General features: G+C 44.1%; 62 protein-coding genes (1 of these 62 cut by a window edge). 50 read left to right on the top strand and 12 right to left on the bottom strand.

Annotated features, from left to right (window positions below; translation table 11 throughout):
• The 6 genes from C0J08_RS15110 to C0J08_RS15085 form a co-directional block, all read right to left on the bottom strand.
• Positions 1-400: the 5' portion of a hypothetical protein gene (locus C0J08_RS15110; RefSeq protein WP_212652760.1), read on the bottom strand. Its footprint begins 467 nt before the window's first position; only the first 400 of its 867 coding nucleotides appear in the window; the start codon lies at positions 398-400; the stop codon falls past the left edge of the window.
• A 7-nt stretch (positions 401-407) separates the two neighbouring features.
• Positions 408-1,364 carry a PD-(D/E)XK nuclease-like domain-containing protein gene (locus tag C0J08_RS15105; RefSeq protein ID WP_212652759.1) on the bottom strand — a complete coding sequence of 319 codons (957 nt, stop codon included), beginning with the start codon at positions 1,362-1,364 and terminating at the stop codon, positions 408-410.
• 31 nt (positions 1,365-1,395) lie between these two features.
• Positions 1,396-1,557, bottom strand: coding sequence for a hypothetical protein (locus tag C0J08_RS15100; protein ID WP_212652758.1), 162 nt, complete (start codon positions 1,555-1,557; stop codon positions 1,396-1,398).
• A 10-nt stretch (positions 1,558-1,567) separates the two neighbouring features.
• A complete protein-coding gene (locus tag C0J08_RS15095) occupies positions 1,568-1,780 on the bottom strand; it encodes a helix-turn-helix transcriptional regulator (protein ID WP_212652757.1) in 213 nt (70 codons plus the stop codon).
• Between the two features lie 339 nt (positions 1,781-2,119).
• On the bottom strand, positions 2,120-2,401 hold the full coding sequence (locus tag C0J08_RS15090; protein ID WP_212652756.1) for a hypothetical protein: 282 nt from the start codon (positions 2,399-2,401) through the stop codon (positions 2,120-2,122).
• 38 nt (positions 2,402-2,439) lie between these two features.
• A complete protein-coding gene (locus C0J08_RS15085; protein ID WP_212652755.1) occupies positions 2,440-3,153 on the bottom strand; it encodes a S24 family peptidase in 714 nt (237 codons plus the stop codon).
• A gap of 122 nt (positions 3,154-3,275) precedes the next feature.
• Here C0J08_RS15085 and C0J08_RS15080 point away from each other — a divergent pair, with 122 nt between their 5' ends.
• The 12 genes from C0J08_RS15080 to C0J08_RS15025 all read left to right on the top strand — a co-directional run bounded on the left by C0J08_RS15080 (position 3,276) and on the right by C0J08_RS15025 (position 8,445).
• Positions 3,276-3,497 carry a transcriptional regulator gene (locus tag C0J08_RS15080; protein WP_212652754.1) on the top strand — a complete coding sequence of 74 codons (222 nt, stop codon included), beginning with the start codon at positions 3,276-3,278 and terminating at the stop codon, positions 3,495-3,497.
• Between the two features lie 19 nt (positions 3,498-3,516).
• Complete coding sequence (locus C0J08_RS15075; RefSeq protein ID WP_072840940.1) at positions 3,517-3,744, top strand: hypothetical protein; 228 nt, start codon at positions 3,517-3,519, stop codon at positions 3,742-3,744.
• A 21-nt stretch (positions 3,745-3,765) separates the two neighbouring features.
• Entirely contained in the window at positions 3,766-3,987 is a 222-nt protein-coding gene (locus tag C0J08_RS15070) for a hypothetical protein (protein ID WP_212652753.1), read from the top strand.
• A gap of 114 nt (positions 3,988-4,101) precedes the next feature.
• Entirely contained in the window at positions 4,102-4,251 is a 150-nt protein-coding gene (locus C0J08_RS15065; protein ID WP_212652752.1) for a hypothetical protein, read from the top strand.
• Positions 4,248-4,526: a hypothetical protein gene (locus C0J08_RS15060; RefSeq protein WP_212652751.1), complete on the top strand. Its 279-nt coding sequence runs from the start codon at positions 4,248-4,250 to the stop codon at positions 4,524-4,526. Before C0J08_RS15065 ends, C0J08_RS15060 begins: the two co-directional genes overlap by 4 nt.
• Entirely contained in the window at positions 4,523-5,359 is an 837-nt protein-coding gene (locus C0J08_RS15055) for a helix-turn-helix domain-containing protein (RefSeq protein WP_212652750.1), read from the top strand. The genes C0J08_RS15060 and C0J08_RS15055 overlap by 4 nt, the downstream gene beginning before the upstream one ends.
• A complete protein-coding gene (locus C0J08_RS15050; protein ID WP_249344322.1) occupies positions 5,322-5,678 on the top strand; it encodes a helix-turn-helix domain-containing protein in 357 nt (118 codons plus the stop codon). The genes C0J08_RS15055 and C0J08_RS15050 overlap by 38 nt, the downstream gene beginning before the upstream one ends.
• A 147-nt stretch (positions 5,679-5,825) precedes the next feature.
• Entirely contained in the window at positions 5,826-6,242 is a 417-nt protein-coding gene (locus tag C0J08_RS15045; RefSeq protein ID WP_212652748.1) for a hypothetical protein, read from the top strand.
• Positions 6,239-6,694 carry a recombination protein NinB gene (locus tag C0J08_RS15040; RefSeq protein WP_212652747.1) on the top strand — a complete coding sequence of 152 codons (456 nt, stop codon included), beginning with the start codon at positions 6,239-6,241 and terminating at the stop codon, positions 6,692-6,694. The genes C0J08_RS15045 and C0J08_RS15040 overlap by 4 nt, the downstream gene beginning before the upstream one ends.
• Positions 6,691-7,137 (top strand): DUF1364 domain-containing protein, encoded by a 447-nt coding sequence (locus tag C0J08_RS15035; RefSeq protein WP_249344319.1) that lies wholly within the window; start codon positions 6,691-6,693, stop codon positions 7,135-7,137. The genes C0J08_RS15040 and C0J08_RS15035 overlap by 4 nt, the downstream gene beginning before the upstream one ends.
• Positions 7,134-7,544, top strand: coding sequence for a hypothetical protein (locus C0J08_RS15030; protein ID WP_212652746.1), 411 nt, complete (start codon positions 7,134-7,136; stop codon positions 7,542-7,544). Before C0J08_RS15035 ends, C0J08_RS15030 begins: the two co-directional genes overlap by 4 nt.
• Position 7,545: 1 nt before the next feature.
• A complete protein-coding gene (locus C0J08_RS15025; RefSeq protein ID WP_212652745.1) occupies positions 7,546-8,445 on the top strand; it encodes a hypothetical protein in 900 nt (299 codons plus the stop codon).
• 46 nt (positions 8,446-8,491) lie between these two features.
• On the opposite strand, the gene C0J08_RS15020 is transcribed toward C0J08_RS15025, so the two are convergent.
• Entirely contained in the window at positions 8,492-9,295 is an 804-nt protein-coding gene (locus tag C0J08_RS15020; RefSeq protein WP_212652744.1) for a hypothetical protein, read from the bottom strand.
• Positions 9,296-9,398: 103 nt separating this feature from the next.
• Between C0J08_RS15020 and C0J08_RS15015 the strand changes: the two genes are divergently transcribed.
• The 26 genes from C0J08_RS15015 to C0J08_RS14890 all read left to right on the top strand — a co-directional run bounded on the left by C0J08_RS15015 (position 9,399) and on the right by C0J08_RS14890 (position 36,907).
• Positions 9,399-9,557, top strand: coding sequence for a hypothetical protein (locus C0J08_RS15015; RefSeq protein ID WP_212652743.1), 159 nt, complete (start codon positions 9,399-9,401; stop codon positions 9,555-9,557).
• Positions 9,550-9,981 (top strand): DUF8087 domain-containing protein, encoded by a 432-nt coding sequence (locus C0J08_RS15010; protein WP_212652742.1) that lies wholly within the window; start codon positions 9,550-9,552, stop codon positions 9,979-9,981. The genes C0J08_RS15015 and C0J08_RS15010 overlap by 8 nt, the downstream gene beginning before the upstream one ends.
• A 202-nt stretch (positions 9,982-10,183) precedes the next feature.
• Positions 10,184-10,531 carry a hypothetical protein gene (locus C0J08_RS15005; protein ID WP_212652741.1) on the top strand — a complete coding sequence of 116 codons (348 nt, stop codon included), beginning with the start codon at positions 10,184-10,186 and terminating at the stop codon, positions 10,529-10,531.
• Positions 10,528-11,079, top strand: coding sequence for a glycoside hydrolase family 108 protein (locus tag C0J08_RS15000; RefSeq protein WP_212652740.1), 552 nt, complete (start codon positions 10,528-10,530; stop codon positions 11,077-11,079). Before C0J08_RS15005 ends, C0J08_RS15000 begins: the two co-directional genes overlap by 4 nt.
• On the top strand, positions 11,076-11,375 hold the full coding sequence (locus C0J08_RS14995) for a hypothetical protein (RefSeq protein WP_212652739.1): 300 nt from the start codon (positions 11,076-11,078) through the stop codon (positions 11,373-11,375). The genes C0J08_RS15000 and C0J08_RS14995 overlap by 4 nt, the downstream gene beginning before the upstream one ends.
• An 89-nt stretch (positions 11,376-11,464) precedes the next feature.
• Entirely contained in the window at positions 11,465-12,031 is a 567-nt protein-coding gene (locus C0J08_RS14990; protein WP_212652738.1) for a hypothetical protein, read from the top strand.
• Entirely contained in the window at positions 12,032-13,669 is a 1,638-nt protein-coding gene (locus C0J08_RS14985; RefSeq protein WP_212652737.1) for a terminase large subunit, read from the top strand. It abuts the gene before it with no gap.
• The gene (locus tag C0J08_RS14980) at positions 13,669-15,582 is read left to right on the top strand and encodes a portal protein (RefSeq protein WP_212652736.1); all 1,914 of its coding nucleotides are present in this window, start codon (positions 13,669-13,671) and stop codon (positions 15,580-15,582) included. Before C0J08_RS14985 ends, C0J08_RS14980 begins: the two co-directional genes overlap by 1 nt.
• The gene (locus C0J08_RS14975; RefSeq protein WP_212652735.1) at positions 15,569-15,808 is read left to right on the top strand and encodes a hypothetical protein; all 240 of its coding nucleotides are present in this window, start codon (positions 15,569-15,571) and stop codon (positions 15,806-15,808) included. Before C0J08_RS14980 ends, C0J08_RS14975 begins: the two co-directional genes overlap by 14 nt.
• 89 nt (positions 15,809-15,897) lie before the next feature.
• Positions 15,898-16,743 (top strand): hypothetical protein, encoded by an 846-nt coding sequence (locus tag C0J08_RS14970; protein WP_212652734.1) that lies wholly within the window; start codon positions 15,898-15,900, stop codon positions 16,741-16,743.
• 12 nt (positions 16,744-16,755) lie between these two features.
• Complete coding sequence (locus C0J08_RS14965) at positions 16,756-17,739, top strand: N4-gp56 family major capsid protein (protein WP_212652733.1); 984 nt, start codon at positions 16,756-16,758, stop codon at positions 17,737-17,739.
• Between the two features lie 81 nt (positions 17,740-17,820).
• Complete coding sequence (locus tag C0J08_RS14960) at positions 17,821-18,273, top strand: hypothetical protein (RefSeq protein ID WP_212652732.1); 453 nt, start codon at positions 17,821-17,823, stop codon at positions 18,271-18,273.
• Positions 18,273-18,635 carry a hypothetical protein gene (locus tag C0J08_RS14955; RefSeq protein WP_212652731.1) on the top strand — a complete coding sequence of 121 codons (363 nt, stop codon included), beginning with the start codon at positions 18,273-18,275 and terminating at the stop codon, positions 18,633-18,635. Before C0J08_RS14960 ends, C0J08_RS14955 begins: the two co-directional genes overlap by 1 nt.
• Before the next feature lie 8 nt (positions 18,636-18,643).
• A complete protein-coding gene (locus tag C0J08_RS14950) occupies positions 18,644-19,312 on the top strand; it encodes a phage adaptor protein (protein WP_212652730.1) in 669 nt (222 codons plus the stop codon).
• Between the two features lie 3 nt (positions 19,313-19,315).
• Entirely contained in the window at positions 19,316-20,140 is an 825-nt protein-coding gene (locus tag C0J08_RS14945; protein ID WP_212652729.1) for a hypothetical protein, read from the top strand.
• A 4-nt stretch (positions 20,141-20,144) separates the two neighbouring features.
• The gene (locus C0J08_RS14940) at positions 20,145-21,284 is read left to right on the top strand and encodes a phage major tropism determinant (protein ID WP_212652728.1); all 1,140 of its coding nucleotides are present in this window, start codon (positions 20,145-20,147) and stop codon (positions 21,282-21,284) included.
• 170 nt (positions 21,285-21,454) lie between these two features.
• Positions 21,455-21,688, top strand: coding sequence for a hypothetical protein (locus C0J08_RS14935; RefSeq protein WP_212652727.1), 234 nt, complete (start codon positions 21,455-21,457; stop codon positions 21,686-21,688).
• Positions 21,689-21,742: 54 nt separating this feature from the next.
• The gene (locus tag C0J08_RS14930) at positions 21,743-23,341 is read left to right on the top strand and encodes a hypothetical protein (protein ID WP_212652726.1); all 1,599 of its coding nucleotides are present in this window, start codon (positions 21,743-21,745) and stop codon (positions 23,339-23,341) included.
• The gene (locus C0J08_RS14925; protein ID WP_212652725.1) at positions 23,334-24,749 is read left to right on the top strand and encodes a phage tail tip fiber protein; all 1,416 of its coding nucleotides are present in this window, start codon (positions 23,334-23,336) and stop codon (positions 24,747-24,749) included. The genes C0J08_RS14930 and C0J08_RS14925 overlap by 8 nt, the downstream gene beginning before the upstream one ends.
• Entirely contained in the window at positions 24,749-25,084 is a 336-nt protein-coding gene (locus C0J08_RS14920) for a hypothetical protein (RefSeq protein ID WP_212652724.1), read from the top strand. Before C0J08_RS14925 ends, C0J08_RS14920 begins: the two co-directional genes overlap by 1 nt.
• Positions 25,077-25,424: a hypothetical protein gene (locus tag C0J08_RS14915; RefSeq protein ID WP_212652723.1), complete on the top strand. Its 348-nt coding sequence runs from the start codon at positions 25,077-25,079 to the stop codon at positions 25,422-25,424. The genes C0J08_RS14920 and C0J08_RS14915 overlap by 8 nt, the downstream gene beginning before the upstream one ends.
• Positions 25,425-25,428: 4 nt before the next feature.
• Positions 25,429-26,322: a type 1 glutamine amidotransferase family protein gene (locus tag C0J08_RS14910; protein WP_212652722.1), complete on the top strand. Its 894-nt coding sequence runs from the start codon at positions 25,429-25,431 to the stop codon at positions 26,320-26,322.
• A 139-nt stretch (positions 26,323-26,461) separates the two neighbouring features.
• The gene (locus tag C0J08_RS14905) at positions 26,462-26,965 is read left to right on the top strand and encodes a hypothetical protein (RefSeq protein ID WP_212652721.1); all 504 of its coding nucleotides are present in this window, start codon (positions 26,462-26,464) and stop codon (positions 26,963-26,965) included.
• Entirely contained in the window at positions 26,956-27,642 is a 687-nt protein-coding gene (locus C0J08_RS14900; RefSeq protein ID WP_212652720.1) for a hypothetical protein, read from the top strand. The genes C0J08_RS14905 and C0J08_RS14900 overlap by 10 nt, the downstream gene beginning before the upstream one ends.
• Complete coding sequence (locus tag C0J08_RS14895; RefSeq protein WP_212652719.1) at positions 27,642-28,727, top strand: hypothetical protein; 1,086 nt, start codon at positions 27,642-27,644, stop codon at positions 28,725-28,727. Before C0J08_RS14900 ends, C0J08_RS14895 begins: the two co-directional genes overlap by 1 nt.
• A 62-nt stretch (positions 28,728-28,789) precedes the next feature.
• Positions 28,790-36,907 (top strand): pyrophosphatase-like OB fold-containing protein, encoded by an 8,118-nt coding sequence (locus C0J08_RS14890; protein WP_212652718.1) that lies wholly within the window; start codon positions 28,790-28,792, stop codon positions 36,905-36,907.
• Position 36,908: 1 nt separating this feature from the next.
• On the opposite strand, the gene C0J08_RS14885 is transcribed toward C0J08_RS14890, so the two are convergent.
• The gene (locus tag C0J08_RS14885) at positions 36,909-37,112 is read right to left on the bottom strand and encodes a hypothetical protein (RefSeq protein WP_212652717.1); all 204 of its coding nucleotides are present in this window, start codon (positions 37,110-37,112) and stop codon (positions 36,909-36,911) included.
• A gap of 574 nt (positions 37,113-37,686) precedes the next feature.
• A complete protein-coding gene (locus tag C0J08_RS14880; RefSeq protein WP_212652716.1) occupies positions 37,687-37,866 on the bottom strand; it encodes a hypothetical protein in 180 nt (59 codons plus the stop codon).
• A gap of 129 nt (positions 37,867-37,995) precedes the next feature.
• Here C0J08_RS14880 and C0J08_RS14875 point away from each other — a divergent pair, with 129 nt between their 5' ends.
• Entirely contained in the window at positions 37,996-38,685 is a 690-nt protein-coding gene (locus C0J08_RS14875; RefSeq protein WP_212652715.1) for an HNH endonuclease family protein, read from the top strand.
• A 27-nt stretch (positions 38,686-38,712) separates the two neighbouring features.
• Positions 38,713-39,681: a hypothetical protein gene (locus C0J08_RS14870; RefSeq protein ID WP_212652714.1), complete on the top strand. Its 969-nt coding sequence runs from the start codon at positions 38,713-38,715 to the stop codon at positions 39,679-39,681.
• 84 nt (positions 39,682-39,765) lie between these two features.
• Here the strand turns inward: C0J08_RS14870 and C0J08_RS14865 are convergent, their stop codons facing one another.
• On the bottom strand, positions 39,766-40,170 hold the full coding sequence (locus tag C0J08_RS14865) for an Arc family DNA-binding protein (RefSeq protein WP_212652713.1): 405 nt from the start codon (positions 40,168-40,170) through the stop codon (positions 39,766-39,768).
• A 111-nt stretch (positions 40,171-40,281) separates the two neighbouring features.
• On the opposite strand from C0J08_RS14865, the gene C0J08_RS14860 reads away from it, so the two are divergent.
• From C0J08_RS14860 to C0J08_RS14825, 8 genes are all read left to right on the top strand, one after another.
• Positions 40,282-40,431 (top strand): Arc family DNA-binding protein, encoded by a 150-nt coding sequence (locus tag C0J08_RS14860; protein ID WP_212652712.1) that lies wholly within the window; start codon positions 40,282-40,284, stop codon positions 40,429-40,431.
• A gap of 79 nt (positions 40,432-40,510) precedes the next feature.
• Positions 40,511-41,350 (top strand): KilA-N domain-containing protein, encoded by an 840-nt coding sequence (locus C0J08_RS14855; protein ID WP_212652711.1) that lies wholly within the window; start codon positions 40,511-40,513, stop codon positions 41,348-41,350.
• Positions 41,351-41,680: 330 nt separating this feature from the next.
• Positions 41,681-45,079 (top strand): exodeoxyribonuclease V subunit gamma, encoded by a 3,399-nt coding sequence (gene recC / locus C0J08_RS14850; protein ID WP_212652710.1) that lies wholly within the window; start codon positions 41,681-41,683, stop codon positions 45,077-45,079.
• Complete coding sequence (recB, locus tag C0J08_RS14845; RefSeq protein WP_212652709.1) at positions 45,076-48,768, top strand: exodeoxyribonuclease V subunit beta; 3,693 nt, start codon at positions 45,076-45,078, stop codon at positions 48,766-48,768. The genes recC and recB overlap by 4 nt, the downstream gene beginning before the upstream one ends.
• Positions 48,755-50,674 carry an exodeoxyribonuclease V subunit alpha gene (gene recD / locus C0J08_RS14840; RefSeq protein ID WP_212652708.1) on the top strand — a complete coding sequence of 640 codons (1,920 nt, stop codon included), beginning with the start codon at positions 48,755-48,757 and terminating at the stop codon, positions 50,672-50,674. Before recB ends, recD begins: the two co-directional genes overlap by 14 nt.
• 174 nt (positions 50,675-50,848) lie before the next feature.
• Positions 50,849-51,856, top strand: coding sequence for a tryptophan--tRNA ligase (locus C0J08_RS14835; RefSeq protein ID WP_212652707.1), 1,008 nt, complete (start codon positions 50,849-50,851; stop codon positions 51,854-51,856).
• A gap of 11 nt (positions 51,857-51,867) precedes the next feature.
• Positions 51,868-52,731, top strand: coding sequence for a Tim44 domain-containing protein (locus C0J08_RS14830; protein WP_212652706.1), 864 nt, complete (start codon positions 51,868-51,870; stop codon positions 52,729-52,731).
• A 106-nt stretch (positions 52,732-52,837) separates the two neighbouring features.
• Positions 52,838-53,347: a chemotaxis protein CheW gene (locus C0J08_RS14825; protein WP_212652705.1), complete on the top strand. Its 510-nt coding sequence runs from the start codon at positions 52,838-52,840 to the stop codon at positions 53,345-53,347.
• 84 nt (positions 53,348-53,431) lie between these two features.
• Here the strand turns inward: C0J08_RS14825 and C0J08_RS14820 are convergent, their stop codons facing one another.
• A complete protein-coding gene (locus C0J08_RS14820; protein ID WP_212652704.1) occupies positions 53,432-54,730 on the bottom strand; it encodes an inosine/guanosine kinase in 1,299 nt (432 codons plus the stop codon).
• 87 nt (positions 54,731-54,817) lie between these two features.
• On the opposite strand from C0J08_RS14820, the gene C0J08_RS14815 reads away from it, so the two are divergent.
• Positions 54,818-55,561, top strand: coding sequence for a HesA/MoeB/ThiF family protein (locus C0J08_RS14815; RefSeq protein ID WP_212656324.1), 744 nt, complete (start codon positions 54,818-54,820; stop codon positions 55,559-55,561).
• A 160-nt stretch (positions 55,562-55,721) separates the two neighbouring features.
• Positions 55,722-56,687: a thioredoxin-disulfide reductase gene (trxB, locus tag C0J08_RS14810; protein WP_212652703.1), complete on the top strand. Its 966-nt coding sequence runs from the start codon at positions 55,722-55,724 to the stop codon at positions 56,685-56,687.
• Between the two features lie 61 nt (positions 56,688-56,748).
• Here the strand turns inward: trxB and C0J08_RS14805 are convergent.
• A partial coding sequence (locus C0J08_RS14805; protein ID WP_212652702.1) for an IS3 family transposase occupies positions 56,749-57,017 on the bottom strand: 269 nt, incomplete at its 5' end.

Genomic DNA, 57,017 nt, shown 5'->3' with positions numbered 1-57,017 from the left:
ATGCGTAGACCTCAATTTCTGATTTCCCTTTGCTACGTGACAGCTCGCGGTGTCCGTATTCAAAATTTCCGTAACATCGAGCCACTTCTTCAGCGAAACGAATAGAGGGGCCACTACCGCGGTTAGGCACCGAGTAGAAAGCAGACTTCGCGAAATCCCAGTTTTTGCAGGCTTCAATCAATTCGCTTAATGCTTCGCTGTTTGAGCGAGGGAACATTTTTGCTAGCTGGATTTGGCTGCGAGCTTCAGCGATAGCGCGTTGCTGTTCAATTGCAATCGAACCAGTGTTGGCACTTTCGTTTTGGGGTTGGGGTGGTGCTTGGTTGAAGGGGTTGGAGTGGTTTTGCTGTGCTGTGTTTTGGGGGTAGCGGTTTTGATCTTGATATATTCCATTATTCATAACTTACTCACTTCGCCCAACGTGGGCGCTCTAGTTCTCTTACATGTAGCCAATCGTCGTTGCGTCGGCAATGGGTGTAGGTTTCTAAGTTTTCGCGGTACTTCTCGTAGCCTGCTTCTTTCCAGTAATCAGGGAGCTGAACTACTTCTACCTCGTATTTTCCTGCACTAACTGACGAGCTAACGCAGAGAAACCAGAACTCAGGCTTTACGCCAAAGTGCCGCTCATAGCCATCTGTGTACATAGCGTCTTGCACGTAGTAGCGAAACTCTTCAACGTGCTTTTCAAAGCGGTCTAGGCCTTCGACTTTCTTCACATCGACGATAATAGGGCGACCATTGAAGTTGATTGCTCTATCTGGTCGAATCCGGCACATTTCCTCGGTTTCTTTGTCTTGCCAGAAGATCGACGCTTCGTTGTAGCCGTCCGCTTCGAAAATCATTCGTGCAACGGGGTGGGCGAACACAGACTCACGCATGATCTTGAGTTTTCTGAGGTCGTCAGGCGTAATGATATTGCGGTCAGTGTTTTCTGCTTCAAACTTTGCCCAAGCCTCTTTTTCTGCGTTTGACCTGCGCGCATGGTCGGGACCAATCACAAACTGCGTATCAAAGTTGTCGGGTTCAAGTAGGAGGGTGTGAATCGCGGTACCAAAGTCTAAGGCTGCTTCTTTGTCTTTATCCCTTGGTGCATTCTGTGACCAAATTAATTGGCTTGGGTTTTCGTCGATCCAGTCCAATCCGCTTTTGGATATGCTTTGATCGCGGTGGTAGTCGCGGTTGCTTAGGTCGTAGTAAATGCCAGGAGCAATGCCTTGAATATTTGAACGCTTAGGTTCGAGATAAAGCGTTTCAAAATCATCGAAATCAGGCGTTTCGGGTTGCGCTTGAGATAACTGCAATTCGGTTTGCGTGTGAGCATCACCGAAAAGGTCAAACGGGTTTTGTTGTGCTGCTGTGTTCATCGAGTCCATCCGTCCCTAAAGGGGGTAAAGGTTAAAATTCATCAAGAAGTGGTTGAATCGCTTCTCGTACGTTTTGTTTGCGGTGAATCGCTATTGCGGCCATACCAACAATCATGAACAGCCAAGCGAAGATGAAGAGAAAGCAAAGGCCTACTGCGAAGCCAATGAAAAATAATGCGTCAGCAGATGCCATTGATTACCTCCTAAGCGGTTGCTTCTGGTGTTCTATAGCCCATTGGGTTGGCTAAATAGCGGTCGATCTCACTTTCAGGCCATCCAACACGGTTATCGCTTACTTGGATTTGTTTGGGGAAAGTGTTTGCTTTGATTTTGCGATAAATTGTTGTGCGAGCTAGCGTAGTGCGCTTCTCGACTTCTCTGCGACTCAGTACCGCAACAGGTTTGTTTTCGCTCATATTGTCCTCCTGTGGTTTTTCTGGCTGCGCACTCATGGAATGCGTACTCAGAAAAAAACATGGTTAAACATGCCCATCACACCTATCCCTAACTCAGAGAGATTCGGTCACAGCTCGCACCTATGGTTTATCGCCTGCCGTGGCAACTCGGTGGTCTTTGCTGGAGCGGTTCGCCGCTTCGATGAGGTAATAGTTACAAAAAAGGTAACTATTGGTCAATACCTAAAAGGTTATTATTTTGGTGTTTTTTTAGAAGTGTTTAAAAATCATTAAGTTGCAGGCGAAAAAAAACCGCCTTGTGGGCGGCTTTTTATGGTGATGTGTTTGTGTTGTTTTGACTTATAGCGGATCAACGCATTTAAATTCTAGAGTTGCACTAGCCGATTGCATAAGACCTGAGTCGCGCATTTCTAAATTACTTGTCTCTACTGATTTATTTTGTTTAGCACAAAATTCGTTAGCTTCTTGATAGGCGTCGGCTTTTTCTTCTGCGGCTGAAACAAAGCCTACTTTAGCGCTTTTTACTGATACCATGTATTTATCAGAATCCATCTTAATAACGCCAGTGCTTCCGCAAGAGGCAACAAGCAGGCTCGATAATACGACTAAAAATAATCTCATGTCTTTACACTCCCTATGCAAATTACAATATATTTTTCTTATAAAACAACTGAGTACCAGAAGACCCGCCCAATTATCCGTATGTCTCTAGCAGTTTCCCCGCTTACTTCTTCGTCTTGGTAATCTGGATTTGCAGATCTAATGCGCAAACCATTGAATGGCATGCGATAAAGAAATTTTACGCGCAGCATTCCGCCATGATTGATTGCGTACATTTTACCGTCTTTTATGCCTGTATCATTGGTGTCTATCCCAACGGTGGAACCATCTGGTAGCACTGGTTCCATGCTGTCCCCGCTTACTTTGCAGCAAGCCGCTTTTGAGGGCGCAACCCCAGCGTTTGAAAGCGTTGAGAGGTTAAATCTCATCTGGTGTGTTGCTATTTCTGACACGTTGTTAAATCCGTTTCCTGCTGATAATTCCACTTCCGTAAAAAATGGTACTTCTATTTCGCTAGGGTGAAGCGGCTCATCGCTTTCATATACGTCAACGTGTCCAAGGTCATATTGAGGGGGGGTTTCGTTTATCGCAGATACTGAATGGTCTGTGTCCATCCATCCTTCAGGCAGGCCAAAGACTTCTTCTACTTCTCGCGCCACCTTGTGGCCCACTTCTTTAAGTGGTGTTTTGCCAATGATCTGATTTATCTGGCTTGGGCTTTTTCCAATGTGCTCTGAAAATTGAGCTCTGCTAGGGAATCGCTCCGCCAAGGTCTGCATGTTTTGACGCCTAACGTCTTTGATGGTGGTCATTCAAACCTCTATTACCTTTTAGATAATTGAATTTAAGCATTGATAATCTTATTGATAAATTCCCCAAAAGGTTTTTTAATGATAACCTAAAAGGTAACTGAGCATCCAAAGGCTAATTTATTATGTTATTCGTAGACTATTTTAAAGCTCTCAACCAAGAAGAGAGAAAGGCGTTAGCCAAAAAATCCAAGACTACGGTTGGTTACCTCAAACAAATCGCCTGGGGCAAGCCAGCCGGTGCAGTTATGTGTAACACCATTGAAAGAGAAACGAATGGTGAAGTGACTCGCGAAGAGTTGCGCCCAGATATTTTCAAAAAAGAAACGCCCACAGAGGCGGCTTAACCCAAAACAGGAGCTACTTATGCCAGCACCAAAACCGTTAAATCAGCAACACGTACATGATTATCGCCCTCGATTCACTGAGGAAGTGCATGGACAAATCTTGCAGCTTACAGCCGAGCTAACACGACTTAATGGGGGCGAACCTGTTCCCAAGAATGTTGTGCTTCGAGCTTTAGCAGAAAGACAAATTCAACGCTTACGTCCCAGTGATTTGAACGAGATCTTAACGTCTATCCACGTCAGCTAGAAGGGACGTAAGGGGGATATTTTGAGCAATGAAACACAGCTCTTGTTAGTGCAAGTAAGCGAAGAGTTTGCGGAGGTGTTGGATTCGTTCGCAAGTTCAACGGATCAAACACCAACGGAAGCCATGGAGCTACTTATCCAAGATGGCTTGGAAGAAGCTTTTCGCGATCCGAGATTCTTGCTCGATCTGCTTGAAGACTGCCAAGCATTAATGGGTAAAAAAGAACCTGTCATTCTTCATTAGAGGGACTGGAGGCATTAGGGAAGTAAAGTGAAGCCAATAAAAAAGCCCAGATTCGTGGTCTGGGCTTCTTTCGGCTTTGCATGCAAATAAAACCGTATTTCTAAGGAATTTAGTATGCAAATTAAACAGATGTTTTTCAAGTCAACCCGCTCAATAGCGGGTGTTTTTATGTTTGTGGCGCCATGTTCGTTGGCATTCAAAGCGCATTTTTGGGCGTGTAAAAAATTAGATCGTCAGCAAGTGACTAAGGCGGTGGTGTTATGAGTATGCAACTTCTTCAAACTGTTATGAGCACTCAATTTGATAACCCAAAATACAAGCTTATGTTGGCTCAGATGGCCCATGAGGCCGACGAAAATGATACGTGCCACACGGCCATTGGTGATATTGCCAAGCAGTGCTGCCTAAATCTTGGAAAGACTTTCCAGTGTATTCAAGACCTTGAGCAAGCGGGGTATATCAAGATCGAGAAAAACATCAGAGACGTTTGTTTCAAATTAAACCCTGCACGTATTAGTGAAAAGAGCGTTCGTCAATGAGTATGGAACTAATGGTTCAGGCAATGTCTGCGAAGGTGGGTAACCCTCTTCGCAAGCTTGTTTTATTGAAGCTTGCAGACAATGCCAATGATAGTGGTGAGTGCTGGCCTTCTTACCAATACATTGCTGACCAATGCGAGATAGGCCGCAGTACAGTTAAGAGCCATATAAAGGCCCTAATAGATCTTGGTTTCCTAAAGATGGAAGCCAGAAACGATGGGAAATCTAGCAATCTGTACATTCTTACTATCTCCAAAGGTAAGGTAAAAGCCAAGCCAGATGAAGTGGACTACAGTCTTAACACGGTCAAATTAGAACACGGTCAGGATTTGACCCAGTCAGATGATGACCTAACACGGTCAGGATTTGACCCCGTGACCCGGTCAGGAGCTGACCCCAGAACCAGTCACTCTTTAGAACCAGTCAAAGAACCAATAAAAGAAAGTAAACCAAAGAAACTGGCTAAGGGTTCTGTTCTTTCAGTTTTGATTATCCAGTATCACGACGTCATCCCAGAGCAGTCCATCATCGATGCGATTGAGCACCGACAAGCGAAACGCGCAGCGCATACCCACAGATCACATGCCATGTTTTTTGACGAAGTGCTGTCTTGTTCTAAGGGGTTAGGTATTTCCCCCAATGACGTTATTAATATTGTCATCAAACGAGATTGGAAGAGCTTGAACACGGAATGGGTGCGCAAGCACTTGATCGACAATGCGCCACCGGTTCAACAGCAACTAGCGATTACTCAAGCACCTCAGCACAGCCCAAACGGTCGGCAGGCGGTGAGCGATGCAATCAACGATATTCATGATACGAGCTTTTATTGAGGTGGGTATGTCTTTATCCGATCGTTTAACTGAGCTGAGAAAAGCTAAAAAAGTGTCTTTACAGATTGTTGCTGATGCGGTTGGTGTGTCAAAGACGCATGTTTATGAACTCGAAAAGGGAAGTGCCAATAATCCATCGTTAAGTCTTTTGGTGGGGTTAAGTAATTTTTTTGAGATATCTATCGATGATTTGGTAGGTAATGTTGTTTATCAGCCTGCCAAACTAGATGTGATAAGAGCGTTTGTTTCAAGTGATTCCATTGCAGCATCGCACCAAAGCCTTGGGCAGTATAGGCGGTCAATTTTAAAGTTGTGTTAATCAATCATCGCTGTGAAGCGAGGAGGTTCTTATGATGAATGTTCAAACTCAAGCGGCGGACGCTGTTACTAAAATAGGGACTCAGGGCAAGGGGCGTAGTGTCCTGAAAACCACGGACATTACGATTTTAATTGCAGGTGAAGTTATATGACAGAAAAGAAAACGACTCAAGTATTCCCCAGTATTTTCAAAGGGCTTAGCAAGCAAGAGGTTGATGAGTTGGCTAAATGCGCACCAATTGAAAGCCATAACGAACACCTATTACGAACTGAAAGATTGAAGCAGCTCTCGCTAGGTTTGCTAGATGATTTACGAAGAGACTTTGTAGAGGCCAGAAAGCACAACCGAGGGTGCAAACTAATTATTTTTCTTTCACAAAAATTTTATGACGATCTTTTTTGGGCGCGAAATCCATACCATGGAGTTTTGGATGAAATAGAGAATTCAGGGATGCTATTTGGGGCTGATTTGAAAATATTTTTAGAGCCTCCGATGCGCAATATCAAAGATAGAAACTGTAAAGGTTATTACATCCACTGCATGAGCCCTACGGTGAGAAGATGAAAGCAGCAAAGTCAGATATAACGATTGAGATTAAAGGGGAAGACGATCTCAGAACCAAGATGATACAGGCTTGGGAATTAGTTTGTAAGGGTATCAAGGCTAATGAAGCCAAAGGCCCCGTCATCCTCAAGCTTGGACGCAAGAAACGCAATAACGGCCAGAATGCGAGATTGTGGGCAACGCTAACGGACGTGTCTACTCAGTTGGAATGGTATGGCGAGAAGCTAAGCCAAGAAGATTGGAAACACGTTTTTACCGCTGCACTGAAAAAGCAAAAAGCGGTACCGGGCATTGATGGCGGCTTTGTGGTTCTCGCAACACACACAAGCACGATGAACAAAACCGAGTTTTCAGAATTATTCGAGTTAATTTATGCATTCGGTTCAGAACGTGGAGTGCGTTGGAGTGATCCAGTGATGAAGTATTACGAGCAAATGGGGCTAGTTGCGTGAGTCTGGATAAGTTATTCGATCAAAATAAGTTATTCGATCAAATCGCCGCTGATCTTATGTCAAATGGTAAGGCTTTTTTACAGATCGACCCTGAACGTGGAATATTGCGACATGAATATAGTGAGGTTGTTGAGTTGAAAATACGATCCGATGCAATACGCAAAAGTGCACGCGGCCAAGATTGCGCATTACGCATACCTGGTCATTGCAATTTCAATCCTGAAACGACTGTATTGGCCCACGTTGGCAAAAACATAGGTATGTCTATGAAATGCGACGATAGTTTTGCTGTGTATGCATGCTCAGGGTGTCACGATGCGATAGATGGTCGAACTACTGTGCTCGATGCAGGGACTCAAGCCTTATACATTCTTGATGCCCTTGAACGAACGCAAAACCACTTAATTCAAGCTGGTCTTATCGTGGTTAAGGGGAGCAAATGAAATACGGTCGTGAAGTTACTTTTACTCTGCCTGAGCCGTCGATTCTGCTGAATGTGTTACTACGCATGAATCGTTGGGATAGAAAAGAATACCACAAGGCTCTTTGTTGGAGCGTACGTGCCGCGCTAGAAAGTGAAGGTTACAAGCGCCTAAGTCCCTTTAAGCAGTGCAAGATCGAGATAGACCGCTATTCACCGGCATTAGGTGACTGGGATGGCGTAATGGGAGGGCTTAAACCTTTATTTGATACGTTAGTCGTCTGTACCAAAACAAACCCGCTTGGCCTTGGCGTCATCGAGGACGACAATCCCAAATGTATCATTGAATGCCCCGTTATTAGACAACACAAATCAACACGTAAAGCGGCCTCGACAGTCGTAACAATTACAGAAATATTGGAGGCCTAACATGCAGTATTTATCAGCCCGTCAAATGTGGCACGACGCATTCTATTCACGCAGCGCAAACGATCAGCTATTAGAAATCAATCGATCTAATGCGAACTTATTAAGACAGAAACCCGTTATGAACGAAACTCAAACAAGAGGACCAGCAGATAATTCCTCACGAGTCATGCACATGGCAAAAGCGGGGCGCGTACAGTCAGAGATAGCGAAACTTCCCGCACACTTACAAGCATTCGGCATGTATTGCTGGGCGCCTAAAGTCGAAGACTCTTTGCCAACATATAAACATCATAACGAGATTGCCAACGCGCTCGCTCAGGAAGTAAAAGAGAAGTTTCCACAGGAATATAGCTATTACACAAGTCGCGTGAGTATCGTTGTTCTACAAGTACTTAAACATGAGTTTGAGCGCGATAAAGGCCGTAAGCCGCAGAACATCGACATCACGTTAGCCGGTGCTATGGTAATGCCCAAAGATAAGGTAAGAGCGCAATGGGGCCACATCGTTAAACACATTCGCGGCTGTATTCGGGATATGCAGCTAGCAACCGATTCAGATAAAAATCTATCAATCGCTATTCTGTATTTAGTAAAAGAGTGGCAAACAAAGACAGGTGCTGAAGCAACAGAAAAACATTCAGTTCTTGCAAGTCTTGCTTTGAAGTCATTCGCTCACCAAGATCAATCCTATCTATTCACGGCCGGCGAAGATAGAAAGCCAGTGACACACTCGAAACCACTCTATACAAATGAGTATCTAAGCTGGCGTGTTGGTGTGGCAGCAGCGAACTGGAAGCGTGACGGCTGGCAAGATGTGTTTGATCAAATGACAGGTGTATTGAATCAATGGGCGAGAGAGTCGCTAGAGAAGCTGGCTTTGATTAAGAATCAATGGATTTGAATAAGTACGCACTTCCTGTACGCAGTACGCAGGTGCGCACTGCGTATTATTCTTTTGAAAATTCATTGTTAATTATTAAGAACTGAAGGGATCTGGCTAGGCTAACCAGCGATTTAGCTTGTTGCTGAATATTTATTACATTACTAATTACGTCGTCGTTTGAGTATTCAGTTTTTTTTAAAATGGATTTTGATTCATTTATTAGCTCTCCTTGAGCTTTTACTATCTGAGTAAACTCAACTACATATTCATTACTGGAGCTATAAACAGCTAAAAGGGTAGACATGTGAGGCCAAACCTTATTTGTTAATGTAATTATTTCTTTTGTGATTTGATTTTTTGGTAAAGACTCTTGTGAAAGGCGATTTTTTTCTTCAATTGAATCAAAATCGTGTCTTATTTGCTCACCAAGCTCTTGTCCTATAAATGTAGCTACAGCCTCAGAAGTTAAACAAAGGTTATTAAGCTCTAAAACAATGATATCAAGCCGTTTTGAAGCCTTAAGTTTCCTGATCCACTCACTACCTTTAACCCAACCAAAGGCCAGCAAGCCAACAGTGCCTAGTCCGGCAAGAAGAGAGCCAATAGCCGAGACAATACCCCAAAAGCTAGAAGTACTTGAATCTTGTTGAGTGCTGATAATTAGCTTTGCCATATCCGGATCAGATCTAATAAAAAGAAAGAGCAATCCAGCTATGATTGAACCATTTGCAATAAGAAATATTAGATACCAAAACGAACTAATCAGAGAGTTCTTACTTGGTCTGTATTTAATCCATAGGTGCTGAATAAGAGCGCTAAATGCCGCGCTTAGTTGATTTGTTAGTTCTTTTGTTTGCGACTGTTTCAATGCTTTATCCTGTCCTTGGTAATCATGTTTTTAGTAAGCCTTGAACTTTATCACGCTGTGCGGCTAAACTGATAATTCAAAATGTATGTTCAAGGAGGAACGCATGGAACAACTAAAGCAATTGCTCAAGGATCTAGAGCGCATTTCATTTCAAGATATCTCAGAAATCCCCGAAGACAAGCAGCATGAAGTGGCCGAGCAGATAGAGCGGCTGCAGGATCAGCTTTCAGTACTGAGTAAAGATAAGGAGCATCATGGCTAAGTTAACAAAAGACCAAAAGCGTAAAAAACAGCAAGAGCTAAAGAAAAAGCAAAGTATCACCAAGGCTCAAACAGTTAATAAAGTTCGTAATCAGATGAAATCCTTTAATATTCCGACTATTGATTTTTTTAGCAGTGAAGATGATGAGCCACTTCCCCTACAGCCTAGTGAAGAGGCTATGGAGCTTAAACCGATTAAAGGCAATGTTTATGATTCGAGCAGAGACGAAAACATAAAGTTTTATGTCTATAATGTTATTGAACTGGATAGCAAAATTGTTAAAACTTATTCTGTTGAAGTTATTGATTATAAATATAAGGATGATATGAGCGCCGTTGGTGATGAGTTATACCCAGATGAGTGGGTTTCGTTCTACAAGGATTGTGACTTAAGGCTTATTGGTAACGAGCCTGTTTTAGAGTAGGTCTTTAATATTTAATTTCGATGCTTGACACCGTGATAATAAAAAACTAACCTTTTTTCCATAGTCCAAAACTCTGTAAAAACCTCGCTTCGGCGGGGTTTTTGCGTTTCTGGCCCCTAATTTCGAATCTGACTGGCATAAGTCAGCTCCATTGCCGCCCACGTTTTTAGCGTGAGGCGGCTTTTTTATTTCTGGAATTTATATGACGACTGGTAATGAGCTTCTTTTACGAGAGCTGCAGGAACAGCGCAAGGTATCTAGTACCCAGCACTCGGAACTGCGAGCAGCGGTGACTAATATGGCGAAGTCTGTGTCTGAATTAACAGTGGTTGTTGCTCGATCAGAAGAGCGTCATTTGCGACAAGATGACGGATTAAAGCGAATTGGTAAGCAGGTTGATGACCACGAATCACGTTTGCGATTAGTTGAGACTGTTTCATTAACTCAGAAAGGTTATATCTCTGGCGGCTGGAAAGTGGTGACTGTCGCAGCGACCATTATTGCTGCTGTTGTTTCATGTGTCATAACTGTGGGGGTTAAGTATCTATGAGCCAGCTATCACAGGATTTTAAGAAAGCGTTTGAGCTAGTGATTATCCATGAAGCTGGCTTTGTGAATGATCCGCGCGACCCAGGTGGTAAAACAAAGTTTGGTATCTCTGACCGCAGAGACGGAGAGGTTGACGGGCTAGCTGATACAAACGGTGACGGGCTTGGGGATAAAGCTATTGAGTTATTAACACTTGAAGATGCAGGAAACATTTATAAGCGTGAGTATTGGGATAAGTGCGGTTGCGACGAGTTGCCTAGTGCCATCGCAACTGCTCTATTTGATACCGCTGTGAATGTCGGAAACCACCAAGCCAAATTGTTATTGCAGCGAGCCTTGGGCGTAAAAGATGACGGCATCATTGGCCCCATCACAATGAAGAAAGCCCAACAAGCAAGCCAACCCTATTTAATCGCACGATTTATGGCAGAGCGCCAAATGTATTACGCAGCACTGAAAAGCTGGAATACATACGGCCTTGGTTGGACTCGTCGTGTGATTGAAACCGCGCATTACTGTCTATCACTTATTAATAAGGAGGTGAAATGATTAGTGCAATTGTAAATGTCATCTTAGGAATGTTCTCAGGGGCTGGAGTGGCGGGAATCTTCGCCAATCTAGTGAAAGAAGCGCTTTTGGCGCTGGTTATGAAGATCGAATGGAAGGTTGTGATTGAGCGAGCTACAACGCGAATTGTTGTTGCTGGCTTGCACCGGTTGGCCTCGTTATCTACTAACAGTTTGTTAACAGAAACGGTGGAAGACTTCGTTAATCAGTTACAAAGCAAGGGCTTGAAGAAAGCTAATCAGACTTACGAGTCGGCAAAGAAATACAGACCAACTTAAACGAATGAAAGTTCATAAGTCTGCGCCTCAGTTACTTCGGTATCTGGGGCGTTTTCTTATGGGGTTTAACAAGAAGGCATTAAATAAAAATGGCTAAGTACGATCTAGAAGCAATCGAAGCGGATTACCGTGCCGATTTATTGAGTAACCGTGCGATTTCTACAAAGCACGGCTGCTCGGAAGCTTCTATTCGTAAGTGGGCGTTAAAGTTCGGCTGGCAGAAGGATTTAAGCGGGAAGGTTAAGCAGGCGACAAAGGCCAAGCTCACAAAAGCCGTGGCTGAAACCACTCCTAAAGCCAAAGAACGCGAGCCAAATACAAAGCTCACTGATGAAGAGATCGTTGAAGAGGCAAGCAATGCCGCTGTTGATGTGATCACCAGCCATCGCACAAGAACAGCTGAGTATCAGGGCATTGTAAGAATCTACGGCTCTAAGTTGAGAGAGCAGCTAGACAAAGGAAAGCTAAAGGTGCTGGCACCAAATGGCGATCCCATTGAAATAGATATTCCGCTTGAATACATCGGCAAATGCTTGAACTCGGCAACGCAGTCGTTAGAACGTTTAATCAAACTAGAGCGCCAAGCATACAACCTAGACGACCAGCAAGACAGCAGCTACGAGGATGATTTAGAGGCGATATCCGAGGGGCTTTAGATGGATAGAGCCGAAAGAAGACGGCTAATTAAAGCCCTTAGAGCTACATTGCCAATATTTGCCAAGCGATGCCTAAAGATCAAAACAAAGGCAGGTGGAATTGAGCCATTTGAATTTAATGCAGCTCAAGAACATATTCATAATGAAATTGAAGACCAGCTAAAGCGCATCGGTAAAGTGCGTAAGGTTTTGCTTAAAGGCCGTCAGCAGGGCGGTTCAACTTATGTTGGTGGGCGCTTTTATAAGATCGTGACGGAAACCAAAGGCTTTTCGGCTTTCATTCTTTCTCACGAAGCTAAGACAACCGGCAAACTGTTTGAAATGACTAAGCGTTTTTTCAAGCACTGTAATCCTCTTATTAAACCGAAAGCTGGCAAAGACTCAGCACAGGGAATGAACTTTCCTAAGTTGGATTCTGGCTTTGAATTGGCAACAGCAGGTAACAAAGAAACAGGTCGTGGTTTTACTTCTCAGCTGTTCCACGGTTCCGAGGTCGCTTTCTGGCCTAATGCCGATGCTATTCTTGCGGGTATTTTGCAGACATTACCCGATGTGCCAGGCAGTGAAGTCGTTCTTGAATCCACGGCCAACGGTGCAGGCGGTATCTTTTACGAATACGTTCAAGATGCGTTAGCCGGTAATGGTGAGTATGAGTTGATATTCGTTCCTTGGTACTGGCAACCAGAGTACAGAGCAACAGCACCGAAAGATTTTCAGCGAACCGAAGAAGAAGACCATTTAGTTAAGCTTTGCCGAAACCATCCCGATGGACCTAAGTACAGCCATACACTGACAAACGATCAATTAATGTGGCGTCGCAACAAAGTCTACGAGTTAAAAAGTCGCGACAAATTCAAGCAAGAGTATCCGTGCTACATCAAAGAAGCCTTCTTGTTCTCAGGTCGTCCAGTATTTGACCCGAATCACACTGAAGCCGCTTTTTCTGACTGCAAGGTACCGCTTGCTCGATATCGAGTCACACCCGAAACGGGGCGTATGTCACTCAATGCAGAGGGTGAGTTCACGATTTGGGAGCGAGCCGAAGCAGGAAAGCTTTACGCAATTGGTGCCGATGTTGCCGAAGGGCTTGAAACTGGCGATTTCTCAAGCGCCGATATTCTCAATGAACAGGGAGAGCAAGTCGCACATTGGCGTGGCCACATTGATCCAGATCGATACGGTGAACTGCTTTATTACCTCGGTAAGCGCTACAACAACGCCTACTTGGGTGTTGAGCGAAACAACCATGGTTTAACCACGCTTACCGCGCTGCAGAAGAAAGGCTATCCGAACCTTCATATTGAAGAAGATGTTCAACGCCAAGGCGGTGAAAAGAGCATGAATCGTATCGGTTGGCTAACAACGAGTAAAACGAAACCGCTCATTATCGACAACCTTGCGTCCGAACTACGCGATGGCACAAGCGGAATACGAAACAAAGACACAGTTGATGAATGTCAAAGCTACGTTATCCATGAGAACGGCAGCTATGGCGCACAGTCTGGCAAGTATGACGACCGAGTCATGAGCTACGCCATCAGTAAAGAAATGGTTAAGCGTATGCCGAAAATACACATCCCAGATCACATTATTCACGATGCTTATCACGCATCAGCAGATAACACAGCAGGTTATTAATGAGCAATCCAACAGATTTTGAAAGCCCAGAAGTGTCGGAAGAGCTAAGCGACAATCTTGGTACCAAAGTGCGCGGTTTGTTTGCGACCGCTGAGCGTGAGCGTCGTGATTATGAAGATCAATGGCTTAAAGATTTGCGCCAATACAAAGGTGTTTACGACGATGAAGTTGTTGCGAATATCGCAGCAGGCCGTAGTAAGACATTCATTCGCTTAACTCGCTCAAAAGTAAAAGCCATGGATTCTCGTTTGATGGATATTCAGTTTCCAGCGGGTAGCCAGAAGAACTACAGACTTGAAGCAACCCCCGTTCCTGATATCGATCCAACATTACGCGAGCAAGTCATTAACGAATGGTTTGCTCAAAATGCATCACAAAGCGATTTACCACCACAGCCACCGACGCCAGAACAGATAGAAGACGTTATTCAAGAAGCGGCAGAGGATCGCGTCGAACGAATGTCTGAAGAGATTGACGATCAGTTAAGCGAGCTGAAATACCGCGAAATCTGCAAAGACGTTATTCATAGCGGTAATGTCTTTGGTACTGGTGTTTTGAAAGGACCACTATTTGAGACTCGCTTGAAAAAGCGTTGGATTGAGACGGCTGATGGTGTCACGCTTGTTGAGCATGAAGAAATGAAACCGTACTTTGAGTTCGTGCCAATTTGGGATATTTACCCAGATATGAATGCCATGACGCTAGAAGACTGCGAGTACGTTATTCAGCGTCACACCATGCTAGCCTCAGACCTTCGCCAGCTTGCCCGACGTGGTGACTTCGATAAGAAGAAAATCAAGAACTACATTGCCGCGAATCGTAACGGTGACAAGAGCCAGACTAAGCAGCATGAGCAAGAATTACGCTCCATCAACGGAAACAAAGACTCTGTATCAGCAATCGATAATAAACAGTATGAAGTGCTTGAATTCTGGGGCTATGTCGACGGCCAAGACCTCGTTGATATGGGGGTTGAGGGTATTGGCGAAGATGAAATAGACGATGAGTTCGAAGCTAATGTGTGGGTGCTAGGCAATACGGTCATCAAAGCCGAGCTAAACCCAACTGCACATGGAACTCGCCCTTATAACTTCTATTACTTTGAAAAAGATGAGACGGGAATTTTTGGTGTTGGCCTTCCTGCTATCCTTGCCGACACTCAAAGCATGTTTAATGCTGCCATTCGTATGAGCATTGATAATGCTGCCATCTCAACAGGTGCGCAGTACGAGATTGATTTGACGGTACTTGACCTGGCTAAAAACCCTAACCCAACTGCAATATTTCCGAACCGTGTCTGGTTCAAGACTGGGAATTCTGGTGACAACAGAAAAGCACTTACCGCACACACAATACCGAATAACACGCAGCAGCTTCTTAGCTTGGCCCAGCTTGCAAAAGAGTTAGGCGATGAGGCTAGTACTATGCCGAGTTATATGGGGGGCAACGATGCGAATATTGGTGGCGCAGGCGATACGGCCAGTGGTCTATCCATGCTCATGGGTGCGGCAGGAATCACGGTGAAAGACGTGGCTCTTAACTTTGATATGGGTATCACTCAGCCAGCAATTACAGCTTTGTATAACTGGAACATGCAGTTCAATTCAAACCGCGAAATCAAAGGTGATATGAATGTCACCGCTTTGGGCGCTGTTTCTCTCGTTGCGAAAGAAATCAAGAGCAAGCAGCTTACCGATTTTGCGGTATCAACTGGAAACCCAATGGACGCCCCTTATATTAACCGTCAGAAGCTTAATTCTGAACGAGCTAAATCGCTCGATCTACCAGAAGATATTGTGTACACCAAAGACGAGGCTGACCAGCTTCAATCCCTACAGCAAGAAAACCAAGCGCTTATTCAACAATTACAGCAACTACAAAAGCAGGTAGGTGTTAGCAATGTCGCAGCATGATGACTTTGATGAGGCACTAAAAAAGCTTAAAGAGTCTGATAACGCCAAGCGCCTTACTATCGATATATTGAAAGCATCGGTAGAGAAGTGGAAAGAGGATTGTATTGGCGCAACTCAATTAGAAGTTGATCGATACCATGGCGCCATCATTCACACTCGCTCAACCATTGATTTACTCGAACAAGATTTAAAAAACTTTGAGCTACAGACTCAAAGTTACACCTAATTTGCCCCTCGCCAGAGGACAGCAAACAACCCGCCATGTGCGGGTTTTTTTGTATCTGGATACTACCAAACTAGCCCGGAGAAATAGCAATGCCGAAAAATGAACTTGAATTAAACGCTGACCAACTAGAAGCAAAAGCATTCAACGATGCGTGGAATGACGATGCACCTGATACCGATGACTTTGAAGATGACGTTGACGACGATACTTCTGACCAAGAAGCCGAAGACGACGACACCGACGAAGACAGCACGGACGAATTGGAAAAAGAAAGCGACGAGGATGAATCAGACGATCAGGACGAGGACGAGTCCACAGCAACGGATGACGAAGCAGAGCAGCCAACCGATGACAAAGACGCGCAGCGCCTAAAGTCGTGGGAAGGTCGCCTTAGAGCTGATGAAGCTCGATTAAAACGCGAGCGTGAAGCGCTTGAGAGCAAGCAAAAGGAAGGCAAGCAACCAGAAGGTAATGAATCTGATGACGAGCAGGATACCGACAACGGCCCTGACGAATTTGAAGAAGAGTTTCCAGAAGTTGCCGATTATCTGAAAAAGCACATTCAACCACTTCGAGAGCAACTATCGAAAAGTCAGATCGAGCAACAACAAAAGGCACAAGAGGCGCACATTAGCAGAATTACTGCTTCGCACCCAGATGCTTTGGAAGTTGCTGGCAGCGAAGACTTTCAATCATGGATTGATGATCAGCCTTACAAGAAAGCGAAAGACTACGTTCATGTTCAGCAAAACGGCACACCAGAGCAGGTTATCGCCATGCTCGACGACTTCAAAAAACACAAATCCGAATCCACTAAGCCAGACCCTACCAAACAACCATCGAGTGTCGTGAAAACTCGACGCACAGCCAAACCAAAAGGCCGTGTGTCTAAAAATGACTTCGATGGTGCATGGGAAGAGGCTAACAGCAATTAATAGGAAGCCATTATGAAATACGGTGATATTTCTCCACGTACTGCTGCGCATGTATCCAAAAAGTTATTGGAGCGCGGAATCCCTTACATGTGTTTGGAGCTTTTTGGCCAAACAAAACCATTACCAGCAAACTCCACGCAATCTATGACGTTCCGACGTTATGAAGCGCTTGATCCAACACCTCAAGTGTTAAGCGAAGGTGTGACACCATCAGGCAACACGTTAACCAAAACAGACATTACTATCCAAACCGAACAGGTTGGCGATTGGATTGAATTGACTGATGTGATCCAAGATACACACGAAGATCCTGTCTTGTCTGAATCAGTAGATATTTTGGGTGAGCAGTCTGCAGAAATGCTTGAACTGATGCGTTACGGAAAACTGAAATCAGGCTCGACAGTGTTTTATGCAGGCACTGGAGTAGTGGCTCGAGACGGTGTGAAAACCAAAATGACTCGTGATTTACAGCGTAAGGTAACGCGCTTTTTGCAAGCGCAAAAAGCCAAGAAAATCACCAAACGAGTTGCCGCTTCTCCAAATTACGGCACATCACCTGTCGCGCCTGCTTATGTTGGTATTTGCCATACAGACTTGGATAGTGATATTCGAGATATGGAAGGTTTTGTGCCTGTTGAAAAGTACGGTTCTGGTATGTCTCCATTTGAAGGTGAAATTGGTAAGTGTGAATCAGTGCGCTATATCTGCTCACCAGTGTTTAATCCTTTTTCTGATGCGGGTGCGACAAGCTCTGATATGTTGTCAACTACTGGAACAAACGCTGACGTTTACCCAATCATGTTCTTTGGTACGAACGCATACGCATTAGTGCCATTTAAAGGCAAAAATGCAGTGACACCAATGGTTGTTAATCCTAAGCCAGCAAACGGTGACCCATTAGGTCAGCGTGGTTCTGTGGGTTGGAAGACTCGCACTGGTACCGTAATTTTGAACGACTTATGGATGGCGCGCGTTGAGGTTTCAGCAAGCGAATAATCCATAAAGCAACCCCAAAAAGGCCCACTGAATTAGTGGGCCTTTTTTGTTTCTCCATTTTACTTATTTAAAGGTGATGATATGTCCGCTAAAAAATATACAAAAACTGCTCTTGGATCTTTAACTGAAGATGAGCTTATTCAAATCGGTGCTGATGACTTCAACTTAGAGCTTGATGAAGAAATGTCAAAAGACGATATGGTTGAAGAAATCTGGGAAGCAATCAAGGCAAGTAAAGAGAGCGAAAAAGATGCTAACGAGTCGCTTAAAGCAACGCCCAACGACCAAAAAGAAAAGGTCGAAATTGAAGTGGCTAAAGGTGGCGAAAACGAACCTGATTATGTGACCCCTGCCATTAACGGCAAGGTATGGCGAATCAAACGTGGCGAAAAAGTTATGGTTCCTAAGTTTGTAGCGCGTCACCTACAAAGTCTATCTAACACTATTTATAAAGAAGTGAAAGATAGCAACGGTAAGGTGATTGCTCGTAAGGCCGAAGAAGTGAAACGCTTTAATGTACAGGTAAGTATCTAATGGCTGCGCTGGCAGAGTTCCGCATTGATATAGCGCCAGACGTGAATGATTGCCCTCCAATTTTCATTGATCGACAGCTTATGCATACAGCGATTGAGTTTTGTCGGGAGACAAGAATTGCGGAGCCTCCAGCGCTAAGTGCTAACGAATTGCCAGACGAGCTTTTGAAGTACATCGAAGGCATCGCCCATGGTGTAAAGGCTCGCTTGTTTGCTATGACTGATAAGAGTTGGACGCAACTGACTCTTGTCGACTATCACCAAGACAAATTTGTTGAAGCAAAAGCTGACGCAAAGGCGGCTTTTCTTATCGGTGATAGCACCACCCCTACAACCGTTCAATCTAAGCCGTTTGGCTTTTAGGAGTCATCATGGCAACCACAAAGGTAATAGACATCATTAAGCGTGTGCAACGTGTTTGTAATGATAAGACTGGGGTTGTGTGGGAGGTAAAAGAGCTACTTGAAGATTTTAACGATGCTGTTAAAGACATTGTTCTTCATCGACCAGACGCTAGTACGGTTAATAAGTTTTTCGAATGTGTTCCAGAGTCTAGTAAGCAGTTATTGCCAGGTGATGCACTGCAACTTATCGAAGTCATCCGTAACAAAGAAGGAAGCATAATCGCAAAGATTGATCGAAAAATGCTGAATGTCATGAATCCAATGTGGCACCAAAGCACACCTACGATAAATATTGAATCCTACGTGTACGACGAGAGAGACAGAAAGCATTTCTATCTCTATCCGCGACCAGCCGGAACAACTGAAGATCCCCATCAAGTTGAGGTCGTTTATTCGACCTGTCCTGCTGATGTTGAATTAACAGATGAAGAGCTTGAAGCTGGAACGAGTGATAAAGCGATTCCATTGGAAGACACGTACTCGAACGCAATCATTGATTTTATGTTGTACCGAGCATACAGCAAAGACCTTGGCTCAGCTGCGAATATGGCGCGATCAGCGCGCCATTACCAAACCTATGGAAATGCGCTTGGTATGAAGCTCCGAGCCGATGCCATGATGATGAAAGAGGTGTGATTTATGGCTTGGGCTAAATTCGTAGGCAGCGCAGTTAAAGATAGCAATCAATTAACTCTGTTAAGTTCTGTGCCAGCAAGCCAGATACCCAAAGGCTACGAAGTGTTAGTGGGAGATGTGGGTAATCTGGAAGTGTCCTATGGCACAAGCGTCATGTATGACAGCCAAGGTAAACCGTTTAGCTATCTTTATCTTGTTCGTGCTTATTCCGGTGAAACGTCAAATGATGTTGACATTATTATCAAACCAACCGGCTCAAACCTTAATGAAGCTGTAGATATATTCCGATCTGGCTCAAATCAACTTAACCAGCTGACTGCTTTATATCGTCAGTTTGTTGAAGGTGATTCGCCTGTTACTTATCAGCCGTTCGATGAAAGCCAAGATCCAATTGAAATAAAACCGCTGCTACTCATCCAGCAAGAAAGCAATCAAATCATTGGTGATATTACAGCCCAAGCAAACACTGCAATTTCAGCAGCAGAACAAGAGATAAATACAAGGCTTGGTGAAGCTATAAACCAAGCTAATGCATCTGTTGCTAATTCTGAACAGCTTATTAACGACAGCTTAGCAGCATCGGAACAACGAACTAATACAGCCATAGAAAATGCTGAACAGGCGGTTAACGACAGTATTGCAGCAGGTCAGCAAACAATCACCACTTTTATAGATAGTACAAGGCAGGAAATTTTAGAGCTATCTCCGTCGCTGCGAAATGGCGCTTACGCGAGTATGGTCGCAATTATTAAAACCCAAAAAATACTTGTTCAGCAATCTCATACGAACATGACGCTTGATGAACGACTACGGAACTTAGAGAGCTAACACTATGACTGATTCAACGGTATTTCAAGAAGCCTCAAATGTGCTAACTGAAGCAACACAAGCAAGCGTGGCACAGACTGAGGCTGCTCAAGCGTTAACTGCAGAGGTGGCAAACAAAACTGCTGCAATTGATGAAAAAGTTAATCAAGCAATTGCATTATTGAACGCCTCTCTTGATATACATATTGATGGCTTGTTTAACAAGCGCATTGTGTCTGAGCCAGCATTCCAGATCGATGCAGGTACGTTGAAATCGTACACAGATCTAAGCGTCGAAGTAAATGGCGTCATCTACTCTTTCAGCGAAGGTTCGGCGTTAGCGCTGCCGTCTTCTGTTACTGTCGGCACCGATTACGCGATTTACGCTACACCGGACGGGCTTGTCGTTTCTGCGAATTTCACCGTGCCAGAAGGTTACACGGCATCAACATCGCGCCGTGTGGGCGGGTTTCACTATCAGGATGGCGAGATAAACGAGTACTCGTTGTATGACCTCAGATACTATCCTGACGCGCGAAACTGGCTGACTGGCGCAAACGATCCGCGCGGAATGGCTAGAGTGCCGGGCGTTGGCTGGGTCGATATCTATTATTTAAACACAACTCCAGACCTGCTTGGTACTAGCGCGTTCGGCGCGCAAATAGCGGATGGCGCGAGCCCGCCGAAAAAGCCTCAATACTGGGGTGGGGATGGTGTAGTGCAATACTCAGATTTTAGTCAGTACACCGCGTCGCGCGTGCTCGCTGCGTACGGAAAGCGTTTAGTGACCACGCATGAGCATGAGCAGCTCGCGTTTGGAGTTGTGACGGGCGCTAAAGTGGGGTCAGATCCGGGCACTGTTCAATATCACGCCGATACGACGAGTAAATTCGGCATCGTCGGCGCGACTGGAGTCATGTGGCAATGGGCACTAGAGCGCTGGGACAGAGGCAATGGCGCCAGCGGATACAGCTGGATGTCGGGTACAGACGGCGAGGGCCAGAGATATACGGCGGGATCGGAGGGTATCGGTGCCGCCATTGTCGGCTCGGCCTGGGACGACCCTGAGCCAGGGCCGCGTACGTCGCACTGGTCCAATGAGCCGTCGACCTCGCACAGCGCCTTCGCGGCCCGCGGGCGTAGTGACCACTTTGAATCCTGTTGAGCGAGCGAGAGCGAGTTAGAAAATGGAATAGCAGTATCGTGATGCAGTTATTAGTAGTGAGCAAATGGTCATTGTTAAAAAGTTTGATCTGAGGCGGTTTCTTGCGTCGTGGTTGGGTCATGCGAAATGGGCAGATAGTAAAAATTTAATCAAATCATTGGAGAGTATATATGCGCGGAGCAGTTAAAATTGTTAATACACCAGCGGATATGGCTGTGTCGCAAATGACACGAGAGCAGATTGTAGCAATGGCTACGATCACAGTGCGAACAGACAAAGTAGTTTATCCAGACGGCTACGATCAGGCGCTAAAAGAGGGTGACGATGGCTATATTGAACCGGATTATCAGTATGAAGAAGTGATAGATCAAAGCGCGCTGGATCGATTTGGCGTTGCGCTTTAGTAAAGAAAGAACATGGCCGCGAAAGCGGTTTTTTTGTGTCTGCAGTAGAGCATTATGACTTTAAAAATATCGAATTTTTCTGGCATTGCGCCAATTGTTGCACCACACAAGCTTGGAAGTGATCTTGCTCAAAAAGCGGAAAATGTAAGGTTGTCTTCAGGCCAGCTTGAAGCCATGAAAAGCTGCGCGTTTGTGTCTGAGCTAAGTCGCACTGATATTCAGTCGATTGCACGATATAAGCCGGGCAATACAGCATATTGGTTAGAATTTACAGCGCATATTGATATGGTGCCGTCTCAGATATTTGGTTCAGCGCGTAGTGAGATGTATTGGACGGATGGCGTGAAGCCAAAACGGACGACATCAAGTATTGCTACCGCTATCGCACCTTACCCTAGCGCTTCTTTTTCGCTCGGTGTTCCTGCACCTGAAGGCCAATTTTCAATAAACGATATAACAGGTGAAGAGCCTGAAACTGAGTTTGATAAAGAAGATCGTGTTTATGTTGTTACGTTTGTGACTGCTGAAGGTTACGAGGGGGCACCATCTCTGCCTGCTAACATAGCATTAGGCGGGGAGCAAGGCTGTACTCTTTCTAATTTGCCAACAGCAGCAGAGGGTAATTACAACGTAACGAGAAAACGTATTTATCGCGGCACATCGGCTTCAAATGAATTGCAATTTCTGGATGAGATAGAATTATCGACACCTGTTTATATTGATTCAAAAGTGGCTTTAGAGCTAGGTGAGGCCTTAACAACCATTGACTACGATTTACCGCCCGATGAAATGGTAGGTCTAACTGTAATGCCAAACGGTGTGTTGGCTGGCTTTAATGACAATCAGCTTTGCTTTTCAGAACCATTCTTACCTTACGCTTGGCCGAAGATGTACCGACTAACAACAGAAAACCCAATTGTTGGTATTGCGGCTATTGGTTCTGGTTTGTTGGTTACTACGACGGGTAAACCGTATTTGGCGTTGGGCACGACACCTGGCTCTATCTTGCTGCAGCAAATGGACAGTAATCAAGCGTGTGTCAGTAAGCGCAGTTTGGTCGATGTGGGTAATGCGGCTATTTATGCCTCACCTGATGGGCTTGTACAGGGAACGAGTAGTGGAGTTAAGCTAATTGGTGACGAGTTATTTTCTCGTGATCAGTGGCAGTCTCTGAAGCCTGAAAGTATTCATGCTTACTACCATGATGAAAAATACGTTTTCTTTTATGACAATGGGACTAAGAAAGGCGGTTATATCTTTGATGTTAGTGCGAAATCTAATGCCTTAACAGAAATCGATATTCACCCTACGTCCGGTTTCAATGATTTAGAGACAGGCATTCTCTATTTAATCGTCGATAACAAGATCGTTGCGTTTCAGAACGGGGAGCCGCTCTCATACACTTGGCGGTCAGGACAATTTCAATTACCTAACTTAATGCCCTACAGCGTGTGCAGAGTGGTGGCCGACTCTTACCCTGGGGAGATCTCTATTATTTACGATGGTGTTGTAGCCTCTTTTACATATGAAGATGATCAACCATTTCGCTTTTCAACTGGCGCAAGGGCGCGATTTGTTGAAGTAGAACTAAGAGGCACAAATTCAGTAAAACAAGTGATGCTTGGCAATGATATGGAGTCAGTGAATGGCTAATGCAAAGCGACCACAGATTGAGCCAGCCCGATTTACTGGACAGCTAGCAGGTATTAACACGCTATTTAATGCCATTCGTGAGCAAATGCAAATCGATCAGGGTGACCGTGGTGATCCGTTAGACCGAGTGGTAAAAATTCGTGATCTAACCGAAGCGGGTGTGGCGCAATTTCTTTTGTCTAAACGAGGTAATGGGCAATATGCAAAAGTGGTTGCACCGGCTGGCAATCAATTAGTTACAGCGGCCCCACCAAACCCTGAAAACCTTGAAGCGCACCCAACGACAGCAACTATCTATTTAACATGGAATGCGCCTAATTACCCTTATCACGCATATACAGAAGTATGGCGCAGTAGTGAAGACAACCTATCTACAGCCGTAGATTTAGGGGTAAGACCTGAATACCGCTATTATGCAGATGCCGTAGACACTGGTAGTAAATATTACTATTGGATTCGTTTTGTCACTCACGCAGGAAAGAAAAGCGACTTTAACGCTGTGAATGGAGTTGTATCCGAAACTAACTTACCGCCCGAAAAAATCTTAGAAAGTTTAAGTGAAAAAATAACGTCTAGTCAGCTATCTAAAGCGCTTCGACAAGAAATTGGCAGTAATGCAAATGCCGACCTTGGCAACACAATAAGTGCATTCATTGATAGCGATATTTCCAGCAGCCTTCATGATCTAAAGTCTATTCAGCAAGAAACAAATTATTTTCAGTCTGTCTATAAGCAAGTAAATCAGGTGACTGCAAAATTCAATAAAAGCACCGCACTAATCAAAGAGACTCAAACGGTATTCGCTGATGATCTTGGTGTATTAGCCGAAAAGACAACAACACTTGAAGCAACCACAGAAGATAACAACACCGCGATAATTGAAGAAAGAAAACGAGTTGATGGCTTGCGAGCCAACTGGTCTATTAAATTTCAAGTTGGAACTGATGGCGTATATCGGGTATCAGGATTTGGCATAGATGCAGATGGAGAAACAACCTCTGCACACTTTGATGTAGACGAGTTTAGCATTTCAAAGCCGGGTGCCGATAAACTAGATTTTTCTGTTGCTGATGTGCCTCAACCAAACGGCACTACTAAGCGCATGGTGGTGATGGATGCCGCTAGCATAGTAAACCTCGTCGTTACTAACGCCATGATAACCGACATTACTGCAGACAAGATAACAGCAGGAAAAATCAATTCAGCGCGTATTGATACGGAATCATTGACTGTGAAAAGTGCCCAGTCTTCGAATTATCAATATCGAACATCTGGTTGGAGTTTATCTAAAGATGGTCAGTTTGAAATCAATTCAAGTACTGACGATGGTCGAATTCAGCAAGATGGAAATGGCATAAAGGTTTATGACGCTAACGGCACACTTCGAGTAAAGATGGGGAAACTATAATGGCGGAAGTTATTTTAACTTTGATCAAGGGTGAGGGAAAAGAATTCCCTCTTACGTTCAATGATCAATCGGGAAACAGGCTTGATTTTACTGGCTCTAGCTTCTCATTTGCTATCGATATTATGGACGAAGAAGGAGTAAAACAAAGCACAATTGAGAAAGAAAGCGTCACAGTTTCCCAGAGCGAGAAAGGGAAAATAAACATAGTGTTTGATCAGAGCCTTGTAGATGATTTGCCGCTAGGTATCCATGGCTTGCGGATCAAAAGTGATATTGGCGCACACAATGACAAGTACACAATGGCCAGCGACTTGGTACGTGTTGTAAATGGCTGAATACGGTTTTGCTACTTACACGCAAGATGGCGTAGAAGGCTTTAATCTAAGCACTCGAATCACAAAAAAGGTGCTGGATTTAACTGTTGAAGCGGACAGTTCGGGCAGCATGACCGTATCTGTTCCCGATAATCTCGCGGTCGCTATCACTGTTATTCAGTTAGACGGTGACTCTTATATGAGACATTACCCGCATCGAGTTACCTTTGACGCGAGTACGAACCTATTAACCTATTCGCCAGGTGTAAATCCAGACCCAAAACTAAATGGTTTTGCAGAGTGGTGCATTCCAAGGCGTAGCCGATCCACCATTATTATTTATGGTTTTGTCCCCGGGTGACTCTATGACGTATGGCTTTGAAGTAACAATTAATGGCACCCAAGTTAAACTTGATGATGAATACAAAAATATTGTTCTATTGGGTAAGAAGACAGTGCAGCTATCCGCTGGATACCAAGAAGTATCACTATCCGAGTTTGCACATGAAAACCTAACAACCTGCATTCGTCATCTAGGTCTCGGTGTCTCATTCTTTGGGTATATTTATAGCAACGGCAAACGCTCAGGATTAAGGTTATACGCAAGCGCAGCAGGAAATGCAGAACTCGCATTATTAGTTCCATTTTTTCCAATGCCAGAGCAGGGTTATGGTGTCATTCTTTACAGCGAGAGTGGAGAGCAAAAGTTTCATTCAGATCATGTTTACTTTGATGTTAAAAATACGGGGGATTTATCTGTTAATCCTATTAACACAAACAAAGACATGTATGTTTTAAGTAACCCAGAAAGCCCATCATTAAAATATTACCCTTATTATGAAGAGTATCAATTGCCCGTTTATGGTCAGGTTCCATACGAATCCTGCCAGACACTTACCCGCCCTGTTTCTACATGTGAATATATTAATGGGGAATACACGTGTACTACGACGTATGAATCTTATCAGGATTGCACAACAATTTATAAAACTGAAATAGTGGGTTATAGAACAGAATCTAATAGCTGGGTGAATTGCACGAAAACAATTGGTATGGTTAAGCAAAGTATTGATGGAAATTTATCAAAAGTGACGGTGACCTTGCAGAATAATCAATATGTATACGGCTTTCATGACCAAGACAGCTACAACCACTTTACCGGCCTATCTTTTTCATCACCTGCTAACTTTGTTGTTAATCCACCATCTGACAAATTGGCTTTTAGTTCACGAACGATAACATGCAAAGCTATCGTTTAATAAACAACCATCAAGACTGACAATTGATAACGAATAAGCTATAGTTTTCCCATGCTGCCATAAGTGTGTGCAGCCCCATTATTTTTAAATTAAACCGTCCATGTGGCGGTTTTTTTGTGCCTAAAAAAAGGTATATGCCATGAATACACCCCAAGAAACGCAGGAAATTATTTTGTCTGATGAGTCTGTTATAGAGCTTCTTTCAGGCAAGGTGAATGAAAAGATTGAAGCCATGGAAGCAGAACTTCTAACACTTGAGCAAGTTGAAATGCCGGTTGAGCACCGATTCATAAACGGCATGTATGCGCGAGAAATCACCATTCCAAAAGGTACGATTCTTACGGGTGCTGTCCATAAATTTGATTATGTGGACATTATGTTGAGTGGTGATATTGCGGTTGCGACACCTGATGGTGTGAAGCGACTTAAAGGCATAAATATCATGACAGGACCTGCAGGAAGAAAGCGAGCCGGTTACGCATACGAAGATACTAGATGGCTAACTGTGCATAAAACTGATGCAACGTCACCAGAAGGTATAGAGGGCGTTCTCACTGTGAGAACAATTACTGAGTTCATGAACCTACCAGTATCAGAGAAAAAAACCGCTATTGAAAATAAAGGAGAACTATTATGTCAGTAGCAGTTGCAGCAGTAGGGATTACTGCATATTCAGCATACAGCTCCAATAAAAACGCCAACAAATCCATGGATCAGCAAGGACAAGCTCTTGCGTACCAAAATACAATCGCTCAGCAAGAGCTAGATATGGCTAAGGAGCAATACGATTACTACAAAACGACGTACCGCCCACTAGAAGAAGAAATCGTTGCTAATGCAGGGCTGTCTGAATCTGAACAGCAAGAAATGGTTACTACTGCAGGGCTAACAACTCAGTCAGCTTTTGATAGTGCCGAAGCATCCCGTAATCGAAATCTTCAGCGAATGGGCATTAATCCAAATTCAGGTGCTTACGCTGAAAATACACGCAAGTCGGCAATATCCAAAGCCGTCGCCAAAGCCAATTCTCAGAACACAGCCAGAGCAACAGCAGAGCAAATGGACTACAGCCAAAAAGCGGCCGCTGTTGGTCTTGGTAAAGGGTTGCCATCGTCGGCAGCTGGATTAATGAGCAGTGCATCAAGCAATTACGCAAATCAAGCCAGCGCGTATGGTCTAAATGCTCAAATGTACGGACAGCAAGCGTCGGGTGCAGTGCAAATGGGCATGGGTATAGCAGGTGCAGCGATGGGCTCGTATGACGACAACGGCAACTTTAGCCAAAATCAGTTTGGCAAAAACCTTGTAGGAGTAAACTAATGAGCGGATTCGGTCTAGGGTATTTGGCAAATGGCTTTTTGAAAGGCCAAGAACGCAATAGAAATTGGGGGCTGCGCCAAAAGCAAGAAGAACGAAGCCAAGCGGCAGATCAGCGCGCACAAGAGTCTCATGGTATCGGGATGCGTATTGGCGGTGTTAATGCCGCTATGGCTGAAGAAAAAATGACACCTGATGCCATTGATAGACGACGCCAAGAGTCTGGGCTTGGTTTGGACCTAGCAAAACAGACTCTTGATAACTCACAGCAGCAAGGTCTTGGTATCAAGCAGCAGAACGAATTACGCTCTGAAGACTTAACGCCAGAGGCCAAACAGTTCCGAGCACAGAACAGAGCAGCAGATATAAAAGCTAAGCAGCTTCAGAATCAATACAACGAATATCGTAATACCGACATTGGCCGTAAGCTCGAAAAAGAGTCAATGGCATGGGAAAAACATATAGGGGATATCGTTAATCAAAAAGATGAGGCTCAGGCGCAGGTTCAACTTTCCCAAGCGCTTGATATGAAGCGATATCGAATGATTCAGCTTATTGAAAGTGGAGACACAACAGGAGCCGCTTTATTTGTAAATTCCTCTCGCGCAAACAAGCATGAAAATATAACAGCGCTGCAGAAGACAAAAGATGGAGGCATCGTTGGTTATGATTCTAACGGTAAAGCAGTTATCAATATTACTCCTGATGAAGTTAAGGGTGTGGTTTCAAGAGTACAAAAATTACAGCAGAGCAAGAGCACGCAACCGAAAGTCATGACAGAAAAAATCTATGATGAGTACGGCACTCAGATCGGTGAAAAACCTTACATCATCAAAAATGATCCACAAACAGGCGAGTCTTATAAGCAGTACGTTGAAGAACGCAAAGACACGACTGTATCTCAGACGGACGGCGATGAAGAGATTGCTCTTGCGCAAACCATGGTGAAAGCGGGAGAAATGACCCCTGAGCAGTTCCAACAACTCTATGGTCAAGCTTACGCACCAAATCAAAATAATGCCCCGCCAAGTGCTAGTAACAAGCCAAGGCAAGATGATTACGACGTAGATATTCCTTTAATTTTCTAAAACACCGCAATTTTCAAAGCCGCCCACCGAGGCGGCTTTTTTTCGTTTGGAGAAAACAAAACGTGGCCGATTACACAAGAAAAGAAATCGCGCGCCTAGCCGCAATCAAAAAAAGAATTAATAGCAAAATGGAGAGCCTTGGTTCGTCACTTGAAAACGAACAGGGCTTTTTAGGTGATTCGGTCGATGCTGTTCAACATGGCTTATTAAGCGGAGCGGCAGACCTAACCGATGGTATTGGCTATTTAACTGGATCTGACACCATTAGAAAGGGGGCAGATTATCTAAGAGGCCAAGCAAACAACCAAATTAATCAAATGTCACCAGATGGCCGTGATGCGTTTCAAGTGTTTGGCATTCAAGCAGATGAAAGCAGCCCAACAGGTTATGGCTTCAAAGATGAAAGCAGCTTAAAAGGCTTTGGCCTTAATGTGCTTAGTGGTGTAGGTAGTTTTGTCCCAACGATGATACCAGGTGGTATTGCTGCAAAAGGTATTTCTGCTGCTGGGAAAGTAGCCGGTGCAGCAGGTAAGGGCGTCAAAGTAGAAAAGGCCATAGATAAAGCGTCTGACGTAGTGGGCTTTGGTGGTGTAGGCGCGTTAAGTATTGGCGGCTCTACAGGCAACCAAGCTTATGAAACCGTGGCTAACGCTGACTTTCACACGTTGAAGGACGCTGAAATTTTCCAAAAAGAATACTGGAACCTGAGAAAACTCAAAGAGCTTGATCATGTGTCTGCATTAAAACAAGCGCGTGAAAACGTGGCTCGCGAGTTGGCAACCGAAGCGGCAAAAGATGGCGCCATCATGGGGGCAATCACGCAAGGCGCACTTGGTCCAGTAATGGGTAAATTATTCCGTGGTGAGGCTGGCGGTATCGGTAAAGCAGCCGCAACCGGTGCAATTACCGAAGGCTCACAAGAGTTTGTTGAAAGCGGTGGTCAAACGGCCATTTCTAATATGGCGGTTAATCCAGCGGTACCAACCAACACAATGGATAATGTGATTGGTGATGCGTTGACAGGTGCCGTTGTTGGTGGCCCTGTTGGTGGTGGTTTTGGTGCAGCTGGCGCTTCTTTCAGTCGCTTTCGTAAGCCTAAAGACAACACGGATGATCCGCTTAATCTTTCCGAGCAAGATCAAGGCTACCAAGCAGTAGAGCAGCAGCTTGCCGAGATTGAAGGTCTGATGGTTGAAAATGGCGACAACTTAACAGAATCTGAATTTGCCGAGCTTGAAGCCAAACGAAATGAGTTACTACAAAGACGGGCTGAATTGACGGGCGAGCAGCCTATGGATTTTTCTGGTCCAGTTGAAAGCCAAGCTCAACCAGAGCCGCTTGCTCTACCTAATCAAAATATCATTTATGGTGAACGACCAGCGCCAAGCCAAGAGCAAATACAAGCGCGACAAAAGAGCCAAGCAGCCTTTGAAGGCCAATTTGGTGAGCCACGAAATACAGGCAGAGAAGGTGAATACCTTGGTCAGGTCTTTCCGGAAAGCGCCAATCAACAACAAGGCGGTAATGTCTATGATGGTGAAGTGTTGCGCGATCCTTTGCCACTCGAAGCGCCACAGCAATCCGGTGACGTTCCAGCACTTGAAGACGCTGGGATCATCTATGGCGAAAAGCCAGAAAGTAATACTCGCCCCGCTCGTTCCGATGGTTTAATCGACCCATACACCGCCCCACAGCCAAGCCGTAAAAACGACAATCCAATCTATCAAGAAATCAAACGTAAGCAGCGATTGCTTGAAGAACAAGAGCAATCAGTAACAGAAGAAGCAGCGCCACAGCTTAACCAACAAGCAGCCCCTGAAGCACCGTTAGAGAAATCAGCTCTACAAAATGAAGTATCAGAGTCTAAAAATGTAACTGAGTTGCCAGCAGTTGAAAGTAGTCCTGTTACTCAGCCGCCATTAGAAGGCATTGTCGCCGAGCAAGAACAGTCATCATCTGCAGAGCTGTCAACTGAGGGCAGCGAGCCAATCAAGCAAGCATTAGATAAGGCTGCACAGGACACAAATACCCAGCCAACTGAAAAGCAGATCGAGGCTGATAACTATAAAAAAGGTCGGGTATCTCTTCATGGCTTAGATATCGCCATTGAAAATCCTAAAGACTCTGTTCGCTCTGGCCAAGATAACGATGGCAAAAAATGGGAATCTAAAATGGCTCACCACTACGGTGATATAAAAGGTATTAAAGGGGCGGATGGCGATGACCTTGATGTATTTATTGGCGATAAACCGGAAAGTGACAAAGCCTATATTGTCGACCAAGTAGACCCAAAAACAGGCGAATTTGACGAGCATAAAGTCATGCTTGGTTTTGATGATAAAGCACAAGCAGAAAATGGTTATCTGGCTAATTATGAGGATGGCTGGAAAGGTTTTGGTGCTATCACTGAAATGCCTGTTAGTGACTTTAAAGAGTGGATCAAGAAAGGAGACACGACAAAACCTTTAAGTGATCTGATGGGTAATGAGGCCGAGCTTACCGAGCAGACACCCATTAAGATGTCTCTATCAAACAGACCGTTTAAAACAGAAAGTAGTGCTCGCTTATCTCGTACATTTAAAGACACGCCTAATGCAGAAATCATTCCTGTAGAGGGTGGTTTTGGTGTTCGCGAAGGAAATGGAAAAGACGAGCCTTTAGAAGCATTGCGCGCAATTCAACCATCCAATATATCAATAGAAGATACCCTTGGAAAATGGTCAACCTTAAAAGAACTCAGGCTAAAAGCTAAAGAGTATGCAAGAAATCATATTGCCGGAAAGACAGTAAAGAATAATGAAACAGGAAGAGATATTGTTCTCTCAATGAGTGGTATCAAGCACACGATACAAGGGGCAAATGAAGACTTATTGTTAACCATTCCTAAAACAGAGGAGTTAATTAAAAACGCAAAATATGTTGGCAGGTCTCAAGATAAAAAAGGCAATAAATCGGTAATTGCTCACCATTATTTTGAATATCCTCTTTTAGTAAGAGGTAAGAGGCTACAAGTAAGAATTGATGTAAGGGAAATGTCTGATGGAAGCTTTTATTACGATCATGGATTTAAGAAAAATGAGTCTTCCGATGGTAACAGTTCAGGGCTGAACCTACGCTCACAGGGACCCAGCTCAAAGAGCAAACCAACAAGTGAGGGAGCGGAAGATCTACGAAGTATAGATGATGACGGCTCGAATGCCAATGACAAAGAAATTACCATTACTGAGAATAAGCCAAAAAACCAAGCCGAAAAAATTGAAGATGTAGGTGAAAAAATCGGAGGTGCTAGAAAAGATACATGGGGGGATTACCTTGAACAAATTAACAATGATCTTGATGTAAGTGCTGAGCCATTAAGTAAGTCTTTCCCTCAGGTAGATTACCAAAAAGCCCTCGATGGCGGCAGCGACAAAACAGCATTAGCATTTGTAGCTCTTCTGCGTGACACAATTCCTTCTAAGCCTAAAGCCCCACACAAGATTAATAGGTGGGCTACACAGGTGAAAAAAGCCAAAGAAGCGGTTGGTTTCATTTTAGAAAATCCATCAGAGCTAGAGTCTCAAATATCAAAAATTGATTCATCGAGCACAATTCCTCACATTAAGCATATGATTGATGTTATCAAGAATGTGCCCACGGAGAAGATTAAAGAAGCTGCAGCATATCGTATTAGTACTCATCACTTTTCGAGTCTAAATGGAGTGAACTATGATCCACCAAAAGTCTTTTATAGAGTGTATAAAAATGCAGCTAGGAAAGAGACATCATTACCGCTCGAGTCTGTAGAAGAGGCTAAAAAAGAGATACTGAAAAGATTAGATGAAACTAAAGCAAAGGCTAAGGTAAATCAAAAATTAGAAGTTTATAAAGACAGATACACCAAGCAGGTTTTTGTAGGTTGGAAAGGATCTACAGGCGTTTTAAGAGTCAAGAATTTCGATAGCTTAAGCGATGCAAGAATTGCGATAGCAGAGCAAAGAGAATCGCTTGAGTCACTATTGTCTGAAATTAAAAGCACACCTTCTATGCGTGAATCAATAAATGCTAACCGAGTAGGTCCAGCACGACGTGATAAAGATATTTCAGCAAATGAATTTATGGAAGAGTTTGGGTTTCGTGGTGTTGAGTTTGGCAACTATGTTGAGCAAGCTAAGCGACAAAGTGACATAAATAATGCCTTTGATGGTCTGCACGACTTATCTGAATTGCTAGGCATTCCAAGTAAAGCCTTGTCATTAAACGGAGCTTTGGGTATTGCATTTGGTGCTCGTGGAAAAGGCGGGAAAAACACGGCTTCAGCGCATTATGAGGTTGGAAATGTTGTTATCAATCTTACTAAAAATAGTGGCTCAGGCTCACTCGCACATGAGTGGTGGCATGCTATGGATAACTACTTTGCTAATCAAGGTGAGGCGCAGTCTGATTTTGAAACGGATGGTACCCGTCACAAGAAGGTAGGCGATGATGCTGAAGGTATTCGGCCTGAAGTCATTGAAGCCTTTCGAAATGTAATGTCAGCTATCAAGGATACAGATTTAGAATCACGATCTTCTTTGCTTGATGAAACTCGCTCTAAAAAATATTGGTCAACGAAAGTTGAGATGTCAGCTAGAACGTTTGAGGCTTATGTAAAATCAAAGCTAGAAGACAAATCCCAGTCTAATGACTACCTGGCAAACATTCGATCAGAAGAGAGTTGGGGGAAATTGAAGTCTAAAGATTCTTACCCTTACCCTAAGTCATCAGAAATGAAAGGAATCACTAAAGCCTTTGATCAAATGTTTCAGGTATTAAAAACCAAAGAGACAGATAAAGGCGTTGCTCTTTTCTCGGTAGGAAATTCCAACGGTTCAGGATCAAAAGCCGACGATATACGCAAAGCAGTTGAACCGCTTATCAAGCAGCTTCACGAAGAAAACACCTTTCAAGTCGTTCAGTCTGTTAATGATTTACCTTTTGCTGTTCGTATTCTAGTTAAAAAGCAGTTATCTAAGTCAAAAGGCGAAAACGCAACGGTTCGCGGTGTGAATGCTGGCGCCAAAAACTATCTTATTGCTGATGGTATCAAGGATGAAAAAGAAGCGGTTTCTATCTTCCTTCATGAAGTGGTTGGGCATAAAGCAGTTCTGGATATGCTAGGAAAGGAAGGCGACTCCATCATGGAGCGTATTGCTTACAGCTATGGCCCTAAACAGCTACAGGACTTGATTAAAGCGTATGGTGCCGACTTCAAAACCAAAGAAGGGCGCATATTATTGGGCAAAGAGAAAGTTGCTCAAATGGCTGAGAATAACGAGAAGCCTTCACTATTGGGTAAGTTGGTAGCCAATGTTAAAGCATGGTTGCGTAAGTTCTTCCCCAATATCAAATGGTCAGACAATGATGTGCTCAACATGCTAGCAACCGCGAGAGATAAGGTCGAAAACCGCTACATGGTGAAAGTCGACCTAGATCCAGCCGAATCGAAAAGCGATGCAGTCGAGAAGGAGGTTAATCTCTCGGTTAAGGTCAAAAACAAAACAGAACCAACCGAAGAAACACCATACGACACGCTATATAGAACATTAGGGCAAAAAGATAAAACTGTCTTCCAGAAAGCCAAAGATGAAATGAAGCGTCAATTTAAAGCCGGCGGCTTACTTCCAGATTCTGTATTCAATAAAAAAATTGCTCGCGATTCAGATATGAATGCCAGCGAGTTAGAGATTAGCGCCTATTTATCTTCTTTTAGGTCATCAATTAAAAAGGCTTATGGTAAAGACTACTCCGACTTGTCCGATGCGCTTAAGCAAAAGCTTAATAATCAAATGAGTTCGACCGACCCAGATAAGACCATACCTTTCTCCGTCAGACTGGAATTGATGAAGATGAGATTTAGCATCAAAGGCTTATCGCAAGAATATGCTGCCATTCTAAAGAGTGATATGGAGCAATTAAGAAACGAAGGCAGAGACTCAGCTGCAAACGAAAAAGCTCAACTATTGGAAACGATATTGGGCAATTTGGACACATACACCAATAGATCATATAAAGCCTTTGATGATCCGAAATGGCCTAAAAAAGTCCCTCAGAATATCTTAGATGATGCTAAAAACTACCTTGAATCACGTTATGAAGGACAGGGGCTCCCTAAAAGCGAGATTCAAACTGCAGTAGCTCGAACCATTCGAACTATTTTGGAAGAAGGAACGGCTTACGAGGATATGGGGAGCTTCATAAAAGAGAGTAAATTAGGTGCTAAGGATTTAAGCACTTTGAAGAAAAGAAAGGAGATAGCCCCTGAAATTAGAGCCCTGTTAGGTGAATACCAAGATGTTGAGGTTAACTTTGCCAAGACAGTTACAAAGACAAGTCATCTCGTTGCAAACCATAAGTTTCTTCAGCATGTTCGTGATTTAGGTGAAAAAGAAGGTTTCTTGTTTACGGAAGAAAACAGACCTCTCGATAAAAGTGTTGTGAAAATTGCCGCGGATGGTTCGGAAGTTATGGCGCCATTAAATGGCTTCTATACTTACCCTGAAATCGAACAGGCTTTTAGAGAGGCTCTTGGTAAACAGGGGGATATGCCTACATGGTTAAGTGGAATTATTCGATTAAACGGCATAGTAAAGTACGGGAAAACTGTTCTATCACCCACCACGGCAATGAGAAACATTTGGTCTGCTTTTTTCTTCTCTGTAGCAAACGGGCATTTTGACATTGGCCAAATGCGTAAGTCCATCGAAGTTAGAAAGCAGTACTTTGGTGGCGATAATGACAAAAGTAAATTGGCCTATCTTAAAAAATTAAAAAGCCTTGGGGTTATTTACGATACGCCTTATGCGGGTGAAATGATGGACCTGTTAGAAGACTCTCGCCTGCAGGATTTTATGACTAACAAGAAGGTCTTTTCATCGTTTACTAAGCTTAATGACTTTGCTCAAAAATTTTACCAGTACGGTGATGATATGTGGAAAATCATGGGCTGGGAAAACGAGAAAGCCATGCTCATGAAATACAAGAAAATGAGCGAATCTGATGCCGAAGTTGCTGCCGCTGAACGCATTCGAAATACATACCCAACTTACTCTATGACTGGGCGATTTACGCAATCTCTAAGACGCTTCCCTCTTGCTGGTACCTTTGTTTCGTTTCCCGCTGAAATCATTCGAACTAGCTATCATATGATTAACTACTTAAAGCAAGATTTTAAAGAATCGCCTGCTTACGCTAGACGAAAGCTAGCTGGGCTTGCGCTTGTTAGTAGCTTAGGGTTTGCAGCGCAGGGAATCAGTAAGGCGTTGATGGGGCTTGACGACGACGAGGAAGAAGCCGTTAGAGATATGGCTGCACCTTGGCAGAAAAACTCAAACATATTGTTTACTGGCCGCGACGAAAATGGAAATATTCAATATTTGGATATGTCGTTTCTTGATCCCTACAACTATTTCAAACGCCCAATTAATGCCATGTTAAGAGATCAGCCTATTCAAGACATGGTTGCTCAATCCGCTTCTGAAATGTTGACCCCCTTCTTTGGTGAAGACATTACCTTTAGCAATTTAATGGAGGTTTACACAAATAAGAAAGGCAGTGGCGGGAAGGTGTTTAATGAGCAAGCTTCTACTAGCGATCAAACAGTTGACATAGCTAACCACCTTAGAAAAGGTTTGCAACCGGGCTTTATGAGCAATATGGAGCGAATGTATAAAGCTATGGAGGGGGATGTTTCTGCCAGCGGTAAAAAATACACTGTACAAGATGAAATGGCCGCCCTTGTTGGCTTTAGAATGTCGACATTAGATCCAAAAACAGCGCTTTACTATCAGAGCTTTGATTTTAAACAAAACAAAGCTGATTCAGCAAAAATTCTAAAGGATGTGTTGAGAAACCCTAACAAGGTATCTAAGTCTGATTTGGAAAATGCAAGAGACATGATGCTCAAGGCTCGAAAAGATTCATACGATAGGATGATGCGATTAGTTAAGTCTGCAAAAAAAGCAGGCATGACAAACCCAGAGATAGGGCAAATATTGAAGTTAAGCGGAGTTAGTCGACAAGACGTTATGTCTCTCATTCTTGGGCGTATGCCAAAAAATGATAGTTATCTTAAAATGGCTGCTTCTATCTCAAAAAGAGCAGAGGTTTTGTATGGCAAAGAGTCTGGAAACGAAATCATAAGTAGAGCGAAAGGGCTTTAAGCTATTCATCACCCAAGTAATAAATAGGAACACTTGTATCGACATGGATGTCATCTTCTAAATCCCGCCCCCAAAAAATTCCACTAAAGCAGAATATTAGCCAAGCGATGAAGAGCCAACCGTGCCAGTTATCGGTTATTTCATTCTCTATCCGCATGCGGCGTTCATGCCAAGTTGATCTTTTCTTTTTTGGCTTTTCCTGCATATTACCTCCGAGTATTTAGCTAAAGCCTAGCTGTTTAGGTATAGGGAGTGAAGGGACTATTCTCTTGTGGCAACGATGTACATTGTGATCAAGTCTGTATTTGTATCATTGATAACCGGGATTTTTTTGAAGCCGTGCCGCTCATAGTACTGCACAAGCTTTTCAATGTTTTCGCACTCTAGTGTTATTACTTTTCCACCGATTAAATCTTGTGCCTCATAAATGATCCCATAGGCTTCAGCTAAAAGGTCCTTTAGGTTGATTGGGTTGTTATTTATATTAAAATTTTTACCAATTTGGCCGATTAGGTGAGTTTTGATTATGCCACCACGAGCTTTTAGTTTTTTGAGAAGGCTGTTTGAAGCGAGTTCTGTATCAATTTTTATCTCTTTTGATGATACGGTGGTGTAACCGAGAAGATCACCATTACTGTCATTTAAAAGAAAATAAGTGCGGGAGGCTGCTTGTTTTTCGTTACTAATCGCGGTGTTTCTGAGGAAATGTTGTACGTCTGAGTTTATAGAGCTAAAAGTGTTGATGATGGAATCCGCATAGGATTGACCATCATCATCTTCTAAGATTTTCCTGAGTGAGAGAATCGTTGTTTTAATAGCTGCATACCTTTGTTGCTATCTTTGTTAAGGTTGCGCTTTGCAACTTTAACAGTAATTGGCGACTCGATGTCTTTCAAAAACTGAAGGCTAGCTTCTTTATCTTCGACAACGAATGGTCTTTCAAATGATACTGTGGACATAGACTTACCTCTGAACGTCTTGTTCAAAAAACATCTTGTTATTAAGGTCTGTACAGTATCGTGCTATGCGGTTTAATTTGCTAATTGATTTTTTCTATATACATGTTGCAGAAGGTTAGGAGTTATAGAGTGGTGACGTTTTTTCATAGTCATATTTTAATAGTTATTTTACTGGTTTTATCAGCTTCATCACAAGCTAGTGAAATCGTAAAAAAGTCTAAATCAGCTATTTGCCATACACCAGGCTCTCAGTATTACAGCCGAACCAAGAACTTTACTTCATACGACACATTAGATCAGTGCCTTGCTAGTGGTGGCCGATTACCCAAAGGCCAAAGCTACACCTCACAGTCAAAGCCTAAAGTCGTATCAGAAACACCAACCAAATACAGTCGCGACGAATTTGGAAGAGGCTGGGCTGATGAAGATAAAGACTGTCAAAACACCCGCCAAGAAATTTTGATTTCTCTGTCTACAGCGCCTGTTCGTTTCTCCGATGATAGAGAGTGTCGAGTAACGTTTGGTCGTTGGATTTCGATGTACTCAGGTGAAGTTATCTTTGACGCGTCAAAGATAGATATAGACCACATCGTGCCATTGAAATGGGCTTGGGATAATGGTGCTGATAAATGGAGCAAAGAAAAACGAGAGCAGTTTGCTAACGATCCGGTCAATCTAGTTGCAGTGGAGGCTTCATTAAACCGCCAAAAGGGTGCAAAAGGGCTTGATGAGTGGCAACCGCCAAAAAACCAAACACAGTACAAGGCAAGGTATGAACGAGTATTGAAAAAATATGGAATACAGATAACTATACGTTAGAAATATTTAATAATAGGAATGGTTTAAATGAAATGGATTATGCTCATAGTGGTTTTGGTGGCTGGATGTGCTGCACAAGTAGAAGAAAACACCCCAAACGTTGTAGATTCGAGTTTTGTAAAGCCTTCTGTGGAAAATCAAAAACACTCTTTTAATGAATCTGTTTCTCTAAATAGAAAGCCAGAGATCTCTCCAAAAAGCAAAGAACCGTATGTAATTATCCGAGATTATACATATCAAGCTAGTGCATTTGATAGCAAGGTAGTAGCAAGGAAAAATGCGATAGATCAATTAACGACAATAGTTAATGAAGAGATTGGCATATATATTGAGCATTATTTAGATATAAATGAAACTGGCATGGATGGCAACTTGAGACGTGAAGTCTCGTCGAAGATTCAAACTTTTTCTAACGGTATTAACAAGATTGAGCCATTAGAGGAAAGCTGGAATGGAAGCCAGTATTACATTAAGGCCAAGGTATCAGTTGACCCTGAGAAGAACCTAGCGCTGATGTTAGAGGCAATAAAATCTAAGTCGACACAAAAAGACATTGATCGTTTGAATAAAGTTCTTTCTGAGCAAAAAATAGAGCTAGAGTCTACTCAAAGTAAAAATATCGAGCTGAGAAAAAAACTTGTCGTTAACGAGATCGTTAATGAAACTCGTCGCGAGGAGTTACTTAAATCAAAGGAGCAATTGACGGAAGCGTCCAATAGGGCTATCTCGCTTAGTTTAGAACAAGATAAAGCGGATCGGGAACTTGCTGAGATAAAGCAAAAGATTAACAAAGCTATTCTTGATAAAAAAGCAGTAGAGCGGAAGGCGTGTTTGGTTGAAAAAGGGATGAAGAGATCTGTGGTACATCAAATTATAGGAAGCCCTCAAGCGCTACAGTACGATATAGTGGGTTTTTATATGAATGCAGATTACTACGGGGAAGTAACTATTTCATATCGCCATGACATTGTTACTAGCATATTAGGCTGCAAGTAATTCGCACCTAAAGCGCTTGAGTCTAGTTTAGTACAGTATATTTCACTAAAAACAGCGCATTGGTTAGCGCTGATTTTTTCTATTTTAGAAGTTAATCACTAGTCCCCCCATGTCAATATCACATGTATAACCCAGCTCTTCTAGTTTTGCTTTTACTTTCGGAACAGTCTCGTCAAATGCTTGCTCTGATTCAATTAAGTGAAATTCCGCGATTGCCGTGTCATCACCAGACTCGTAGGCCGCTTTAATTTGCTCAATGCAAATACCTAAGAATACTGAGTACGCCTCTCTTCTTACCGCATTGGACATTTTTCTAGCATGCTCGGCTGATATGAGGCCAGCACCAGAATCCCCTAAAAATACGGCCCTCTCAATTATTTCAACAATCTCAGAGTTTACAGACCTGCCGTTTTTCTCAGCCCTATCGTGAACCATTTGCTTCAACTCTTCAGGCAAACGGACATTAATTTGTGGGTTTCGCTTGGTCATAACGAGTGCTCAAAAAAATTTAGTATTGACATGGTATTCAAGTGATACCACAATTCAATGGTAGCCAAAACTGATACTATAAGCGCTCAATAGAATAAAATGGAGTACAGCATGAGAAAAGATGTGGCATTTCAATTGCGCATTCCTGAAGAACTTAAGGAGTGGGTGAAAGATAAGGCGAAAAAAGAAGATCGTTCGATGAACAATTTAATCGTGCGGGAGTTGAGGAAAGTGAAGGAGCAAGAGCAGTTAAGCAAGTAAAAAAAGAAGAGCCTCAAGAGCAGCCACTCCTGAGACTCATTTAGAAACAACCCACATAGCAAATATAGGAGAGTTCCTAATGGGAATCATAGCAACCAAAGCACATAAGCTCCATATCTTGTCAGAAGAAATACGAATCTTAGATGGTTTGTATTCTCTTAATGATCTACACAAAGTGTCCGGTGCAAAAAACAACCATCGACCAAGCCTTTTTGTACGTACAGACCAAACAAAAGAATTGATCGAAGAAGTAACCCAAAGCACAGATATGTGCTTAGCTATCAAAACTAGGAAAGGTGGGGGGAGTCCTGGCACTTGGGTCTGCAAAGAGCTGGTGTATGCGTATGCAATGTGGATCAGTCCAAAATTCCATCTTCATGTTATCCGTGCTTTTGATCAGCTTGTAACGCAACCAAGACTTTCTGATACCACCGAACGAAAAGCGTTGAATATTTGTGTTCGCTCATTGGCAAATGCTCGCTCTCATGCTGGCGAGCCAGCTGACTATGCAAGCGTTTGGAAAATGGTAAACGGTTATCTTGGTGTTGCTCATATTGAAGAGGCCACAGTTGATCAAGTAGAGAGGGGTGTGGAGTTTGTGCAAAGAGCTATTGAAGGTGAATACATTGGCCGACTAGACGCTCCTATTGCCAATCCAAACGCAGAATTAGAGAGCAGAGTGGCAGCACTTGAAGCCACAACGACCTCATTGGAAAAAGAGCTTATCTTTATCCACAGCCATGCTGAGAAATTAACCCAAGACTTTAACGGCACGATTTACCCAGCATTAAAGGGACTTAATCCAAAGTTTTTTGCCGGTGTTCGTGAGCGTATGTTTTGTATCTACTCCCATAGCTCAAAAAGATCTGTCGATGGCTGGAAACAACAATCTCTTTTATCTTCACAGCAGACGCATTAAGATGTTTAGTTAGCCGAGGGCCTTACCATCAAAGACCCTCTAAGATTTTAATTATGGGGGTGTTTATGGGGGTTTATTCTTAATGGATTAAAATAAACCTCAATAAAATCAACGGTTTTTTTGTTCTATTTAATTGCGCTAGGCTCCACCACTAAATGACGCATTCCCTATTTATTTAAAGCATTCAGTCCTTCTTTTTTGGTTCTACCAAGGTTACGCTTATTCATTGTTTGGCATTGCTGTCTAAATCGCTGCTTAAATGACAGAACGAGTGAGTTTTTGTCCTCTGTTACTGTTTTTGACTCTTATTCTGAAGCCTAGGATTCGTGCATGTTTCAACTTTACACAAGTAACCGTCTAGAAGATTTGGCTGTGTTGCTTGCGAAGATTTTGGCTGTTTCACCGCCAGAAAATCCGTTTGATGATGAAGCCATCTTGGTGCAAAACCCTGGCATGGCACAATGGTTGAAAATGTATTTGGCTGAATCCCATTCCATTGCCGCGGGGTTGGTGTTTCCTTTGCCTTCTACCTTTGTGTGGCAAACCTTTGCGCACACACTGGATGATATTCCGGCACAGAGTGAATTTAACAAACCTTTTTTGGTATGGCGTTTAATGCGTTTGTTAGATGCGCGTTTGGCGGAACCTGAGTTTCAGGCGTTGAGTTGGTATCTGCAAGAAGACGACACGCAAATTAGGCGTTTTCAGTTGTGCAGTAGCATTGCCGATATTTACGACCAATATTTGGTGTATCGTCCTGATTGGATCAAGACTTGGGAGTCAGCCAATACGGATGATAAAGCGTTGCAGGCGTTGTTTGATCAGCAACCTTGGCAAGCCATTTTGTGGCGTGATCTGGTGGCCGATGTTAGTCAGCAAGGGACTTCTTTGTATCATAGAGGAAACTTGATCGAAGCCCTGCATGAGGCGACCCAGTCTAGAGGGCGTCCTGCGGGTGTGCCAGAGCGAATTTTTATTTTTGGTGTGTCTTCGCTACCACCCAATACCCTTGAGTCTCTTCGAGTGCTGGCCGCTTCTGGCTGGATTGATGTGCATTTATTCTTGCAGAACCCTTGCCGTTTTTACTGGGGGGATGTGGTCGATAAACACTACTTGGGTCGAGAGATTAAACGTCAAACACTCAAGCCGGGCTTGAGTACCGATACCTTGCATTTGGACGCAAACCCATTGTTGGCAAGCTGGGGGCGACTTGGTCGTGATTATATCGCCCAGCTACAAGAAATGGCCGATAACGAATTAGAAGTGTTTGAAGACTACCTAAATGATGAATCCAGTGGTCTATTGCAGTGGATTCAGCAAGATGTGCTGTCCCTAGAAAACCATGGTTCACAGCAAGAGCGAGACGCCAAGATTCGCGATTCGAGCTATCGACATCCTATCGCTGCCGATGATCAAAGTATTCGTGTGCATTTGTGCCACAGCCCTTTGCGCGAAGTGGAAGTGCTGCACGATCAGCTTTTGCATATGTTCGAGACAGATCCGAGCCTGACACCAAAAGATGTCATCGTCATGTTGCCCGATGTGAATACTTATAGCCCGTTCGTTAAGGCGGTTTTCGGCTCGGTTAAAGGTAACGCGCAGGGCAGAAAGCACATTCCATTTGCCTTGATCGACCAATCTGGCGGCATGGAAAATCCCATCGTCGACGCGTATTTGTATTTGCTGGGCTTAGGTGAAAGCCGTTTTACCTTGTCAGAACTGATCAGTGTGTTGGAAGTGCCAGCCGTGTTAGCGCGTTTTGAACTGACCGCTGACGAGCTAGAACGCATTCGCCAGTGGGCGACCGAAGTAGGCATTCGTTGGGGGCTGGATGGCAACACCGCGCAACAGCATGATTTGCCCATGCAAGAATCCCACACTTGGCTCAATGGCGTGCGCCGCATGTTATTGGGTTATGCCATGGGCCATGATCATATTTGGGAAGGCACGCTCAGTTACGGTGATGTAGAAGGTTTGGAAGCCTCTGTGGCGGGCAAATTGGCGGATTTTTTGGTCGCCATTAATGACGCCCAAGCCAAACTGATGGAATCTCTTGCTCCTAAAGAGTGGATTTCTACTTTGTATTATTTGGCTGATCGCTTTTTCTTGGTGGAGGAGGACGACGGTTTTCCCGCCTTGCTCAGCAAGCAGCTAGACGCGTTGACCCTGCAGTGGCAGCAAGCCCATTTTGATGCGCCATTGGATCAACAAGTGATCCGTCAATTGTTATCGCCCTTGTTGCAAGAGTCCCAAGGTGGGCAGCGCTTTTTAGCCGGGCGAGTCAATTTTTGTACTCTGATGCCCATGCGCTCTGTGCCATTTAAAGTGATTTATGTACTGGGTTTAAACGAAGGGGATTACCCGCGAAGCGTGGCGCCTGTGGGCTTTGATCTTATGGTTGGGCAATATCGCAGTGGCGACCGAAGCCGACGAGAAGACGACAAATACCTGTTCCTCGAAGCGCTGATGTCGGCACGAGATTGTTTTTACATCAGTTATGTTGGTCGCAGCATTCAAGATAACAGTGAGAAGAATCCGTCCATATTAGTCAGTGAACTGCTGGAATACATAGGTCAAAGCTGTGTGTTTTCAGGGGATGAGGCACTGGCACCAGACGACGCGCAAAAGGCGTTATTTGAACGCTTGATTCTTGAACATCCTTTGCAGCCCTTTAATGCGGCTTATTATTCCAACCCACAAACGGCGGATTCAGCCTTGGCAAATCGGACACAAGATGCCCGTTTATACAGCTACGACGAGCAATGGTTGCCCGCTTTGCTTAGCGTTCCTGTAGACGATGAGGCTCAGGTGTTTTCTCCATTGGAGGGCTTGGAACAACCAAGGATAGATTTAGCGCTGGATGAATTGTCACGATTCATCGGGCACCCGACTCGCTACTTTACTCAGCGTCGATTGAAAGCCTATTTAAGCCTGCAAGAAGAGGAAGAAAAAGAAGATGAACCCTTCGCGCTGGATGGCTTAGCGGGTTACCAATTACGAGAAAACTTGCTGCAAGCCATGTTGAAAGGCGATGAAGCGTCGTTTGTCGAGCGTTTGTCCTTGATGGGCGCGTTACCTTACGGGGCATTAGGCCGTTTGTCTTTGCAGCAGAGCCGTGGCCAATGTCGTCAGTTATTGTCTGTTTTGCAAGGTTACGCGCTGGAAGAGTGCGAGCCCATTGAAGTGAATTTGACGATGGGCAGCATTGTGCTGCAAGCCTGGTTGGATTTGCCAACGGCGACGACGCGCTTGTCTTATCGCATTGGTGATTTATCGGCACATCAAAAAATGCAGGCGTGGATCGAACACTTGGCCTTGTGCGCGCAAGGAACACCAAAAGAGCACCACCTAATTAATTTGACCAAAACGGGCAAGTTGCTACAGCACAGTTTTATTATCATTCCACCGAACGACGCTCAAGATTATCTGAATACTATGCTGGCCTTGTTGCAACAAGGCTTGTGTCAGCCGATTGCTTTGCCAGCGAAAAGCGCGGACGCATGGTGCAAGAGTTATTGTTCCAGCAAGACCCTTGAAGATGCTGATATCGCTTGGGAGCAGGCGTTGAAACTTTATCAAGACAACAGCTCTGCGTTTACTCGCAGTGAAGTCGATGATGCCTATTGGCAGCGTTATTTTCCGGACTTGAATCGTCAAAAGGCGCAGTTTGTCTCCTTGTGTGAGCAAATTTGGTTGCCCATGCATCGTCACTTGGAGGTCATAGAATGAGTTTATCTGCCGAGTCCGCTCAAGCAGAAGGTTTGAATATGGTTCCTGAACCGTTGAATGCCTTAACCTTCCCGCTGTTTGGCAAACGCTTAATAGAAGCCAGTGCTGGGACGGGTAAAACGTATACCATTGCCAATTTGTATTTGCGTTTGCTGGTGCCAACTGGACAGGCTGGAGATTTAGACAAGCCTTTGACGGTGGATCAGATTTTGGTGGTGACTTTTACCGAAGCGGCCACAGCCGAGCTAAAAGCGCGGATTCGTAGTCGGATTCGAACCGCCCGAAAAGCCTTGTTGCAGGGCGAAAGTGACGATGTGTTTCTGGCTGATTGGATAGTGAACATGTCAGCAGAACATCGCGCAGGGGCGATTGAAAAATTGCTCTACGCGGAAAAGCAAATGGACGAAGCGGCGGTATTTACCATTCATGGTTTTTGTCAGCGAATGTTGAGCCAGAATGCTTTTGAAAGTCGTATGCTGTTCCAGCAAACCATTGAGACAGACGAACTGGCACCGCTGTCTATGGCGGTAAAAGACGTGTGGCGCAGTGTGTTTTATCCAATGGACGACACTAAGGCCGCTTTGATTCAGCCTATTTGGTCGAACCCAGAGGCGCTGCTGAAAGACTTATATTTGCTTAATAATCAGCCGGACGCCAAGATCGCCGTGCCTGATTATGATTGGGAAGCCGCTTTGACTCAGGCTCAGTCTGTTATGGCCGCGGTGCGCACCCTGTGGCTGGAACAGTCGCAAGACATTATTGATGCTCTTGAACGCAGTGGCATTAAGCGTACGTTTTGGCGCAAAGATCCATCAAAAGACATCCAAGCCATGACTCAATGGGCGAATTCGACACGTTTTGAGTTGGATAAAAGTCTCGAAAAGTTTGATACCAATGAGCATGTCAGCCGATTAAGCAAAGGGGGCGATTTACCCGCTCATGAGTTTTTTGCTTTGGTGCAAACCTTGCGTGAAAGCTTTCCTGATGCGGGTCGATTAAAAGCTGTATTGCTCACTCAGCTGTGGCAGCAAACCCAAGAACGCATGAAACGCTGGAAGCGCAGTACCCAATCCCTGACTTTTACGGATTTGCTGACTTCGTTGGATGCGGCGCTGGCACAAGACGAAGCCGGCAAGTTGGCAGAGCGTATTCGACATCTTTACCCCATTGCGTTGATCGATGAATTTCAAGACACGGATGCGGTGCAATATCGAATCTTCTCGACTATTTATGAACAGGCTCAAGTGGACCAGAATGCCCTGGGGTTGATCATGATCGGCGACCCTAAACAGGCGATTTATGCCTTCCGTGGCGCGGATATTTACACCTATTTGGCCGCCAAAAAGCGGGTGGATAGCGTTTATTCCTTGGCGACTAACTATCGTTCTTCTGCCGCTATGATTCAGGCCGTGAATGGACTTTTTATCACCCAAGCTGAGCCGTTTCGTGTGACGGGCATTCCTTTTGTCGAAGTACAAGATCGCGGCATTGCCACTGGCTTCTCACGACAAGGTGAGGCGCAAAGTGCGTTACAGTTTTTGTACCAAGGCAGTGACGAACCTGTTTCGGCAAAAGAATATCGTCAAACAATGGCGGAATCCTGCGCCGCGCATTTGCATCAGTTGTTGCTGGAAGGCCAGCAAGGAACCTCGCTGATCAATGGACAGGGCGTGAGACCGAAAGATGTCGCCTTGCTAGTGACCAATTTTAGTCAAGCCAATGATTTGAAAGACGCGTTACGCCGACGTGGTATTTCCAGTGTGTATTTGAGTGACAAAGGTTCCGTGTTTGAAACCGTAGAAGCGCGAGAGTTACTGATCGTGCTGACGGCGATTTTGTCTATCGGACAAGAAAGCAAGCTGCGTTCGGCGTTGGCAACCAGTTTGGTGGATTGGTCGCTGGAAGAGTTGGATACGTTAAATCATGATGATGTGGTGTATGAAAAGTGGGGGCAAGCGTTTCGTAACTATTTAGCACTGTGGGATAAACAAGGTTTGTTGCCCATGTTGCGTGAGTTTATGCAGGACGTGTCTTTGGCTGCGAACATTCTCAGCCATACAGGTGGGGAACGACGTTTAACCGATTTCTTACATTTAACGGAAAAGTTACAGCAGAAATCCCTTGAGTTGGATTCCAAAGAAGGGGTGTTGCGTTATCTCAGATTGGCGATCCAGAACCCGAATGGCAACAGTGACGAGCAAAAGATCCGCCTTGAAACCGATGCGGAGCTAGTGCGTATCGTCACTATTCATAAAAGTAAGGGCTTGGAATATCCCATTGTTTATTTGCCTTTTGCCTTCACGCCTTATCGGGATCAGGGCGGCTCTGCTTTGTATCATGATGAACAGCAGCAATTGTGGATTGCGATTGATCCAGATGAAGCGCAAACCGAACAACACAAAGAAGAACTGTACGCGGCGGAAATACGTTTGGCCTATGTGGCGTTAACTCGTTCCAAAGAAGCCTGTTTTATCGGCGCGATGGATGTAGGCAAAAAATCCAATAAGACCCGAGGTGCTGTATCAGATGTGCATCTTAGTGGTGTTGGAGCCTTGATTGGGGAAGGGGAGCCGTTCGAAGCGGGGGATTTGTATCCTAGCATTGAGCGCTTATGCGAGCGTTACCAAGATGGGCAAATGCAGCTGTTGGATTTGCCGGATGAGCCACCAGTTTTGCCTAGATTCAAAATGATTCAAGCCGAACCTGTTGAGCCCAAAGCTCGGGACTTCACCGGACGAGTGGAGCGTGATTGGTGGGTGGGAAGTTATTCGTCCTTGGTGGTGGAAGACAAAGAACATCATGACGAAAGTGTGCCCGGTTTGGATGAAATGACGCGCTTTGTTGACCCTCTGCTGGATGAGATGGAAGCGCTAGAGTCACCCAAGGAGCCAGAAAAGAATCGTTTTACCTTTCCAAAAGGCGCAAAGCCGGGAACATTTTTGCACGACACGCTGGAAGGAAAAGCACTGCATGAGGTGTCTGATAATCCCAGCTTTAATGATTTATTAAAAACCAGTCATCATAAATTGTTGGCGGATTTTTATCAGCGTCAGGGCTTTGAAGAGTGGCAGGATGTGTTGAGTGATTGGCTGCCTGATATTGTCAATACCGAGTTGATGTCTGGTGTGAGTTTGGGCCGTTTGACACCGTCGGCGTGTCGTAAGGAAATGGAGTTTTTTATTCCTGTGACCGGCATGAATGCTTTGCAGCTGGACCGTATTTCTCGTGAGCATGACGATGTGTCGAAAGTAGCACCCATGATTCAGGATCGTCCTCTAAAAGGCATGTTAAAAGGTTTTATCGATTTGTTGTTTGAGTACCAAGGTCGCTATTACGTGTTGGATTATAAGTCGAACTACTTGGGAGAGGATTTTGCCGATTACGAGCCAGAGAAGCTGGTTCATGCCATGGCAGAACACAGGTATGACTTGCAATATCAGCTTTATACTTTGGCTTTGCATCGTTTATTGAAGCAGCGTTTACCGAACTATGACTACGAAAAGCATGTGGGCGGTGTGGTGTATTTGTTTTTACGTGGCATGAAGCCAAGGCAGCAAAGCGGTATTTTTCACAGCCGTTTAACACTTGAGCATGTTAATGCACTGGATGCCTTGTTTAGCGGTGACCGCTTAGAGAAAGGGCAAAGTGATTCAGCGAATGAAGGAGCCGTGCAATATGGACTTTTCTAACCAGCTAGGTTTGCTCGACTCCCTTGATGATAAAACGCTTGAAGAAAGCTCTTCTGTTGCAACGTCATTCAGTTTGTCAGATTGGCAAACCAGAGGGGTTCTACGTGCCATTGATTGCCAATGGATTGAGCAATTGGCGCAACATACCAAAGAAGATCATTTGGCTGTTCATCTAGCGGGGGCTTTGTGCAGTGCGTATCTTGGGGCGGGTCATATTTGTATTGATCTTGAGAGCCTGTGGAACAGGCCGCCTGAAGGCATTGAATTAGAGGAATTGCGAGCGGTTCTCGGGGGTTGTGAGGTGAATACTCCGGCTGATTGGTGTGCGGTTTTGCAAGGCAGTCGATTGGTTTCGCCAGCGGACAAGATGACTGAGCGCCCAATGGTACTCGCTGGTACGCGTTTGTATTTGTTTCGTTATTTTCAATATGAGCAGCAAGTGCTGGCGTATCTTAAAGGGCAGCTGTCTATTGCTCCTTTTACGGTAGACGCGGGCTTGCTCGCCACGCTCTTTCCTAATGTATCTAACAATGTGGATTGGCAAAAAGTGGCGGTTGCCAATGCGGCGAGCCAGCCTTTTTCTGTGATAAGTGGCGGACCAGGAACGGGCAAAACGACCACGGTTACCCGTTTATTGGCTTTGTTGGTTGCTCAGTCTTTTGCACAAGGTCAGTTATTACGAATTGAGTTAGCAGCACCGACGGGCAAGGCGGCCGCTCGATTGACCGAGTCTATTTCTAAAGCCAAAGCCGCCCTGCCTTTGAGTGACGATGTAAAGCTTGCCATACCGGAACAAGCCAGTACTTTGCATCGATTACTGGGCAGTGATTTTGGTCGCAGCCGATTCAAACACAATAAAGACAATCCTCTTCATCTGGATGTGTTGCTGGTGGATGAAGTCTCCATGGTGGATTTGCCGATGATGGCAAAACTGATTGATGCCATGCCACCACATGGTCGACTGATTTTACTGGGTGATAAAGATCAGTTGGCGTCTGTAGAGGCGGGCAGTGTGCTGGGGGATTTATCCTATGGAATTGAGGATGTGTATTTTCAGCCGGAGTGGGCAGAGCGTCTAAGTCAACTGACGGGCGAAAATTTGGCCTCATTTGGCAACCCATCCGCTCCAGCCATTAGTCGCGCTTTGACCTTATTGCGAACCAGTTATCGTTTTGATGCCAATAGCGGTATTGGGCATTTGGCAAAAGCCATGAATGCTGGCGATAGTCGAGCCGTTTTGCGCTGCTTGCAATCCGATTATGCTGATATTGAATGGCGTGTGCCTGATGAACAGCAGACCAAAGCTGACATTGCCGCTTTGGCGAAAGGGTATGACGAGTACTGGGAAGCGGTACGGCAGAATCTAGAGATTGCCAAGTTATATGATGTGTTTTCGCGCTATCAAATTTTGACCGCGGTTCGTCAGGGTGAGTTTGGTGTCGAAAAAGTGAATGCTCAGTTAGAGCAGTATTTTTATCAGCGTGGGCGGGTGAAAGATCCCCATGTTTGGTATCCCGGAAAAGCGGTAATGCTGACACGCAATGATGCCGCATTAGGTTTGTTTAACGGGGATATTGGTCTTTGCATGCCGGATGAGTTTCAGCGTCTTCGAGTTTGGTTTATGCAGCCGGATGGTTCATTTACTGGCTTGCTACCAAGTCGTTTGAGTGAGTTTGAAGTGGTTTTTGCGATGACGGTGCATAAATCGCAAGGTTCAGAGTTCGAAAAAGTGGCTTTATTACTGCCGATGACACCATCTCCAGTGTTAACCAAAGAGTTACTTTATACGGGGATTACGCGGGCGAAAACATCGTTTACCTTGTGGGGATCGAGCGGCTTGGTTCGCTCGGCTACCCATTCGCGCATTCAACGTGATTCTGGTCTTATTAATGAGCTCTGGTATTGATATTGGGACATTCAGCTCCATTGTATTGTTTGTGTATAAAAGACTTGTAAAACCTGCGGTTAAATAATCGTAATGGGTCATTCTTGCCATCGTTTTTTTGTGATAGGGTAAGCGGCATTTACATTTCTAAGCAATGAAAATTTAACTCTGTGCAAAGTAGGAAAGAGTACAACAATGGCAAAAGAAATTGTTTTAACAGGTGTTACCACCACAGGCACTCCACACTTAGGCAACTACGTGGGAGCTATTCGTCCAGCGATCGAAGCGAGCCGTCAAGATAATACGGAATCTTTCTTCTTTCTTGCGGACTATCATGCGTTGATCAAGTGTCAAGATCCTGAGCGTGTGAAACAGTCTCGTTTAGAAATCGCGGCGACCTGGCTAGCGTGTGGCCTAGATACCGATAAAGCAACTTTTTATCGTCAGTCTGATATTCCTGAAATCGCAGAATTAAACTGGCTACTGACTTGCGTTACCTCAAAAGGTTTGATGAACCGTGCGCATGCCTACAAAGCTGCAGTGGATGAAAACCTTGCCAATGATCAAGACCCTGATTTTGGTACTACCATGGGGTTGTTTTGCTACCCAGTATTAATGGCGGCCGATATTTTGACCTTCAATGCACATAAAGTGCCAGTAGGTCGTGACCAAATTCAGCATATTGAAATGGCACGAGATATTGCGGGACGTTTTAATCATTTGTTTGGTGAACATTTTGTTTTGCCTGAAGCGGTAGTAGGCGAAGAAGGCTCTATTCTAAAAGGCCTAGATGGGCGCAAAATGAGTAAGAGTTATAACAATACCATTCCTTTATTTGATACCGAGAAGAAACTGCAAAAAGGTATTAATAAAATCAAAACAAACTTGTTAGAGCCAGGTGAAGCGAAAGATCCTGATGACTCAACTGTGTTTGATATCTATAAAGCGTTTGCAACGCCTGAGCAAGTGGCGCAAATGCGTCAGAATTTTGCGGATGGTATTGCCTGGGGCGAAGCTAAGAAGGAACTTTTTGCTTTGATTAATGGTCAACTCTCTGAGCCACGTGAAAAGTACCTAGAGTTGATGGCTAATCCTGCTCATGTAGAAGAGATATTACAAGCAGGAGCGGAGAAAGCCCGAGCTCGTGCACGTGGAAGGATTTCAGACTTACGTAACGCCGTTGGTTTGGTCAATTTTAAATAAAGGAGAGTTTTGTGAAAACAACAGTCTTTGCCATGTTGATGGCATTTGTATTGGCTATTGGTGCTGGTGGTTATAGTGCCGATGTCCAAGCGAAGAAGTTTGGTGGTGGCAAAAGCTTCGGTAAAAGCTTTTCTATCTCTAAGCCTAAAAGTACAACAGCGAAGTCTTCTAATACGACAAACGCAGCAGCAGGCACTAAAAAATCTGGATTTTTAGGTGGCATGGGTGGTGGTCTTTTAGGCGGTTTACTAGCGGGTGGTCTATTTGCTGCTTTGCTAGGAAGCGGTGCCTTTGATGGTATTTCTTTCGGCGATATCTTGTTGTTTGCCGTGATCGGCTTCTTGATTTACAAGTTTTTTATCGCGCCAAAACGTCGTGCAGCACAGGCGCAAGCCGGTGGGGCAAATGGTATGTTCCGTGAAGTGCCAAATTCGACTCGTGATGGTTTTCAGCCTTCTCCAATGTCTGGAATGAGTGGTTTTGGTGGACAGCCAGAAATCAAACTGCCACCAGGTTTTAACGAGCAGGCGTTTGTTGCTGAAGCAAAAAATCATTACATCACATTGCAAAAAGCATGGGATGACAATAATTTCGATGAAATTCTAGATTATGTTAGCCCAGAGTTATACAACATGTTGGTGACAGAACGTGCCAATTATGGTGATAACAAACCTCGTACAGAAGTCATTTCTTTGATGGTTGAACTGGTACGTGGTGAATACATTGGCTCTATTGCTTCTATTTCGTTGCAGTTTTCAGGCTGGATTAAAGAAGGTGATCAGACTTCCGAAACCAATGAAATTTGGCATTTGGAAAAAAACATGTCTGATGCAAATGGAAATTGGACAATAGTTGGGATACAACAAGACAACTAATTGTTACTTAACTTTGCTCGTAGACTCATCACGATTTGTTTACACTAGACAAAGCTTGTGATGAGTTCTACATTACTCTTATTAAACTTGAATATGGATGTGAGCCATGTCTGAATTAGCGCCTATTAAAGAAAATGGGAAAGCCTTATCTGAATCGAATAAAGGCGAGTTGTTGCAGTATCTAACCTTTAAGCTGATTGACGAAACCTATGGTATTAACGTCATGCAGATTAAAGAGGTGTTACGTTATAGCGAAATCGCTCCGGTTCCGGGGGCACCTTCTTATGTTCTAGGTATTGTTAATTTACGTGGTAACGTCGTTACAGTTGTTGATACTCGAGTACGCTTTAGTCTACCAGAGTGCACTATTACTGATGATACTCGTATCATTATCATCGAGCACGATGGTGAGCAGGTTGGCTTGCTAGTTGATGCTGTACAAGAAGTATTCTACTTGTATCAAGGTGAGATTGAGCAAAGCCCTAGTGTTGGTAATGATGAAGCTTTGATGTTTATTCAAGGCGTTTACCAGAAAGAAGAAGAGTTGGTTATCTTGCTTGAGCTTGATCGTATGTTTGAGCGTAATGATGCGCTTGGCATCGAAGCAATGAGCTAAACCTGCTATTTTTCTAGCAACGAATATAAAAAAAACCATGCCAAGGCATGGTTTTTTTGTGTCTCTAACAAGCTATTAGAGGATTTATCTTTCCCAATAAGCCTCTTCTAGGCTGTCTTCTCGCTCAGGTAGACCTTTTGATAGACGAGAAGCGTTGTGAGCCAGTATTTCATAGCTTACTCGGTTAGAGTATTTGCAGATTTGTGCGAACGAAGAATAGGCTAGAAATGGCGCTAAGTGTTTACTGGAGTTTGGTACCACTTCTTTATGAAAGTGGTTTGCTGAAATATCATGCAGCAAAGCAGACAGCGCACCATCGCCTGCACCATTGGTGTTACTGATCTTTTCTGGTCCACCCATATACGGATCGATATGAGAAAATACTTTAACGGGTTTTTTGCAGGCTTCACGTAGCATAGGGCGACTGAACTCCCAGCGGTTAAAATCTGCTAAGCTGCCAGATTTTATTGGATTGGTGGTTTCACGTTTAATTTCATCGTCTGTGTGACCGCATAAATACATGCCATCAGGTCCTGCGGTCAAAAGCACAATATCCACATGATCGAGAATCGCACTGGCCGCTTGTAGTGGGTCGGAAAAACCAGTTAATGCTTCGGCTTCTAATTCGTTCATTGCCAATACATTGACGTATTTTTTTATTAGCGAAAGCAGTTCGTCTCGGTTTTCTTCTACTAAATGTTTTGTTCCCAGTGTGAGTACAGTTGGCACTTGATGTCGGTGAGCGTATTCCAAGGATTTTAACATGGCCTGTTTAATTGGCTTGCCTTGGTGGCGTAATGGATAAGCACAAGTCACCATAGCGGCGGCACCAGCGATTATCGGTTCAGGAATGTGGTCGACGTCTAGTTCATCCATGTCACCTGGTGCGATGGCAAAAGTGCGTTCTCCATCTGGCGTGATTAAGGTTATGCCTCGGCCAATATCACCAGGGACACCTTGAAGGTGATTCATATCGACTTTGCTGCTGGTATGGCAGATATAATGGTAAGCTGGTGACCCAAGAGTAATGTTAGCTGACATGACGCCAAGTAGAACGGATTTGTCATCGGCTAATACAGAATAATTGTGTATGGTGTTACCGATAGTACCGCCAGCAAAGTGGTCAGAAATACTATTTTGCGCAGTGAGTTCGCTGTAAATAGCGGAGGCCGTGTCAGCATCGACAAGATTAGACAGGCCTTTTTGGATGTTGAATGTGTCTAAAAATTCATCGGAGACATTCGCGACTACGTCGACGATAGTTTCATCTAAGCCGACAATGTAGGTGTCTTTATCTGGTCGAACTTCTGACGTAGGTAAAGTCGGTTTGGGCTGAGAGACTGGAAAATAGTGTTTAAGTTTACGTCTGCCGGGAAACTTCATATTGGTGCTCGTGGGTAAAATAATTAAGCGAGTTTAGCAAATAATTGACCACTCGGGCAGAATCAGTTGTAAGAAAGTAAGGTGAAAATGAACGAATTAGAGTTAGATCGCTATAGTAGACAATTATTGCTGCCCAATTTTGATATTCAGGGTCAACTTAACCTTGCTCAGGCGAAAGTCTTGGTGATTGGATTGGGTGGGTTAGGGAATATCGCTGCTACTTATCTAGCAACATCTGGAGTGGGGCATTTGACCTTGGCAGATGGTGATCAATTAGAAAACAGTAATTTGCCGCGCCAAGTGCTTTACGATGAAAGTCATCTTGGTTTAGATAAAGTTGATGCGGCTGCAAAGCAAATTGCTTTGAAAAATCCCTCTGTTAATGTTGCGATGATTGCAGCTAAATTAGCCGATGAGTCTTTGTTAAAAGCTGTTTCACAGGCGGATGTGGTATTGGATTGCACTGATAATTTTTCTGCGAGAAAAGCGATTAATCGTGCATGTCTGTCATTAAAAAAACCATTAGTGAGTGCCGCCGCAATTCGGTGGGAAGGTCAGCTAGTGAGTTTTTTATATCATCAACAAACGGCACCTTGCTATGAATGTTTATACCCATCCTTGTCTGATCAGCAGCTGAGTTGTAATGAAAGCGGCATTATTGCACCTGTGGTGGGTATGTTGGGCGTTTATCAGGCCCTTGAAGCGTTAAAGCTAGCAAGCGGTTGTGGAAAGGTTAAGCACGGTGCGTTGAGGTTATTTGATGGTTTTGAGGGAAGTTGGCGGGAGATGCGTCTAACGCAGGACCCTAAGTGCGCGGCATGTTCATCTTAGTTAGATGTAATGCAATGCTTGAAAACCGATAGAGCGTCCCTATTTTAATAATTAATATTTTTCTCTAAGAATTTCAGCAGAATTTCGTTAGAATTCAACACAGTCTTTTTTAGCCAGCTATTTTAGTGTCTGGTAAGCATTCATTTACAGGAGCAATAACATGAGCGATGTAAAACACGCTAAATTAATGATTTTAGGTTCAGGTCCTGCGGGTTACACCGCAGCGGTTTATGCGGCCCGTGCGAACCTTAATCCTGTGATGATTACAGGTATGCAAATGGGTGGTCAATTAACGACGACTACCGAAGTAGATAACTGGCCTGGTGATGATCAAGGTGTGCAGGGTCCAGAGCTGATGGAACGTATGCGCAAGCACGCTGAACGTTTTGAAACAGAGATCATTTTTGATCATGTTAACAAAGTGGATTTGAAAAACCGCCCATTCCGTTTAGAAGGCGACAGTGGTGTATATACTTGTGATGCGTTGATTATCTCTACTGGCGCAAGTGCTCAGTATTTAGGATTGGAAAGTGAAACTAAATTCATGGGACAAGGTGTATCGGCCTGTGCGACTTGTGACGGTTTCTTCTACCGTAACCAAGATGTGGCTGTCATCGGTGGCGGTAATACAGCTGTAGAAGAAGCGCTTTATCTGGCGAATATTGCGAAAAGCGTGACAGTTATTCACCGTCGTGACAAATTCCGTTCAGAAAAAATTCTAGCAGATAAATTGATGGAAAAAGCCAAAAACGGCAATGTAAAAATCGAATGGAATTCTGAGTTAGATGAAGTGTTAGGTGATGATGCGGGTGTAACGGGTGTTCGTATTAAAAATACTCAAACGGGTGATAAGCAAGAAATTGCTGTTGCTGGCTTGTTTGTCGCAATTGGTCATAAGCCAAATACCGATATTTTTCAAGGTCAGCTTGAAATGAAAGATGGTTACCTGAAAGTGCAATCTGGAACGCAGGGTAATGCGACTCAAACCAGTGTTGAAGGTGTTTTCGCCGCCGGTGATGTATCTGATCATATCTATCGTCAAGCTATTACATCAGCGGGCACAGGTTGTATGGCGGCATTGGATGCAGAGCGTTATCTGGATGGCATTGCTAACGCGGATCTTTAATACATAGTGCAAAGCAAAAAAAACCGATCTTTGAAGTGACCCCATAAAGTTGGACTCATTTCTAAGCAGCTAGTAAGGTCTGATTTCGATATTCAATCGGACTCAGGCCTTTTAGTTTCTGCTTAATTCGTTCGTTGTTATAGTAATCGATGTATTCTTTGATTTGCTCAATAAGGTCATCGGCATTTTTAAACACCTCATTATGGAACATTTCCGTTTTCAGTATACCGAAAAAATTTTCGGCAACCGCATTATCTAAACAATTCCCTTTGCGCGACATGCTCTGTGTTAACCCTTTTTCTCTAAGCTGTTGTTGATATTGTTTATTCT

This window comes from Marinomonas sp. CT5 (assembly GCF_018336975.1).
Taxonomy (GTDB): domain Bacteria; phylum Pseudomonadota; class Gammaproteobacteria; order Pseudomonadales; family Marinomonadaceae; genus Marinomonas.
The sequence above is the reverse complement of the archived record's forward strand: the minus strand, read 5'-3'. Positions and strand labels throughout refer to the sequence as shown.

Excerpts from the sequence above, each read along its gene's own strand:
- C0J08_RS15105 (WP_212652759.1), bottom strand. The coding sequence starts at position 1,364 with ATGAACACAGCAGCACAACAAAACCCGTTTGACCTTTTCGGTGATGCT.
- C0J08_RS15100 (WP_212652758.1), bottom strand. The coding sequence starts at position 1,557 with ATGGCATCTGCTGACGCATTATTTTTCATTGGCTTCGCAGTAGGCCTT.
- C0J08_RS15095 (WP_212652757.1), bottom strand. The coding sequence starts at position 1,780 with ATGAGCGAAAACAAACCTGTTGCGGTACTGAGTCGCAGAGAAGTCGAG.
- C0J08_RS15090 (WP_212652756.1), bottom strand. The coding sequence starts at position 2,401 with ATGAGATTATTTTTAGTCGTATTATCGAGCCTGCTTGTTGCCTCTTGC.
- C0J08_RS15085 (WP_212652755.1), bottom strand. The coding sequence starts at position 3,153 with ATGACCACCATCAAAGACGTTAGGCGTCAAAACATGCAGACCTTGGCG.
- C0J08_RS15080 (WP_212652754.1), top strand. The coding sequence starts at position 3,276 with ATGTTATTCGTAGACTATTTTAAAGCTCTCAACCAAGAAGAGAGAAAG.
- C0J08_RS15075 (WP_072840940.1), top strand. The coding sequence starts at position 3,517 with ATGCCAGCACCAAAACCGTTAAATCAGCAACACGTACATGATTATCGC.
- C0J08_RS15065 (WP_212652752.1), top strand. The coding sequence starts at position 4,102 with ATGCAAATTAAACAGATGTTTTTCAAGTCAACCCGCTCAATAGCGGGT.
- C0J08_RS15060 (WP_212652751.1), top strand. The coding sequence starts at position 4,248 with ATGAGTATGCAACTTCTTCAAACTGTTATGAGCACTCAATTTGATAAC.
- C0J08_RS15055 (WP_212652750.1), top strand. The coding sequence starts at position 4,523 with ATGAGTATGGAACTAATGGTTCAGGCAATGTCTGCGAAGGTGGGTAAC.
- C0J08_RS15050 (WP_249344322.1), top strand. The coding sequence starts at position 5,322 with ATGCAATCAACGATATTCATGATACGAGCTTTTATTGAGGTGGGTATG.
- C0J08_RS15045 (WP_212652748.1), top strand. The coding sequence starts at position 5,826 with ATGACAGAAAAGAAAACGACTCAAGTATTCCCCAGTATTTTCAAAGGG.
- C0J08_RS15040 (WP_212652747.1), top strand. The coding sequence starts at position 6,239 with ATGAAAGCAGCAAAGTCAGATATAACGATTGAGATTAAAGGGGAAGAC.
- C0J08_RS15030 (WP_212652746.1), top strand. The coding sequence starts at position 7,134 with ATGAAATACGGTCGTGAAGTTACTTTTACTCTGCCTGAGCCGTCGATT.
- C0J08_RS15025 (WP_212652745.1), top strand. The coding sequence starts at position 7,546 with ATGCAGTATTTATCAGCCCGTCAAATGTGGCACGACGCATTCTATTCA.
- C0J08_RS15015 (WP_212652743.1), top strand. The coding sequence starts at position 9,399 with ATGGAACAACTAAAGCAATTGCTCAAGGATCTAGAGCGCATTTCATTT.
- C0J08_RS15010 (WP_212652742.1), top strand. The coding sequence starts at position 9,550 with ATGGCTAAGTTAACAAAAGACCAAAAGCGTAAAAAACAGCAAGAGCTA.
- C0J08_RS15005 (WP_212652741.1), top strand. The coding sequence starts at position 10,184 with ATGACGACTGGTAATGAGCTTCTTTTACGAGAGCTGCAGGAACAGCGC.
- C0J08_RS15000 (WP_212652740.1), top strand. The coding sequence starts at position 10,528 with ATGAGCCAGCTATCACAGGATTTTAAGAAAGCGTTTGAGCTAGTGATT.
- C0J08_RS14995 (WP_212652739.1), top strand. The coding sequence starts at position 11,076 with ATGATTAGTGCAATTGTAAATGTCATCTTAGGAATGTTCTCAGGGGCT.
- C0J08_RS14990 (WP_212652738.1), top strand. The coding sequence starts at position 11,465 with ATGGCTAAGTACGATCTAGAAGCAATCGAAGCGGATTACCGTGCCGAT.
- C0J08_RS14985 (WP_212652737.1), top strand. The coding sequence starts at position 12,032 with ATGGATAGAGCCGAAAGAAGACGGCTAATTAAAGCCCTTAGAGCTACA.
- C0J08_RS14980 (WP_212652736.1), top strand. The coding sequence starts at position 13,669 with ATGAGCAATCCAACAGATTTTGAAAGCCCAGAAGTGTCGGAAGAGCTA.
- C0J08_RS14975 (WP_212652735.1), top strand. The coding sequence starts at position 15,569 with ATGTCGCAGCATGATGACTTTGATGAGGCACTAAAAAAGCTTAAAGAG.
- C0J08_RS14970 (WP_212652734.1), top strand. The coding sequence starts at position 15,898 with ATGCCGAAAAATGAACTTGAATTAAACGCTGACCAACTAGAAGCAAAA.
- C0J08_RS14965 (WP_212652733.1), top strand. The coding sequence starts at position 16,756 with ATGAAATACGGTGATATTTCTCCACGTACTGCTGCGCATGTATCCAAA.
- C0J08_RS14960 (WP_212652732.1), top strand. The coding sequence starts at position 17,821 with ATGTCCGCTAAAAAATATACAAAAACTGCTCTTGGATCTTTAACTGAA.
- C0J08_RS14955 (WP_212652731.1), top strand. The coding sequence starts at position 18,273 with ATGGCTGCGCTGGCAGAGTTCCGCATTGATATAGCGCCAGACGTGAAT.
- C0J08_RS14950 (WP_212652730.1), top strand. The coding sequence starts at position 18,644 with ATGGCAACCACAAAGGTAATAGACATCATTAAGCGTGTGCAACGTGTT.
- C0J08_RS14945 (WP_212652729.1), top strand. The coding sequence starts at position 19,316 with ATGGCTTGGGCTAAATTCGTAGGCAGCGCAGTTAAAGATAGCAATCAA.
- C0J08_RS14940 (WP_212652728.1), top strand. The coding sequence starts at position 20,145 with ATGACTGATTCAACGGTATTTCAAGAAGCCTCAAATGTGCTAACTGAA.
- C0J08_RS14935 (WP_212652727.1), top strand. The coding sequence starts at position 21,455 with ATGCGCGGAGCAGTTAAAATTGTTAATACACCAGCGGATATGGCTGTG.
- C0J08_RS14930 (WP_212652726.1), top strand. The coding sequence starts at position 21,743 with ATGACTTTAAAAATATCGAATTTTTCTGGCATTGCGCCAATTGTTGCA.
- C0J08_RS14925 (WP_212652725.1), top strand. The coding sequence starts at position 23,334 with ATGGCTAATGCAAAGCGACCACAGATTGAGCCAGCCCGATTTACTGGA.
- C0J08_RS14920 (WP_212652724.1), top strand. The coding sequence starts at position 24,749 with ATGGCGGAAGTTATTTTAACTTTGATCAAGGGTGAGGGAAAAGAATTC.
- C0J08_RS14915 (WP_212652723.1), top strand. The coding sequence starts at position 25,077 with ATGGCTGAATACGGTTTTGCTACTTACACGCAAGATGGCGTAGAAGGC.
- C0J08_RS14910 (WP_212652722.1), top strand. The coding sequence starts at position 25,429 with ATGACGTATGGCTTTGAAGTAACAATTAATGGCACCCAAGTTAAACTT.
- C0J08_RS14905 (WP_212652721.1), top strand. The coding sequence starts at position 26,462 with ATGAATACACCCCAAGAAACGCAGGAAATTATTTTGTCTGATGAGTCT.
- C0J08_RS14900 (WP_212652720.1), top strand. The coding sequence starts at position 26,956 with ATGTCAGTAGCAGTTGCAGCAGTAGGGATTACTGCATATTCAGCATAC.
- C0J08_RS14895 (WP_212652719.1), top strand. The coding sequence starts at position 27,642 with ATGAGCGGATTCGGTCTAGGGTATTTGGCAAATGGCTTTTTGAAAGGC.
- C0J08_RS14885 (WP_212652717.1), bottom strand. The coding sequence starts at position 37,112 with ATGCAGGAAAAGCCAAAAAAGAAAAGATCAACTTGGCATGAACGCCGC.
- C0J08_RS14880 (WP_212652716.1), bottom strand. The coding sequence starts at position 37,866 with ATGTCCACAGTATCATTTGAAAGACCATTCGTTGTCGAAGATAAAGAA.
- C0J08_RS14870 (WP_212652714.1), top strand. The coding sequence starts at position 38,713 with ATGAAATGGATTATGCTCATAGTGGTTTTGGTGGCTGGATGTGCTGCA.
- C0J08_RS14865 (WP_212652713.1), bottom strand. The coding sequence starts at position 40,170 with ATGACCAAGCGAAACCCACAAATTAATGTCCGTTTGCCTGAAGAGTTG.
- C0J08_RS14860 (WP_212652712.1), top strand. The coding sequence starts at position 40,282 with ATGAGAAAAGATGTGGCATTTCAATTGCGCATTCCTGAAGAACTTAAG.
- C0J08_RS14855 (WP_212652711.1), top strand. The coding sequence starts at position 40,511 with ATGGGAATCATAGCAACCAAAGCACATAAGCTCCATATCTTGTCAGAA.
- recC (WP_212652710.1), top strand. The coding sequence starts at position 41,681 with ATGTTTCAACTTTACACAAGTAACCGTCTAGAAGATTTGGCTGTGTTG.
- recB (WP_212652709.1), top strand. The coding sequence starts at position 45,076 with ATGAGTTTATCTGCCGAGTCCGCTCAAGCAGAAGGTTTGAATATGGTT.
- recD (WP_212652708.1), top strand. The coding sequence starts at position 48,755 with ATGGACTTTTCTAACCAGCTAGGTTTGCTCGACTCCCTTGATGATAAA.
- C0J08_RS14835 (WP_212652707.1), top strand. The coding sequence starts at position 50,849 with ATGGCAAAAGAAATTGTTTTAACAGGTGTTACCACCACAGGCACTCCA.
- C0J08_RS14825 (WP_212652705.1), top strand. The coding sequence starts at position 52,838 with ATGTCTGAATTAGCGCCTATTAAAGAAAATGGGAAAGCCTTATCTGAA.
- C0J08_RS14820 (WP_212652704.1), bottom strand. The coding sequence starts at position 54,730 with ATGAAGTTTCCCGGCAGACGTAAACTTAAACACTATTTTCCAGTCTCT.
- C0J08_RS14815 (WP_212656324.1), top strand. The coding sequence starts at position 54,818 with ATGAACGAATTAGAGTTAGATCGCTATAGTAGACAATTATTGCTGCCC.
- trxB (WP_212652703.1), top strand. The coding sequence starts at position 55,722 with ATGAGCGATGTAAAACACGCTAAATTAATGATTTTAGGTTCAGGTCCT.